Origin of the sequence: Psychroflexus aestuariivivens (assembly GCF_004010055.1) — a bacterium.
Taxonomy (GTDB): Bacteria; Bacteroidota; Bacteroidia; order Flavobacteriales; family Flavobacteriaceae; genus Psychroflexus; species Psychroflexus aestuariivivens.
On record NZ_RQVT01000048.1, the window covers coordinates 1 to 57,671 of the forward strand.

The following is a 57,671-nucleotide window of genomic DNA, read 5'->3' on the forward strand; positions in this document are numbered from 1 at the left end:
GCTTCCGGCACTAGAACCATCACTTAAATCAACAGTTACATAAGCACCATCTTCATTCATATTCGGATCCCAAACCCAGTAAAAATCGGGACTTAGATTATTATAACTTAAACTATTCATATCAACTGTGGCTTGATAAGGATTGCCAATAAAACTGAAATCATCAGTATTTTCTCCTAAATTATCAACTAAAACATCTCCTATTTTCAAATTTCCAGTCGCTCTCAAAGTGGTTTCATTTTCTGCATCGTTACCTGTCAAATCTATTGTCCGATCCCCTCTAACATACAGTCTATATGGTATTCCAGCTTCCAAATCGTCTAAATCTGTATTGGTCACGTCTGTCCAAGCTTGGGTTGCATTATCATAACCAAAAAATGATAAATTGCCAGTTTCTGTTTGGTCAAAGCCATTAGCACCAGTTGTACTTCCAGTAATATGCGTTCCATAGCCTATAGGTGATGCTCCATTTTCTTGCCAGTTTTCTAAAATATTTGTTTCCGAATCTACAGCCGAAGTGACAAACCTGAAACTTCGATTTGCAGGGAAGTAACGTTCAACTTCTATTGTGCCGTTTCCTGAAATTGAGCCATTAAATTCATCCAATTGACCAGTTGAATTTTGATTGCTTTTAAACGTGATTTGACCATTGTTGATTAATGATTTTTTAACCTCCAATCCATCATATACTTTAAGAATCTTATTTGTATTGACTGTGAGATTTTTTGCTTGAATAGCGTTGGTAATATCATAAGTTGAATTGACGATTGCTTCATCATTAGCGTTTGGAGCACCATTATCCCAATTATTTGAGTTAACCCAAGTGGTTATTTTACATTCATCGCCCCATAGAGGTTTTAAGCTTAGATTATTGTCTAAGTTAGAATTTGAGAAAAAACTTGGTTCAGTTGTTATATTTTCAACACACCAACCTGAAATGTCTTTTTTGAACGAAGATGCATTAGAAAACATACTATTCATATTCGTTACACTAGACACATCCCAACTGTTTAAGGCTTGGTTAAAAAAAATTGCAGAATTAAACATCCTATTCATATCTGTTACTTTAGACACATCCCAATTGTTTAAGGCTTGGTTAAAAATAAATGCAAAGCGAAACATCCTACTCATATCAGTCACATTAGACGTATCCCAATCACCAATATCTTTATTGAATGAACTAGCATCATAAAACATACCTGTCATAAGCTCAACGCTTGAGGTATCCCAAGCACCGATATCTTGATTGAAATCAAAAGCCTGACTAAACATTTCACTCATATCAGTCACATTAGACGTATCCCAAGCCCCCGTATCTTGATTAAAATCAGTGGCACCAAGAAACATTCTACTCATATCAGTCACATCAGACGTATCCCAATGGCTGATATTTTGATTAAAACCAGGTCGATGCTGAAATAAACTGCTCATATCGGTAATGCCTGAGGTACAGGATAGGCCAATTTGAGTGTCGTAGATATTGTCAGTTATTAATAAAAACAATTGGGGTTCTGTGCGTTTGGTGAGGGTTTTCTGTACTCCATTTATGGTAAGTGTACCACTTTCTCCTACGGCTGCATTTGGGCATTTACAAGTGCCGTTTTCTAAATAAAAATTAGGATTGTTTTGAGCAAAAGTTGAAAAATTGATAAAAAGGGCGAACATCGCCAATTGAAGGAATTGTTTTAAATTCATAAGATTGAATTAATTAGTTAGTTAATTTATAATTTTAATATTTAAAGACCTTAAAATCAATAAATTTGAATTCTTTGAGTTAAGCGAAGCATAAATATATAAGCTAAAGTAAGTAAAAATACTAAAGCCACATATTATTTTTAAGGTTCAAAATTGCATTCAAAATTAAAACTTACAAAACAATGAAAGAACTTCTCAAAACCCTAAAAAATACAAGCATCAAATCCTGAATAGTGATTCAAAACACAAAGAAATAAAATTTTCAAAATCGATGATATTACCAATTCATCATGTTAATTTACCGACTGGTCAAAAAACTGATGCTAAACTTCAATATTCAATTGATATTTGTGTGAACATTTAAACACAAAACTTATGAAATCAACATTTTTACAACAAATTATTCGATTCATCATCATTTCAATCGTAATTGCAGTGTTCATACGCTTGATCAATTTTGCAGGATCAAATTTTCAAGTTGAAGAACTATTCGATGGAAAATCTTTCTTAATCAATTTCATGTATGCGTTTATCATCGGTATATCAAACATTACTTTCTTTGAAATTATTCTAAAAAAATACTCATGGCAAAAAGACGCAAAAACACTGCTATGGCTAGGAATTGCAGGCTCTGTTGTGCTTTCAACTTTAGCATTTTTTGTGGCTAGACTATTGCATATCGTTATAATTTTAGATTATTCTTTTGCTGAATTTTTGGAAATGGAAACCGTGCTGAACTATGTGGTTGCTGTATTCATCGCTTTAATTGTGACTTTGGCATTTCATGCATTTTACTTCTATAAAGCATTAAAAGACACGGAACTCAGTACACAACAAAATCTGACAGAAACGGCCAAAGCCAAGCACGAAGCATTAAAAAACCAATTAGATCCGCACTTTTTATTCAATAGTCTGAACGTGTTGTCATCTTTAATTGAAGAAAATCAAAGCCGTGCCGTCCAATTTACCAATGCTTTGTCCAAGATTTATCGTTATGTGCTGGACCAACGTCAAGCCGACCTGGTTGAAGTCTCTTCAGAAATTGAATTCGCCAAAACCTACATCGATTTGCTCAAAATGCGTTTTGAGGACAGCATCACTTGTTCGATAAATATTGATCATCAGGATCTTAAAATTGTCCCTTTATCTTTACAATTACTTTTAGAAAATGCCATCAAACACAATAAAATTTCTGAATTGAAACCACTTCATATTAAAATTTACAATGAAAATAATAAATTTCTAATCGTTGAAAATAACCTAAATTTGAAGAGAAACATCAAGCAAAGCACAGGAATTGGATTGGATAACATTAAATTCAGATATGAAGCTGTTGTGGATCGAACCATTGAAATTGAAAAAACTGAAAGCCACTTCCGAGTAAAATTACCATTGATAAAAGCCTAAGCTATGCAAAATATAGTCATCGTAGAAGATGAAAAGCCAGCCGCTAGACGTTTGGAGCGAATGCTCAAGGATTTGAATATGGAAGTACTCATCCAATTGAATTCTGTAGAAGCCGCAATCAGTTGGTTTAAAAATAATCAGAAAGTTGATTTGATATTTTTGGATATACAACTTAGCGATGGTTTATCTTTTGAAATTTTTGAAGCAGTTGATATTCAGGCTTCAATCATATTTACTACCGCTTATGATGAATATGCGTTACGCGCCTTCAAACTCAACAGCATCGATTATTTATTAAAACCTATCGATCCTTATGAATTAAAAACAGCTGTTGAAAAATATAAAAAATTCAATTCGACCAACACAATTGATGCGGCGTTAATACAGTCTTTAATGCAACAACATACAACAGAACAAAACACCAAAACCAGATTTGCCGTTAAAGTGGGCAATCACATCAAAACTTTCAACACCGAAGAAATCACATGCTTTTACAGCGAATATAAAGCCACTTCCCTACTTAGTAGAGACGGCAAAAATTATGTTATGGATGAATCTCTAAATCAATTGGAAAATCAATTGTCTTCATCACAATTTTTTAGAGTCAATCGCAGTCATATCGTTAATTTTGATGCCATTCAAGATATTGTGGCCTATTCTTCCAGTCGTTTAAAACTGGTCTTGCAAAATTGCGACCACAAGATTGTTGTCAGTCGAGAACGCGTCTCAACTTTCAAAACATGGTTAGGATAATGATTTTCAATTATGTATAAATCATTTTTTTAATTAAAATTTTAGATTAAATATTTATATTTTTTTGAATTAATAATTTTTTAAAAATATATTAACCAAACTTTAGCTGAACAATTGTTAATCCAAGCTTGATATAAGTTAGATTTACACCTACACAATTTAAAATTAGATTTATGAAGAAGTTACTTATTGCAGCTTGCTTTTTAGCAGGCTTCGGATTTCAATCGCAAGCACAATCGATTTCTGAAAATGCGTTAGGCTTAAGATTTGGAGGTAACAATGGGTTTGGTGGCGAGATTTCTTACCAACGTGCTTTGGGAGAAAATAATCGATTTGAAGTTGATTTAGGGTGGCGAAATGACAAAAACTTTGATGCCTTCAAACTAACGGGATTGTACCAGTGGGTTTGGAATCTTGAAGGTGGTTTCAACTGGTTTGCTGGTATTGGTGGTGGATTTGGTAGCGTAAGCTACGACGACCGTTTTAATAATGGCGATTTTGATGAAGATAGCGAAACCTTTTTCTATGGTGCTGCTAATATTGGTATAGAATACAATTTCGACATCCCATTATTGATTGCCTTAGATTTTAGACCTGAAATTGGTTCAGGTGAATACAGCGATGATTTAGATTTGGATGTTGCTTTATCACTGCGTTACCAGTTCTAAAACCATACATTTAAAAAATATAAAAGCACTTCAAAATAAATGAAGTGCTTTTTCTTTATGTCTTGAATCTATATATTTAACATTTACAGGAAATTCATTTAGTTCACGATGATTTTATGAGTTTCAATTGAAAGATTTTGACCTGACAAAACCACAAAATAAACACCTTTTGTCAATACCTCTCTTAAATCTAATTCCAGTTTATTATTAAAATTGTCAAGCTGCTTTGAAAATATCCTTTTACCAGATGCATTATAAATAGATACATTTGCTAAGTTGGCTTTAGAATTTGTATTTTCAATAGAAAAACTTCCATTATTCGGATTTGGATAAACCACCCAGCTTCTCGTTTCAAAATTTATGGTTCCAAGGTTACTATCCGGAACGTAAATAGACATAAACAAATTCCTATTTTCATCCAGACCAAGTCCTTCCAAAAAATTGGGAGTAAAACTTAATTCATCTTGAAAAGCATCTGAAGTGGTAATATATTGATCGCTGTTAGTCAAACCCAACACATAAAGTTTATCATCAATAACAGAAGTATGAAAAATTTTATTTTTAGATAATTAATTTTCAAATTAGTGTTGAATTGTTATTATTGTAATTTGAAGTTAAATATTAAAAACACACTCATGCTTAGAATTATCAGTACCATTTTTTCTATCCTCATAAGTTTTTCGCTACATGCCAAGTCTGGAAAAGCAACTATCTCTGGGCAAATTGAAAATCATACTTCGTCATCAATTAGAATTTCCCATTTAAACAATCAGAAACTGGTTTCAGCAGAATTAGATGAACAAGGAAATTTTAAAATGACAACTAAAATTGAAGATGGGTTTTACTTTCTAAAATACGGCCGAAATACTAGCTTAATTTACCTTTATCCCAAAGATAAATTAGACATAACTTTTGATGCTAAAGACTATAAAAGTACACTTACTTTTAACGGCAAAGGTGCAACTAGAAATAATTATCTTGTAAATAAAGATAAACTTGAATCTGAACTTACAAAAGATCTAGAAGCTTTTTATAAAGTCAATGAAGAGGATTTCTTAAAGAACATTCAAGAAATTAAAAAAGTTCACTTGTCAGCTTTGTCTGAGTATGAGGTTGAAAAAATTTTTAAAACTGCTGAAAAAAAATCATTGGAGTATAATCGTCTTCTAAGTATTCAGAATTATGAATCTAATTATAAATTTTATCTAGGTGAAGAAATCACTGTATCTAAAGATTTCACGAACCCGATCAAATCTCTTGATTTAAAAAATAAAGAAGATTATAAAAAACAACCTTATTACCGCTATTTGGTAAATTCTGTCTGGAGTGAACGCATCGACGAAGCTAAAGATGTGGGAGGCATGTTAAATGTCTTACGCAATATAAAATCTCAAGATTTGCTTGTTAGTTTAGTGAATGGAGCTTACTCTAAAATCTCTTCTAATAAAGAGCGCGCAAAAGATTATCTCGACCTCATAAAACAGGTCACCACACATGAACTATTCATCGAAAGGGCTGAGAAGAAATATCAAGAAACAGTTCGTTTTGAAAGTTTAAAAAAAGGTAATATTTCTCCTGAGTTTAGCTATGAAAATGTTAATGGCGAAATAATTAGTCTAAAAGATTTAAAAGGTAAATATGTATATATCGATGTCTGGGCAACTTGGTGTGCGCCTTGCCTGAAACAAATCCCTTACTTAAAAAAACTAGAACACACTTATAAGGATAATAACATCGTTTTTGTAAGTATATCAGTAGATAAGAAAGAAGTAAAAAAAACTTGGAAACAAACAATAAAAGACAAAAAACTCACTGGAATTCAGCTTTTTGCAGACAAATCATTCGATAGTGATTTTATGAATGCTTATGCAGTGAATAGCATTCCTCGTTTTATACTAATTGATCCAAAAGGCAAAATCATAAATCCAGAAGCGCCAAGACCTTCTTTTGAGAAAACTAAAACTCTTTTAGATCAGTTATTGAAATAAAACTAAAGCCTCAAAAAGAAATTTTAAAAAACTATAAAATTGCATGTGAAGAACACCGTTTCACCCTAAAATTCAAAGTGAATTCATTCAATTTCAAAACAAATAAGCTAAGGAAATTTCAGAAAGAGCAGAATCCATAAGAATTGAATATATTGGGAAGTTGTGCATCAGTTTGAAATCACTCACTAAAATATAAATAATAAAAAAATAATATTCATAAATGCAGATTGTATATTTTCTTGTTGCCGTAGTTGGATTAGCAATGTTCATTTGGGGCAGTCTAGTTCTTATAAAGGTATTTAAAAACAAAACTATCTCAGAATTAGACTTAACTGGAAAACCAAATAAAATAAAATTAGATAAAAGTGGATTATATTCTATTTGTGTTGTTGGTGGTGGATACATTAAAAACAGAGGGAATTTCGCAGCTGAAATAAAGATTAATGATAAAGGAATTCCATTTTCTGAAACGATACCAAAATTTAGATTTCGATTTAAAGGTAGATTAGCAACTGAATATTATAAATTTAAAGTTAAAGAAGTTGGAGAATATAGTATATCAATTAAGAATATATCAGACTTGGAAGTAAAAGAATCTATGCTGTTTACAAAAAGATTAATTCAAAATAAAGTGCCAATAAACTATATTAATTTAATAGTTAAACGAACAACTTCGAATCTCAGATTTATAAGCGGGCTATTAATGGCAATTTTTGGATTTAATATTAGCGGATGGGGAATAATATTGGCATTTAATCCGCATATCTTTAATTAATAAAACCGAATGCACAGCAACGTATATAATTCATTGCTAGTGCAATCTTACTTACGAAAATCCTCGCAGATTTTCTATTCGGTTTGTATTTGCTAAATCAGTTGCTGAAATACGCAACTAAATCATACACAAAACCGATAGCGTTGAAAATCTGTAATCCAGTTTTGAAATCATCTCATTTCATAAATTTTATTTTCATTTGTAAATTGAGAGATTTTGAATTTATACTTAAACTTTTCTTTGAAGCTTGTCAAAAGTTGAGATATATCTTCCTTCTGTTCATCATCTAGATTATTGCCTAAAATTATTTCTTCGATCTCAATACTTGGATGATACTCAATATATTCTCTAATATATTTTTCATCATTAGTTTCATCCCTTAAAATAGATTCGCGTTCGGTTAAAAATACTTTGAAGAAATATCTTACCTCATTATTATAAGCAATATCTTTATAAATCGCTTCATGATTATGTTCTTCATAATTTGTTTTTTCTTAATTAAAAAAAAGTCTGACTTCTTTTTCTGACTTAAATTTATTTTGCTTGTGAAAAGCTAAAAGCTCTAATATTCTTTCTGGAAAATTTTCATAGGTAAAATTGTTATTTTCACGTCTAAATTTTTCAGCTAGGGTTTTTAATTTTTCAATATTTCCTAAACCCGTCCTTCCGTACTTTATATTACCAAAAAGAAATTCATGTTCTTTGTTATAATTTAATTTAAACTTCAGGACAACTCCTTTCCCTTTATTACCATATTTTTCCCACATAAAAGAATTTTACCGAGTTTCATCATCATTAATACATGCGGATAAAGCAAAACAATTTTTTTTATGGTCACTTATATTTTTTGTATTTGGACTAAAAACCTCAGAATTATTAAAAACTCCAGATGCAAAATGTAATTCTTCAATATCTTCAAGATGTCTAAATTCTGACAATCTGAAATATCCATAATTGAGAATGCAGGTCAAGGCTTGTAAGGATGTGAAATGTATATAAGAATCATCTTTACTGACTTCGTAGTTTGTTTCTTTAAATAAATCTTTATAATTAAATTTACCAGAAAATTCTCCTGCATTGTAAGAATTATCAAAATTGGAATGTGGAAAAACCACTTTGAAAACTTCCTTGTCAAATTTATCCATCATTTCAATTATGTCTTCAAAATCTGTATATGCTTCATCCATCTATATTTGTTTAAAGTTGAATTTATTCTTACTAAAGATACTATAAACCAAGTGATTATAGTTTACCCAATTTCTGTAAAACAAATAAAACAATTATTGGTACGGCCAAAAGCACAACCATAAGCAAGTGTTCTTGCAACACCCAAGGCGAAAGTAAAAGTGTGATAAAATAACCGCCCATTGCCCCTCCAAAATGTGCATCATGCCCAACATTGTCTCGTCTGGCGCGCATGGCCCAAATGGAGTAAAACAAATAACCAATTCCAAAAACATAGGCTGGAATAGGAATGATAAAAAACAAGCCTAACATCATGTCTGGTTGAAGTAAAATTGCTGCATAAAGCACACCCACCACTGCTCCACTTGCGCCAACTGCGGTGTATTGACTTTCATCCTTATGGAAATATAAAGACAGCAAATTTCCGAGAATTAAACTTCCAAAATACACCAATAAAAACCCACCAGTGCCTAAAAAACTAACCACATTGGATGCAAAAAAATAAAGCGTTAGCATGTTTACAAGTAAATGAGTATTGTCAACATGCAAAAAACCTGACGAAAGCACTCTGATTTTTTCTCCAGCCTGAATGGAAGAGACGTGAAATTTATACTTATGAAAAAAACCAGAATCGTTAAATCCTTTAAATGAAGCCATTACATTTGCTGCAATGATGACAATAACTACAATATCAATTCCACCCATAATTTACTAGCTTAAGTTCAAATATAATTATCTTTGCCGAAATTTCTGTAAATGCACGCACTGGTTTTTTATTTAGTTTATCCATGGATTTGGTTGATATCCATTTTACCTTTTCGGGTTTTATATTTTCTTTCAGATTGCTTTTTTATTTTGATTTATAGAATTTTTGCTTATCGCAAAAAAGTGGTTCTAGATAATTTGAATTTAGCTTTTCCTGAAAAAACAAAAAAAGAGAAAGCCATTATAGCAAGAGATTTCTACAAACACTTTTGTGATATAATTTTTGAATCATTCAAATCATTAACAATTTCCGAGGAAGAAATTAAAAAAAGATTTGTTCCCGTGAATATTGAAGAAATTCAAAAAATCGAAAATGAAGGTAATAGCGTAATCATAATGATGGCACATTACGCCAATTGGGAATGGATTTTTATCATGCAAAGATATGTAAAATCCAGAGGTTATGGCGTTTATAAACGATTGAGAAACAAATATTTTGATAAATTAGTCAAGAAAATACGTGCCAAATACAATACTGATTTAATCACAACCAAAGAAACCATTCCTATTCTGCTCCAAGGAAAAGCTAAAAATGAAACATCCATCAGTGGTTTTATTTCTGATCAATCGCCTAAAATTAATAAAGCATTTCATTGGCAAAAATTTATGGGAATTGAGGTTCCAGTTCATACTGGAGCAGAAATGTTGGCAAAAAAATTAAATACTAGCGTCGTATTTTGTAGTGTTTCAAAAATTAAACGCGGACATTATGAAGCGCGCTTCAAAACAATTGCGAAAAATCCTAGGCAATTTGCTGATTACGAGATTACCGATCATTTCTTGAAGTTGGTAGAAAGACAAATTAAATCTGCACCTGAATATTATTTATGGACGCATAAGCGATGGAAACACGCAAAAAAATCCAAAAACTAAGTCTGTTTTTGGATTTTTTAAATTTAACTTTAAATAATTAAATTACGCTAAATCTTTGATTTCCTGGATAAATCTTTGGGCAAGTTTATCTGCTTCATTTTGACTTTTGGCCTCAGTATAAATCCTGATAATTGGCTCTGTGTTAGATTTCCTTAAATGAACCCAATTTTCAGGAAAATCAATTTTAACACCGTCAATCGTGCTAATTTTTTCAGATTTATATTCTGAAGCTATGGAATTTAGGATTTGATCAACATCTAAATCTGGCGTTAATTCTATTTTCTCTTTAGCCATATAATATGAAGTATAGGTTCCACGTAGGTCAGATACTTTGGTTTCTCTTTCAGCTAAAAGGCTTAAAAATAAAGTAACACCAGCCAAACTATCACGACCGTAATGCAATTCTGGGTAAATGATTCCACCATTGCCTTCACCTCCTATCACAGCATTTACTTCTTTCATTTTGGCAACCACATTTACTTCTCCGACAGCGCTAGCATGGTAAGTGCAGCCGTGCTTTTCGGTAACATCTCGTAAAGCTCTGGAAGATGATAAGTTACTAACAGTATCGCCTTTGGTTTTACCAAGGACATAATCTGCTACACTTACCAAAGTGTATTCTTCGCCGAACATTTCTCCATTTTCGTCGACCAAAGCCAGGCGATCGACATCCGGATCTACAGCAATTCCAAGATCAGCATTTTCACTTACCACAGTTTTTGATAATTCTTTTAAATTTTTGGCTAGTGGTTCTGGATTGTGTGGAAAGTGACCATTTGGTTCACAATATAATTTGATAACTTCTACGCCCAACATTTCTAAAAGTGGTGGAATAGAAATTCCCCCAGTAGAATTGACAGCGTCCACAACAACTTTAAATTTCGATTGTTTTATTTGCTCTACATTTACCAAAGGCAAAGCCATTACTTCTTCTATGTGTAAATCAATATAGGCATTATGGTAGTTTATTTTTCCTAAATTATCAACATCAGCAAAATCAAAATCTTCTTGCTCAACGTAATCTAGAATTTGCTGACCTTCGGCAGCATTCAGAAATTCGCCATCTTTATTGAGTAATTTCAATGCATTCCATTGTTTAGGGTTATGACTTGCAGTCAAAATAATACCACCATCAGCATGTTCTAAAGTGACAGCCATTTCGACAGTTGGAGTCGTAGACAGTTCTAAATCAACTACGTTTATGCCCATTCCTGACAAGGTGTGCATCACTAAAGATTGAACCATTTCACCAGAAATTCGAGCATCTCGACCAACAACAACCTTATATTGATCTTTATTGCGTTGATTTTTGATCCACTTGCCATAAGCTGAAGAAAATTTAACGACATCAATGGGTGTTAAATTTTCACCAACACCTCCGCCAATCGTGCCTCGAATGCCTGAAATAGATTTGATTAAAGTCATAATATTTTATAGTTTAAAGTTTTTCAATGCCGTAAATATACAAGTCATTTATTTTAAGTCATAAAATATTTGCGAAAAGTGACAATTAAATTTACATTTATATCGATGAATTATCTGGCTCACATATATCTATCTGGAAATAACGATTTTTTGAAAATCGGAAATTTCATTGCAGATGAAATTAAAGGCAAATCTTACAAATCTTTTCCTAAACCAATACAAAAAGGAATCTTGTTGCATCGCCAAATTGATAATTTCACGGATCATCATTCTATTGTTTCTAAAAGTGCTTCTCGGTTTTTTGCAGATTTTGGTCACTATAATACAGTAATAGTGGATGTGATTTACGATCATATTTTAGCTAAGAACTGGAGTGAATACTCCATTGTTCCTTTGGATGAATTTGTGGATGATTTTTATAATTTAGTTCTCATTTACAAACAAATTTTACCACCGCGTGTTTCAAAAATGTTACCATATATGATTGATCAGAATTGGCTTCTGAATTATGCTTCCTTGAAAGGAATCACACAAATATTGAAACAGATGAATAACCGAACTATTCATGAAACCAGATTGCATGAAAGCATTCAAATATACCTCGAATATCAAAAGGAATTCGACTTAGAATTTAAGAACTTTTTCGAAGAGATTCAGAGCTTTTGTAAAAATGAAATTCAAAAAGTAAAACCGGAATTATGAAAAAATTTTTCAAAATATTTGGTATAATAATTTTATTGATTATCACAACCTTAGTTATTGTAGGTTGGTCAATATCGGAAGATTTACCAGAAGGTAAATCTGGAGCTAATGCAGATCAATTGGCAGAAAAAATACTCGAGTCTATAAATCATGATGCATACCAAAACACAAGTATAATTTCATGGAATTTTGCAGATTTACATGATTATGAATGGCATAAAAATGAGAATTATGTTATCGTAGATTTTGATGAAAATAAAGTCCAACTAAATTTGAAAGATTATGCTAAAAGTAAAGTTTTAGAACCACAATCTATTTCAGAAGAAAATCAAAAAAAATTGATTGATGAAACTGTAAAATATTTCAATAATGATTCCTTTTGGCTTGTTGCGCCACACATGATTATGGATAAGAATGTTGAACGAAAAATCGTAAAACACGATGGCAAAAATGCGCTTTTGGTAACATTTAAAAAAGGAGGAACAACGCCTGGCGATTCTTATTTGTGGATTGTAGACGAAAATTATAGACCAAAAGCTTTCAAAATGTGGGTGTCAATTATCCCAATTGGTGGGTTGAAAGCTGAATGGAAAGACTGGGAACTTACAAATACAGGTGTAATGATGTCTACTAAAAAAACAATTTTCAGCTTTCCTATCGAAATTAAAAACCTTTCTACTGTAAACTAGAATAAATAATAACAGCGCTCATTACTAACATTAAAAAAGCAGGAACTGATCTTTTGATAGAATCGCCTATTTTAATATGCATTCCGATTGCTCCTATCATTAAAATAGCCATTCCAGTAGCACCAATTATAGCAATTTCTGGATTCCAAATGCTGAGAACTAAAATAGTTGCAAAACCGATTTTCAGAAATCCAATAACAGGAACAAACCAAGTTGGCAAGCCATATTTTAGAAATTCATCATTCATATTTTGAGCTTCGCCCCCACGCCATTCTGTGGGTTTATTAAATCTAAAAATCCAAACATTAATAATTCCTAATGCTATAATTATTTTTAAAATAAGTATTAGTGTATCCATAAATAATTTTTAATAAATATCTTAATTTACAGACACACTAGTACTAAAATAACAAAAAATTAATTTTATTTTATCATTTTTTCATTCTCGAAAGATTCTCCAAGCATTTGACCAAAGCTTTCAAACTCTTCTAATTCCATTTCATCGGCCATTTCCATAAGTTTGACTAGATCGTTTGGATTTAATTTTTCACCTAACATTCTTACCAACAACATGCCTGTATTATCATCCGCACCGAAGAAAATCATTTCTTCTATTTTTTCTTCTGAACCGCTGTACAAAAATTGCGCTTGAAGGTCTTGACCATTAAATTCTATCAAAGATTTATATTCTGATTTTTTCAAGATTTCTAAAACTTTTGTTTTTTCTCCTTCAAAATCAACTTCTTCGACATTGGATTTGAGTGCCAACATGTTTATTTTTCGAATTTTTTTGATAGATTCTTGTTCTTCAACCTTAAGTTTCTCAAAATTTGGCACCAACAAGTCTGAAGAAACACTAGCGGTTATAAAGTGTCTGTTAGAGTCCTTGTCTACCAAATATTTTTGTAAACTTGGTTCGCTGCTGCAACTACTCAATAGAATTACAGAAACTAATAAACTAAATATTGTTTTCATAATTATTTATTTTTCGTTGTCTAGGTTTTCAAGTGATTTTCCACCTGGAATATTCATTTTTTGCGTCAATTTTGAGATGTTTTTCAAATCTATATTACCGTTAATCATCATCAATACAGATTGTTCATCGCCAATATCTACAGAATTTATAAACATTACCAATTGGTTGACAAAATCCTCCGATTTCCCGGGTTTGATGTAGAACTTAATCTGTTTACCTTCATCGTTGACTTGCATGAGTTCTTCAAGATTGTTTTTTGTTCTATAGGTTTCAAAATCTTTCTTCAATTCACCAGCGTATTTTGAGTTTTCGGTGGTAAAAATCTTTACATCGTCAAGATTTTCAACAATATTGATATACATCTGAGTTTCTTCATCTTCGCTGTCCATATCTAATTTACTCATCAGTTTGAACATGTTTTTGTTCACAATAATCGAAGTAATCTCTCGAACATCATCGTATTTTGAGAAATCTTGTGCGGTCATATTTCCGCTTAGTAAAATTGCAATAGCAATTATTCCAAAAGTTTTTAGTGTTTTCATCTTTTATTATTTAATAAGTTTATTTTTTTGTTCGCTGAATACTTCTACATATTCCAATTTTTCGAGGCCTTGATTCATATTCTCTGAAATCATTTTCAGAGCTTGTTGGGTTTCTTCAAAAGCCATTTTAGCTGCTTTCAATTCTTGTTGTTCTTGGTAAAGGTTGAATAACCATACGCTGCCTAAAATCACTATAAAGCTTGCGGCTACTTTCATCCAAAGTGGTTTCATTTTCACCTTTCGTTGGGGTTGCCATTTGGAGTGATAAGATAGATTTTTGGCTTGTTCAAAATAAGCAAATAAGGGTCTGTAAACTTCAAATTCTGAAGCAATATCGTGTTCAGTAAAATAGGTTTTAAGATGTTGTTCTTCTTCTAAAGTACTATTCCCATTGTCGTACTTTTCCAAAAGTTTAGAAATATATTTTTTGCTAAAGTCCATAATTCTTAATTTTCATTAATTCCTCTTTAATTTTCTTTCGTCCTCTAGAAATTGCCACTCTTACTGAGGTCGGATTCATTTCCAGAATATCTTCAATCTCCTTATTATTATACTGTTCAATATCTCGTAATTGAATGACAGCTCGCTCCTGCTCTGGTAATTTTTCAATAATTCTGGCTACAATACTCATTTCTTCTTTAGCTTCCAAAGCGGTTTCTAAACCAGAATGTTGCAAAGCAAAATTGGAGTGTACCAAAGAAATGTTGTTGTTATTCTTTAATTTGAGTTGATCATAACAATGATTTTTTGTCATCGTCATGGCGTAAGCTTCAATGTTTTTATACTTGTCAAATTTTTTTCGCATTTTCCATAATTTCATCAAAATATCCTGAGTAGAATCCTGTGCTGCATCCCTCGATTTAAGTAATCGCAATGATAACCTGAAAATTTTATCTTGAAAAACAGAGACAGTATTTACGAATTCTTCAGATTTCATTGTTTGGTTTACTTCATTTATTAGGAAGACGACGCAACTTTAGTTTTGTTACAAAGCTTTAGATTCTATAAATTTGATTATTTTTAGCCTAAATTAATTCAACTATGAAATTTATTAAAACATTTGCAATATTTCTGATTTCTTTACTGATTATCTCTTCTTGTCAAGATGATCGAGATGATAATATCAGTAATATAAATAGTTTAGCCGATCAAGAAGCAATTAAAAATTTCATTTGGCAAGCCATGAACATTTTTTATGTCTATAAAAGTGATTCAGAAGATTTAGCCGATGATCGCTTTAGTAATAATAACGAATATGAGAATTTTTTAGAAAGTTACGATTCTCCTCCCGCTTTATTTTATGATTTATTAGCAGGTCAAGACAGGTTTAGCATAATTGTAGATGATTTCGTTGAATTAGAAAACAGTTTAGAAGGTATTTCTATCCAAAATGGCATGAGATTCGGTCTTTTACAATTAGAAGAAGATTCTAACGTGGTTTTTGGATATGTGCGCTATGTATTGCCAGGTTCTCCTGCAGATCAAGCGGGTTTGCAGCGTGGTGATATTTTTAACCGTTTAAATGGACAAGTTTTTGATGCAGAAATGAATTTCAGTTCACTTTTTGCGCCAGATTCTTACACTATAGGACTTGCGGAACTGAATAATAATGAACTGACAGAGCTAGATACCGAAGTGACTTTAAATAAAATTCAGATTACTGAAAACCCAATTCATACCTATTCTATTATCGAAACCAATAATTTGAAAGTGGGTTATTTGATGTATAATAATTTTAGATCAAGTTTTGATGACGAACTGAATGATGTATTTTCTGAATTTATGGCAGCAAATATAGACGAATTGGTTTTGGATTTGCGTTACAATGGTGGTGGCAGTATTGAAAGCGCCAAAGATTTATCTAGTATGATTACGGGTCAATTTCAAGGTGAAGTTTTTGCAAAAACACTTTACAATAATAATTTTGATGAAGAAAATATAAATTTCGATGGTAGTTTACGCTCAGGTGCAAGCATAAATAGTCTAAATCTAAATCAAGTTTATATTTTAACAGGAAACTCAACAGCTTCTGCTAGCGAATTGGTCATCAATGCTTTAAATCCCTACATAAACGTAGTACAAATCGGAAGAACAACAGTTGGTAAATTTGAAGGTTCTACGACTTTGTATGACTCACAAGATTTCTCAAGAAACGATGTCAATTTAAATCATACATACGCTTTGCAACCTTTAATATTAAAGACTGCTAACAAAGTTGGATTTACAGACTTTTTCGATGGTTTACCACCAGATTTCGAGCAATTTGAAAATTTTGAAAATCTTGGTGTTTTAGGAAATCCTGATGAAACACTTCTAAATCGTGCTTTACAAGAAATGGGCGCAGATTTAGGTCGCCCAGCCCAGGAATCAGTAGCACCAAAATATCAACTTTTGGCTGAAGACGAAATGCAAAATCCAACTTACCAAAGAATGTATGTTGATGGTGGAAAAGTTGAGCAACATTAGAAAAAACAACTATTTTTTTTTGATATTTACAATAAAATTAGAAATAAATGGCAACAGTAGATAATATACGAAACGGATTAATAGATAAAATTTTATCTATTAAAAACAAAGATTTTTTATTAGCTCTTGACAAATTAATTGCCTCAAGTTCTTCTGATTCTGAAATAGTCGATTTGACTAAAGAACAGAAAATAATGTTGGAAATGAGTGAAGCTGATATCAAAAATGGACGATTGATTTCACAAGAGGCAATGGACAAACGAAATCTTGAATGGCTAAACGGAATATAAGGTGGACCCGTACTGCCGATATTCAGTATGTTGGAATACTAGAATATTGGGTCAAGCGAAATAAATCTGCAACTTACTCAAAGAAACTTATTAAAACTGTATCGGAACGAACTAAACAAATTTCTGAAACACCATTAATTTATAAAAAAACAGATTTTAAAGGTACTCGAGTAGCATCACTTAGAAATTATAGTATTTTTTATAAAGTATCCGAGCAGGAAATTATAATTACAGCATTCTGGGACAATCGACAAAACCCAAAAAAATTATTAAAGATTCTGACTGACAAAAAAAAACCTTGTACAACAAGGCGTAACGCTCATTGCGGAGTCGCTGATGAAATCATATTTCGGCTTTTATGCAAGTGAAATCATTAAAATGAAAAAATAATTGCTAATTTTCCCGTAACTAAGATGTTTACAAAACCGCAGGAAAAATGAACAATTCATTAAACTTCAGTAGAAACCTCATAATTTTCGGAATTCCTTTAAGTCTTTTAGGAACGCTAGTCTTTTTGATGAAATCTCCTTATTATATTGAAAATCCAATAATGGATTTAGCGATTTCTATCGACTTGTTAATTTCTGTTCCTATCGTTTATTTTCTCCTGATCCAAAAAACTAAAATACCTAAAACAACAGTAATTCCACTAATGTTAGGTGGACTTTTGATTGGTACTTATTTTTTACCACAAGAAAACCAGACTTATCTGAGGATTTTCAAAACCTGGGCATTACCAGTAATAGAAATCTCATTATTGACTTTTGTTTCATTAAAAATTCGTTCAGCGGTAAAGAAATACAAAAGCCTTCAACATACATCACCCGACTTTTTCGATACTCTAAAAGAAGTTTGTCATGAGATTCTTCCAAGAAATGTTGCACTTCTGTTTGCTACAGAAATTGCTGTAATCTATTATGGATTTATAAATTGGAAAAAACCTAAGCTTCAGGATAACGAATTTACTTATCACAAGAAAAGTGGTTCTCCTGCCCTATTTGGTGCATTTATTTTTTTAATAGCTATTGAAACAATGGCTCTACATTTTTTGATTTTGCAATGGAGTTCGATTGCTGCTTGGATATTAACAATACTCAGTATTTATACAGCAATTCAAATTCTGGGATTTGCAAAATCACTTTCAAAAAGACCGATTTCTATAAACAAAAACGGTTTGAACCTAAAGTACGGAATTTTGAATGAAACCGAAATTTCTTTTGATAACATAAAAAAAATTGAAATTTCAAGTAAAGAATTAGAAAAAAATGAGTTTACCAAAACGATCTCACCTTTAGGCGAATTAGAAAGTCATAATATAATCATCCATTTGAATAAAGAAAGTAAATTACTAGGTCTGTATGGAATGAAAAAGAAATTCAAAATCCTTAAACTACATATTGATGAGCCACTGGAATTCAAAAACAAAGTCGATAATGCTTTGAAAATAAATTCTGAAAAATAATCATTCTTTAAATTGCACGAAAACTTTTCATTTTACTTTAAAAAAATGATAGAACTGCCCCACATTTTATAATTACTAAAACTTGAAATAAATTTTTAGAACAAAATTTCTAAAGCAGAATTTCAATAAGTTTTGAAAAGTTTAGTTGAATCAAAAGCCTTTTCAATAGCAAAAGTTTAAATTTGCAAACATCAATTTTCGAAAAAAATATAATGAAAACAACGGCTTTAACTGAAGTACATAAAGCGCTCGGCGCAAAAATAGTTCCATTTGCAGGTTACGAAATGCCAGTTTCTTATGCTGGAGTCAACGAAGAACATCAGAATGTAAGAGAAAAACTTGGAGTTTTTGATGTATCTCATATGGGCGAATTTTTTGTAGAAGGCAAAGAAGCTCTGGATCTAATCCAGAAAATTACGACCAACGATGCTTCAAAACTTGTTGATGGACAAGCACAATATACTTGCATGCCCAACGAAAAAAACGGCATCGTTGACGATTTGATTATTTACAGATTTCATGCTGAAAAATTCATGATGGTCGTCAATGCTTCAAATATTCAAAAAGATTGGGATTGGATCAACAGTCACAATAATTTTGACGCCAAACTTACCGACGCTTCAGATGAATATTCTCTGTTAGCAATCCAGGGGCCAAAAGCTTTAGAAGCGATGCAGAAAATTTCACCTAAAGACCTAAGCGCTATAAAATTTTATCATTTTGAAGTTGGTGAATTTGCCGGCGCGCAAGATGTTATTATTTCTGCAACAGGCTACACCGGAAGCGGTGGATTCGAGATTTATTTCAAAAATAAAGATGCAAAGCAAATTTGGGAAAATGTTTTGGAAGCTGGTGAAGAATTTGGTATTCAACCGATTGGTTTGGCAGCTAGAGACACACTGAGATTAGAAATGGGAATGTGTCTTTATGGCAACGATATCGACGAAACAACTTCGCCAATTGAAGCCAAATTAGGATGGATTACAAAATTCACAAAAGATTTTATAAATTCAGAAAATTTAAAAAAACAAAAAGAAGAAGGCGTTCAGCGCAAACTCATCGCTTTTGAAATTAACGGAAAAGGTATTCCAAGACAAGGTTATGATATTTTGGATGCTGAAGAGAACAAAATTGGACACGTAACTTCAGGAACTATGTCACCAACTTTGAAAAAAGCTATCGGCATGGGTTATGTGAAAACTGAATTTAGTAAAATTGGCACTGAAATTTTAATTCAAATTAGAAAAAAGACAGTGTCTGCTACAATCGTAAAAACACCGTTTTACAAAGCTTAATAAAAAATATATGTCAAATTGAAGCCATTTCTTTTTATTGAAATGGCTTCATTAGTTTTAAAAAAATATCAAAAACACAAAAAAAATACTCATTTTAGGAGCAAGTGGATTCTTAGGACATTCGCTTTATAAGGAATTGTCTCCCTATTTCGATGTTTATGGCACATATCGAACCGATAATTTGCAAAACGACAAAAATAAACGTTTGTTTCAATGGGATTTAGAAACTGAAACTGTCAGTATTCTTTTGGAAGAACTGCAGCCAGATATTATTATTTCTGCTCTTCGTGGAAATTTTGAGGCACAAATTCACACCCATTTTGAAATCATTGCCTACATAATAGAGCGTCAAAGAAAATTGATTTTTCTATCTTCTGCTAATGTTTTCGATACATTTACAAATTATCCGTCTTACGAATATGACAAAACTTTGTCGCAAAGTATTTACGGAAGGTTCAAAATTAAAATTGAAAATGCATTGTTAAGATTACCAAACGAACTTTATAATATTGTTCGTTTACCGATGATTTACGGACATAAATCACCTCGAATAAGAGCGCTGAAGCTTCAACATGAGCTGAGAGAACCAATTGAAGTTTTTCCCAATGTAGTCATCAATGCTACAACTCATGACAAATTTAGTCAGCAATTGCATTATATTATAAATCGTGAATTGAAAGGCGTATTTCATTTAGGAAGTCAAAATTTAATACACCACAAAGAACTCATAGAAGACATTTTAGATGGATTAAAACTCGAAAATCCAATTTTGAAAAACGTTTATGATTCCAATGACGATCGCTACATCGCAGTTTTACCAAAAGACAATTTATTACCCAAAAATCTACAATTCACAGTAGAAGATGTTATACAAGATTCTATAAAAGTCTAAATGTGAAAATTCATTTAAAAAGGCTTAAATCTTATCTCTAGTCTATAATTATTCCTATATTGAAAATAAAAATATCATGGATAAATTATCAAAAACAGAAATTGAAAGCAAATTAAAAAATCTTGAAGGCTGGGAATTCAGTGAGAATTCAATCCAAACCTCCTTAGAATTTGACAATTTTAAAGATGCATTTTCCGCAATGACTAGAATTGCATTTGAAGCAGAAGCACAACAACATCATCCAAATTGGTTCAATGTTTATAACACCTTAGAAATTTCGCTATCTACGCATGATGCTGACGGTGTTACTGAAAAAGATTTCAAATTAGCTAAAGCCATTGAAAATATCGTTTCAGAATAAAAAATAACTACATTTAACAAAAGTTGAGTTAATTATAATCATAATTAAACAAACTTGAATTGAAAAATCTATATTTGCTCAAAAACAAATCATGGATAATATAAATGCTCTGCAATGGCGATATGCGACAAAAAAATTTGATGCTGAAAAAAAAGTCAATTCAGAACAAATTGAAATATTAAAGAAAGCATTTAACCTTACACCTACATCCTATGGTTTACAGCCCTTAAGGTTGATTATTATTAGCAATCAAGAATTGAAAAACAAACTTTTTGAACATAGTTTTAAGCAAATTCAAGTAAAAACTGCATCTCACCTCTTAGTGATTTGCACTGAAAATATGGTTGATTCAAAATTCATTAATAATAATTTTGAATTGCAAAAAGAAATCAGGGAAACAACCGATGAAATCATAAAGCCATTTCGTGAATTTTTGATTAAGAATTTTAATGATAAGTCTAAAACTGAAATCAAAACTTGGGCTGTTAATCAAGCTTACCTGGCACTCGGCAATCTTTTGACAGTTTGTGCTTCAGAAAAAATTGATGCCTGTCCAATGGAAGGTTTTGATAATAAGGCTTATGATAAAATTTTGAATTTAGGTGATAAAAATATTTCATCAAGTTTGGTTTTACCTGTTGGCTTTCGAGCTAAAGACGATGCTTTTGCAGATTTCAAAAAGGTAAGACGACCGCTTTCCGAAACTATTATTGAAATGTAAATTCTTCTAATTTTGAATTGAGATTCATTAGCTTTTATCTAAATTGCTGAAAGTTTCAATTCCAAATTAATGAAATTAACAGCTAGAAACATCAATTTATTTCTCCTCACAAAATTGCCATCAGCGTGGTTTTGTGGTGTCAGATTGACAAAAATTGATAATCAGATTTGCCAAACTCGAGTCAAGCATCGTTGGATTAACCAAAATCCATTCAAAAGTATGTATTTTGCAGTACAAGCTATGGCTGCTGAACTCAGTACTGGAGCCATTGTTATGCGTGAAATTCAAAATTCTAATACTAAAATTTCAATGCTTGTTGCTGAACAAAAATCTGAATTTCATAAGAAAGCTACTGGTAAAATTACTTTCAGTTGTCAAGATGTGAAACTAGTTAAGGAACAGATAGAAAAAGCCATTTCTACCAAACAAGGTCAAAGATTTTGGTTGACTTCGATAGCAAAAAATGAAGACGGAATTACTGTTTCAGAATTCAAATTTTTATGGACTGTAAAATGTAAAAAATAAGCATTGCAGTATTAGTTATAAATATGAATTTGATAATTTTTACTCAAAAAATCTTTTAAAAACTCATTTTTTTTCTTTTAATTTCATTATATTCACATAAAAATTTACATGATATAACATTACTTAACCAATACCTAAAAATATGTCTAGAGCAATGTTCGAGTACACTAAAGAGGTGCTCAAAAAAGTTAGCTTTGACCCAAAACTCTTCTGCAGAGAATTAGAAAAAGCATTGCAACGTTTGTTGCCTTATGAAATTGAAGAGTTGAAAAAGTTTATAATAGCACTTACTTCTAAAAATCCATCTCTGAAGCAATGCATGGTTTATTTAGAATAAATGGCTAAATTCTAACCTAAAAAACCCACTATTTTTGATAAAACAGTGGGTTTTTTCTTTATTTTTACATTTCAAAAAAATAAAGAAATGACTAAAATTTTAGCTTTTACAGGATCAAATTCTTCAAAATCCATTAATGAAAAGCTCCTAAAATATACAATAGAATTACTTATTGATGTAGATGTAGATGTAGATTACTCCAATCTGAACACTTTGGAATTACCAATCTATTCTGAAGATGAAGAAGAAAACAAAGGCATTCCAATAGATATTAGAATATTGTCTGAGCAAATTCAAAAATACGATGCTTTGGTTGTTTCTGTCAACGAGCACAATGGCGCCATGTCAGCATTTTTCAAAAACATTACAGATTGGTTATCAAGAAATAACAGCAAATATCTGGAAGGTAAAAACATATTTTTGATGAGTGCTTCTCCAGGTAAAGGCGGCGCAAAATCTTCATTGGAATATACAAAATCGAATTTTGAAAAATTTGGAGGCAAAATTGTTGAAAGCTTTAGTTTTCCACTTTTTCATGAAAATTTTGATGTAGAAAACAATAAAATAAATAGTGAAGATTTGGAACTTGGGTTGAGAGATGTTGTATCCAATTTTCTACAAAATATACTTGAAGATTGAGAAGCATTTGGCAACAAAAAATTGAAAATCCAACTCACTTTAAAAAACAACTTTTACACTGGGGAAACAAACATTCAGAAGTTGTTTTTTTAGATAGTCATGATTCATCTGCAAATACTAAATACAGCACCTATGATGCAGTTTTGGCCGTTGAGGCTTTCACAGCTATAAAAACTGATTATTTTGAAGCTTTTCAAAAACTTGATGAATATCAAAAAACTACAAACGACTGGTTGTTTGGATATCTGAGTTATGACTTGAAAAATAATTTAGAAAATCTGAAATCTGAAAATCTAGATGAATTAGAATTCCCTGAGTTGTATTTTTTTCAGCCACAAAAATTGTTTTTATTGAAAGGTGATTTACTGGAAATTCAGTACTTAAAACTGGTTGACAATGAAATAAAATCTGATTTAGAAATTATTTTAAATACTGAAACGAAGATCAATAGTAGCTCAAATCATATTCAAATGAAACCCCGCTGGGAAGAAGAAGAATATTTGTCTCGTGTTCAAGCGATATTGAATCACATTCAGCGTGGTGACATTTATGAAGTTAATTTCTGCCAAGAATTCTTTGCCAAAAATGCTAGCATTAATTTACTTTCAACTTATGAAAATCTGAGCGAAATCTCAAAAGCACCTTTTTCAACATTTTTAAGGTTAGAAAATTTTGAAGTTGCATCGGCTAGTCCAGAACGATTTGTGAAAAAAATTGGACAAAAACTAATATCACAACCAATAAAAGGTACTGCTAAAAGAAGCCAGAACAACATTGAAGATTTAGAATTGAAAACTAACTTGGCTAAAGATTCCAAAGAAATTTCAGAAAATGTCATGATTGTGGATTTGGTAAGAAATGACCTGTCCAAAACTGCCGAAAAAGCAAGCGTGTCTGTTGAAGAATTATGTGAAATTTATAGTTTTGAACAAGTTCACCAAATGATTTCAACAGTAACTTCTTCAGTAAAAAAAGAATATTCTGTCTCAGATATTCTCGCTTCATTATTTCCAATGGGAAGTATGACTGGGGCGCCAAAAGTTTCTGCAATGAAAATTGCAGAAAAATATGAATCGACAAAACGCGGATTGTACAGCGGCGCAATAGGTTACATTGCACCGACAGGAGATTTCGATTTCAATGTGGTTATAAGAAGTTTGCTTTACAATACGAAGAAAAAATATTTGTCTTATATGGTTGGCGGAGCCATCACTTCAAAATCGAAACCAAAAAATGAGTTTGAGGAGTGCCAGATAAAAGGAAAAGCTTTGCAATCTGCTGTAAATGCATCTTATATTACCGAAAAATAATATAAAAACAGTATTATTGTTATTTCATATTTTATGCTGAAAGATTTTCAAAACCATATTGATTCAAATTTTCCAGAATTAAAGGAAAACCCCTTTATTATTGCAATTAGCGGCGGTGTCGATAGTGTTGTTTTAGCAACAATATGTCATACTTTAAATCTTGATTTTGCTTTAGCACATTGCAATTTTCAATTGAGAGAAAGTGAAAGTACAAAAGATGAAAAATTCGTAGAAAATTTGGCCAAAACTTTCGGATGTCCATTTTTTTTGAAGAGATTTCAAACAGAAGAATTTGCTAATAATCAAAAAGTATCAATTCAACTAGCAGCAAGGAATTTACGCTATAATTGGTTTGAAAATTTAATAGAAAAAGAGAATTATCGATTTATTTTAACTGCCCATCATCTTGATGATCAACTGGAAACTTTCATAATCAATTTGAGTCGAAGCACTGGATTGAAAGGTTTAAGTGGCATTCCTAAGAAAAATGACTATATACGAAGACCTTTTTTGATATTTTCTAAAATTGAAATATTAGACTTTGCCAGTACACAAAATATCGCTTGGAGAGAAGACCAAAGCAATGCCTCAAAGAAATACTTAAGAAATAAAATCAGACACCAAGTTGTTTCAGAATTGAAAAAACTGCATCCGCAATTTTTAAAAAACTTTGAAAAAACCCAACAAAAACTTCAACAGTCTGAAGATTTATTGGAAGATTACACAGAAATATTATTTAAAACTTTAGTGACAAATGAGAATAATCGGTATTTTATCGATATTCAAAAACTGAAATCTTACCAAAACCAAGAAGCAATATTATATCAATTATTAAATAGCTTTGGTTTTACAGCCTGGGATGATATTTATAACTTAATCGAAGCTGAAACCAGCAAAAAAGTATATTCGAAGACGCATATTTTACTGAAAGACAGAGGCTACTTAACCTTAATCGCTTTAGAAACAACTGATAAAATTGACTTTGAAGTAAATAAAGGTCAAGAATATCTAAATACAAGTTTAGGTGAATTTAATTTTGAATTCACTAAAAATATTTCTGAAATTTCAAAAAACATCGCTTATTTAGATGCCGAAAAACTTAATTTTCCATTAAGATTAAGACAATTACAAAATGGCGATTCATTTTATCCGTTAGGAATGCACGGCAGAAAGAAATTGAGTGATTTTTTGAAAGATGAAGAAGTAAATCTTATGGATAAACAAAACCAATTGCTATTTTGCGACGACAAACAAAACATCATTTGGGTGGTCAATCATCGAATTGATGAACGTTATAAAGTAGAGCCTCAAACTAAAAATATATTAAAAATCACCTACAAGAAATGAAAAAGTTATTTGTTTTACTTTGTATTTTACTGAGTTTTTTCTCAAGCTCCGCACAATTTGATTTTCAAAATCAAGGTGAAAACCAAAATATGAGCCCCGTAAGTTGGGAAGCCAAAGTCGAGCAACAAAACGATAGTATATTTTCGGTTATTATCATAGCAGATATGGACGAAGGTTGGCATCTACCTTCACAAAAAGAATTAGCTTTAGATGAAAATGGACCGATTCCCACCTATTTCGATTTTAAATATGATGAAACTGTATTAGAAAAAATTGGCAAAACTTCTGAACCAAAAGGTATTACTAAGTTTGATGAAATCTTCCAATCTACTTTGACTTATTTTTTGAATGTTGCCAAATTTGAGCAAAAATTCAAAGTAAAAAAACAAAATGGAAATCTAGACTTAGAAATTTCATTTATGATTTGCGATGACGAAAAATGTCTACCATTAGATCAAAAACGTTTCAATTTTGTAGTTGAAAATGGAAAGTTAAAAACCACAGCGACCAAAAAAATTGAAATCGATTCTAAAGATGAAATTAAAACCAAAGCTCTGAAAATCGATTTGAAGGGTCAGGATAATTTCAATGTAGAATCTGAAGAAGAAAAAGATTCTAATTTCACGATTTTCTTGCTAGGTTTCGTGGGAGGCCTAATCGCATTATTAACTCCATGCGTATTTCCAATGATTCCTTTAACCGTTTCATTTTTCACGAAAGGTGCCAGAACCAAAAGAATTGGTCTTATAAATGCTATTCTGTATGGTTTTTTCATTTTTGTGATTTATTTATTACTCAGCGTTCCATTTCATTTACTAGATTCTGTAAACCCTGAAATCCTAAACAATATTTCTACCAACCCTATTTTGAATATTGTATTTTTTGTGATTTTTATGCTATTTGCATTTTCATTTTTTGGATATTATGAAATCACTTTACCGAGTTCATGGAGCAATCGCTTGGATCAAAAAGCCACAAGTGTTGGTGGTTTTATAGGTATTTTCTTTATGGCATTAACCCTAGCGCTAGTGTCTTTTTCTTGTACAGGGCCAATCTTAGGTTCTTTACTTGGCGGCTCTTTGACCGCAGATGGCGGTGCGACAATGCTGACTTTCGGAATGGGTGGCTTTGGTCTTGCATTAGCTTTGCCATTTGCACTTTTTGCTTTATTTCCGAATTGGCTAAACTCTTTACCAAAAAGCGGTGGTTGGCTAAATACTGTAAAAGTTGTGCTCGGTTTTTTAGAGTTGGGTTTAGCATTCAAATTCCTTTCCAATGCAGATTTAGTTGAACATTGGGGAATTTTGAAGCGCGAAATATTTATAGGAATCTGGATTATTATTGGTATTGCAATGCTTCTATATTTATTTGGAAAAATTAAATTTCCACACGATAGTCCTAATCAAAAAATAAGTCGAGGTCGCATGTTTTTTGGCGTTATCACATTAGCATTTGTTGTATACCTCATTCCTGGACTTTCAAACACATCCTATGCAAATTTAAAATTACTAAGTGGCTTCCCTCCACCTCTATTCTACAGTTTATATGAAAAAGAGACTGAAGGACCGCTAGGACTAAAAGCTTATAAAAATTTTGAAGAAGGTGTTGAGGCTGCAAAAGCAGCAAACAAACCAATTCTACTAGATTTCACTGGTTGGGCTTGTGTAAATTGTAGAAAAATGGAAGAGCAAGTCTGGAGCGTTCCTGAAGTTTTTGACGTGATTAAAAATGATTATATCTTAATTTCTCTCTATGTAGATGACAAGGAAAAGCTGAGCGAAGATGAAAGATTCAACTTTCAAAGACCAAATGGTTCAGTGAAAAAAATCAGAACGATTGGAGACAAATGGGCAACATTTCAAACTTTGAATTTTAAAAATAATTCACAACCTTATTATGTACTACTTTCACCTGATTTAAAATTGTTGAATGAAACCATCGCCTACGAGCCATCTTCAAAAGCATATCTGAATTGGTTAAAAACTGGTTTAGAAAATTTCAAAACTGAATAATAAAAGACAGAATACAAATACCAGTCATAAAAAAATCCGATTCAGTTTATGAATCGGATTTTTTAAATAAAGAAACATAAGGTTTATAAACCAATTTTTCTTAATATTTGAAAACCTATGCGTTTGTAAAGTGCTTTTGTTCCAAAGTAAGCAATAAGTTCTGCAACAATATTTGAAAAACTTAGTGCTCGCTTGATATAGACTAAATCTATATTGGCTTTTTGTTGATTAATATCTGCTTCTAATTTAAGAAGTTTTAAATCTTTATCAATTTCTTTAAATGAATTATACTGTTTCATAATTATAATTTAAACATCTTGATTATCCTTATCTTTATCATCTAAAATTTCTTTGTTAGTATTCAAAATTTTATTGAGTACTACAAAAACAGGTTTTTCAACTAATTTCTTTCCTGATAATAAAGCTATTATAAAAAGAAGAACGTAAAAGCCTCCTACAATAAAAAATCCATTCGCTATGCTTTGAATTTCATTTCCAATAAGAAAAGCTAATCCAATCGATAAAAAGATAAATATTAAAAGTAAAACAAATGCTTTAATGACTAAACTACCAACTGTAGCTAGTGTTAGAGCAGATTTTTTGAACAAATCTAACTTGTAATAATCTATTGAACTTTTAATGTAATTCTTAGTATCTTCAGATAGATTTTCAAAATGTTGACCTAAATTATTTTTCATAAAGTAGATTAAGAAAATTGATTATTTTTTAGAACTTTTCAATTCTTTTTGTAATTCAGAATTTTTCTTTTTCAATTCACTTAATTCAGATTCAAGACTAGTCAACATATCATCAGCTTTACTTGATGCATTAGAAAAAGTTTTTTCTAATCTTTCTTCAATATTTTTTCTCGCTGATTTTGCATAATCAGATAAACTTGAAGATGTCTCATCATATTTCTTACTCAAATTATCTTTCAAATGATCTGCTTCATCTTTGAGTTGTTTTCTGGTCTTTTCTCCGCTTTGTGGAGCGTAAAGCAATCCTAATCCAACGCCTACGGCGGTTCCAGTAAGTAGTGCTAAAATAGTGTTTCCAGTGTTGTTTGACATTTTTGTAATTTTTTTTAAGATTCACTCAAAATTAAGGTTTTTACATCTTCTTTTGTGTTAAAACCCGGTTAATAATCAATTATTATTCAGATTTTAAAAGGTTTTCATGCTTTTAAAACAAATAACCGCAGGAAAAATCCAAACGGTTATTGTTATCAAGTTTAAAATGTAAACTTATTTCAGCCGAATGACCAAATCATCTGCATAAACCATAACGCCGGGTTGCAGTAAAACTTGAGCTACTTCACCTTCAGCATTAGCGGTAACCGTAGTTTCCATTTTCATAGCTTCAATAATAAACAATGGTTGATTTTTTTCAACTTTTTGTCCTTTCTTAACTAAGATCTCACTTAAAGATCCTTGTAAAGGCGCACCGATTTGCTTCTCGTCTGACTTTTCGACTTTTTGATGAACTACCTTTTCTACTTCTATACTTTCATCTCTTACTTCGATATTACGAGTTTGCCCATTGACTTTGAAAAACACAGTAGTCATTCCATCGTCATCTACTTTACCAACAGAAACCATAGTGATCAAAAGTGTCTTACCTCGATCTAATTCTACAACAATTTCTTCACCAGGTTTCATGCCATAAAAGAAATTTTTCGTCGGAATATTAAAGACATTTCCGTATTTAGTATGATGATTGTAAGCTTCTGTAAACACTTTTGGATATAGCTTATAAGACAGAAAATCTGTGATGTCTAAAGTACGATCCATTCCATCAGCAAATAATGCCTCAAATTCTTTAAACTCTTTTTCGAAATCAACAGGTTCTAAATGGGCATTTGGTCGATCTGTATAAGGTGTTTCGCCTTTGAGAATAATCTTCTGTATTTTCTCTGGAAATCCACCAACTGGTTGACCCAAGTCGCCTTTGAAAAAGCTGACAACTGATTGAGGAAAAGATAAATTTTCACCATTTTCTAAAACCTCCTCGATTGTCAAATTATTACTAACTAAATATTGTGCCATATCGCCCACAACCTTCGAACTTGGTGTGACTTTTATAATATCGCCAAATAATTGGTTGACTTTGGCATACATATCTGTAATTTCGTGAAAACGGTCGGCAAGCCCTAAAGATTCTGCTTGAGGTTTCAAATTTGAATATTGTCCGCCTGGAATTTCGTGCTTGTAAACTTCACCAGTTCCAGATTTTAGACCAGATTCAAATGGATAATAATATGTTCTGACTTGTTCCCAATAGATCGAGTATTCATTTAGCTGTTCTGTATTCAATTTATTTTCTCTTGGGTGATGTTTTAAAACTTCAACTAAAGCATTGAAATTTGGCTGTGAAGTTAACCCAGACAAACCGCCAAGAGCAACATCAACAACATCTACACCAGCTTCAATAGCATTCATATATGTTGAAGCTTGCATGGAAGATGTATCGTGTGTGTGTAAATGAATCGGAATTTTAACTTCAGATTTTAAAGCTGAAATCAATTCTGTTGCAGCTTTAGGTTTCAAAAGGCCTGCCATGTCTTTGATAGCTAATATGTGTGCACCTGCATTTTCCAAATCTTTAGCAAGTTGTATGTAATATTTCAAAGTATATTTTTCGCGTTTAGGATCGAGAATATCTCCAGTATAACACATTGCAGCCTCTGCTAGACCTTTTGTGTTATTTCGAACGTGTTCAATACATGGTACGATGGATTTCATCCAGTTTTGAGAATCGAAAATTCTAAAAATATCGACTCCATTATTCCAAGCTTCAGTTACAAATCTTTCAATTAAATTGTCTGGATAAGCTGTGTATCCAACTCCATTTGAACCTCTTAACAACATTTGCAATAATATGTTTGGCATGGATTTTCTAAACATTCTGAGGCGTTCCCATGGGTTTTCTTTCAAAAAACGCATGCAAACATCGAAAGTTGCTCCGCCCCAAACTTCCATACTAAATACTTCTGGATGGCATTTGGCAAAATTGGCAGCAACTTTCTGCATATCGTATGTACGCATTCTTGTTGCTAACAAACTCTGATGCGCATCTCGCATCGTTGTATCTGTAAAATGAATTTTTTGTTCTTTAGAAAGCCATTTAGAAAATTCCTCTGGTCCTAATTCTGTTAAAATATCTTTAGTTCCTTTTTCATATGGCGTTGAAGCCGAACATTTTGGAATCTCAGGTTTTAAAAACTTAGGATTGTCTATCGTATTTTTGACATCAGGATTACCATTGACTGTAATATCTCCAAGAAAATTAACCATTTTAGTTGCACGATTTCTTGGTTCCTTGATATTGAAAAGTTCAGGCGTGTTTTTAATATAGTTAACTGTAACTTTTCCTTCTCTAAATGTAGAATCTTTGAGAATATTATCTAAAAACGCCATATTTGTTTTCACGCCTCTTACGCGAAATTCTGCTAAAGCGCGTCTCATTTTTTTACAAGCATCATCTAAAGTTCGGCTGCTAGCAGAAACCTTTACTAACATTGAATCAAAAAACGGCGAAATTTTCACCCCTTGATACACGCTACCGGCATCTAAACGAATACCAAAACCTGAAGCACTTCGATAGGTTGAAATGATACCATAATCTGGTTTGAAATCATTTTTTGGATCTTCCGTTGTAATTCTACATTGAACAGCATATCCATTGACGTTTACCGATTCTTGATTAGGTAAATTTATTTCTTCATCAGAAAGCTTATAATTATCTGCAATATAAAGTTGAGTTTTTATTAAGTCTACACCTGTTACAACTTCGGTAACTGTGTGTTCAACCTGAACTCGTGGATTGACTTCTATAAAATAAATGCTACCATCGTCATCCACAAGAAATTCTACAGTCCCTATATTATTATAATTTACCGCTTTACAAATTTTTACAGCATAATCGTATAGTTTGTTTTTAATATTTTCATCTAAATCTTTAGAAGGTGCAAATTCAATAACTTTTTGATAACGCCTTTGAACAGAACAATCACGTTCAAAAAGATGAAGCGTATTGCCGTGATTATCAGCAACAATTTGGATTTCTATATGTTTTGGATTTTCAACAAACTTCTCTAAAAAAACTGTTTCATCACCAAATGCATTTTTAGCTTCTCGTCTAGATTCACTATAAGCATTTTTCAATTCGTCCATACTTCTTAGGACACGCATTCCACGGCCACCACCACCTGAAGCAGCTTTCAGCATCAAAGGAAATCCTATTCTTTTAGCTTCTTCTGTAGCTATTTCAAGGTTTATCAAATCCTTTTTATTACTTTCTATAACCGGGACATCGCTTTCTATAGCGACTTTTTTTGCTGTAATTTTATCGCCCAAAGATTTTAAAACTTCAACATTTGGACCTACAAAAATAATATCGTTTTCAGCGCAAGCTTTTGCAAATTTTGCATTTTCAGATAAAAAACCGTAGCCTGGATGAATTGCATCTACACCATTAGCTTTGGCTACTCGGATAATTTCGTCAATATCTAAATAAGGTTTGAGTGGATCTTTATCGTCACCGACTTGGTAAGATTCGTCTGCTTTGTATCTATGCAATGAATATCTGTCTTCATAAGTGTAAATTCCGACTGTTCTTATCCCGATTTCAGTACAAGCTCTAAATATTCGAATGGCTATTTCTCCACGATTGGCTACTAAGACTTTTTTGATATTCATTTAGTTTAATTTTTTTGGATTTGATTATGCTTGGCTTTAAAGTTAATGAAACTCAACAAATAATTGAAAAAATTGAGAAATTCTCTCTACAAAATTTTCAAAACAGATTTATTTATGAAAATGAACAGAAATTCAATCTATGAAATTTGAATGAAAATTTATTAAATCCAATCTTTATCCGTGGATTCAATTTTATAAATCAAATAATTGAAAATATCATTAGCACTTTTAACTTTTAAATATTCAATTGTAACAGTTCCTGAAGCTGTTTCTAAAACTAAATCTGCATGATTGTTATTTTGTTGAAAAATATTCCGCTTCAGATGAACAGATTGTAGTTTATGAATTTCAATGAATTTAGTATTGGTATGTATCGAACCGCCACCAACACAAATGAGGTCTTGGTTAAAACCGATGTAACTTTTTTTAACTTTAAGCTGAATTACGTAAGCCAAAACTATAGCAATAAATACTATAGTTGAAACGCTCAGCCAATTGAAATAAAAAATATAAGCGAGTCCGCCCAAAACAGCTAATAAAATCAAATTTCGATACAAATAGCGAAAAATTAGACGCGGTTGAGATTGAAGTCTGTCAAATTTCTGTTCGGGCAATTTTAAATCATAAATAGAATTGAAAAGCGTATTGATATTGTCTGTAGACACACCCACTAAGCCAATCTTTTGTTTTTCTGTCACCTGGTTTGAAGCTGCTTGACTTACATAAATATTATTTATTTTGAAAAACTTTTTCAACGGATTGGTTTCAATTTCAAAAATCTGTGTTTTACTCTTTTTGATGACTTTATTGACCCGTTTGAACAAGCCATAGTCTACTTCATAATTTTGTTGATTTTTGACTATTTTCAAATTGAAATATTTCAAAATAGTCATTAAAATAGTAATTAAAAATCCTAAAATGAACAAGCCAAAAATCATAATGACTACAAAACTTAGAGTTTCAGGAATTCTATTTTTGAAATCTTCATCGAAATCAATGTCATATATATTGGACAAAAAGTCCATGATAAAATTGTACACATAAGCAAAAAATGCGAACAATAACCCAAGTCCTTTTAAGAAATTGGAGCTCACACCAACTTTTAACAAACGACTGAAACTCAATTGAAATAATAAAGATTTTTCTTCACTTTCAGCGTGTTCTGAAACTTCATCCGAAGTAGTAGCTTTAGTTTCAGAGTCCTGACTTTCATTTACATCTTCATTTTTTGCACGTTTCTTTTCTTCTATCAATTTATTCTTCAAAGCTTTTGCGAAATTGTTTTCCAAAGCTTTGATTTTGATTTCAGCTGTACCTTCTCCTGCCGTTTCTATTTCAAAACCGACTACATTAAAAACTTGTTGAAGTATATTTTGCTGTAAATTGATATTCTGAATTCTTTCAAAAGGAATTTCTACATGACTGAGTTTGATAACACCGTGATCCAAATGAAAAGCGTCTTCTTGTATAGAAAATTGGAATTTTAAATAAGATAAATAGGAATAAACAAATTGAATAACCAAAAGCAAAGCTAAGCCAAGATAGATATAAAGTCCATAATCTTGCATTAAGTTCTGCTTAAAAAACGGCACAGCCAACAAGTAAATATTTTGACGAATGCGTTTAACAAGATCTGCTAAAAAAATCAGAAATACGCCATTGAATGATTGCCTCCTTGGAACTGAAAAATCAAAATCACTCATCAATATCAGAAGTTTTAGCTAAAACTTTAGATTTAAGTTTTTGAGCATTATCTTTACTTAGTCCGTTAATAACCAAATCTCCCGAAGATGCGCCAGCAGTATAAAGTTTTAATGCATAAAGTTTGAATATTCTTGATAGCGGACCTTGTTTGACTTCGACATGCTGAATTCTATTAAAAGGAACTACAATCTCTTTAAAGTAAAAATAGCCGTTCTGATAAATTATATCATGTTGTCTTATCCCAAATTTTTTTCTTGGAAATCCTTTTTCAATTTCAATTGCCTGAAAAGTGAAAATAACTGAAACGATGGTTAAGACTGTTATTGGAATCCAAATCGGAAGAAAATCTAAAATCAAAAAAACGATTGGTGCAGCAAATAATAGTAAAAAAATCAGAGCTGTGTTGATCCAAATAATTTTTTTATAAGATTTTTCAACACCATTAAGATTTACTGTTTTAAAATCGGGCAAATCTGTAATTGGCAGTTCAATATTTTCAAAAACCATTAAGTATTTTTATTTATTCTACGATTGATGTTCGTTCTCCATTTTGATAATAACCTACAAATGCGTCTTTAAAATTCATTTTTTTAACAACATTGAGTAGCTGTTTAGCTTCTTCTTTTGTGTTGAAAACGCCTAGCGTGTATAGATTGAAATCTCGATATTGAGAATTTTTTACGATACTGAAACTTTCAGAAGTTAACCTAGTATTGAATTTTTTGAAAGCACCTAATTGAACTGCATAAAATTCATTGGTATCCAAAGGATGTGATGATGAATTTTGTCTCAAATTATCAACTTGCTGCTGAAGATCAGCTATTTGAGCTTCGTAATTTTCTACTTCTGAATTTTTAATAATTTGTTCATCTTCAGCTAATTCAATACCATCTTCTTCCTGACCGAGAAAATCTGGTTGTACCACATAAAATACAACTACACTTGCTATAAATAAAACTAGTAAAACAATAGAAGCTATCATAAAACCTTTTTTTCTGTTTTGCTCATCTTCAACAGCATTGGTCAGTTTTATAACTTCATATTCTTTAGTTTCAGCTTCAGCTTCAGCTGTTGCAACTTCATCTTTGTACTTTTGTAATTCTTCTTCGGTTAGGACTGGCATAGTTGTAGTTTTATAAGTTGTTAATAATCAGCTAAATTTAAGAAATCCATTTGATATTTTTGAAATTTGGCTTTCTTTTTTCTAAAAAAGCATTTCGCCCTTCTTTAGCTTCATCTGTCATGTAAGCCAAACGTGTCGCTTCACCAGCAAAAACCTGCTGTCCAACCATACCATCGTCAGTAGCATTGAAGGCAAACTTCAACATTTTTATAGAAGTCGGTGATTTTTCTAAAATCTCTTGAGCCCAATCATAAGCAGTGGTTTCCAATTGGTCGTGTGGAATTGCAGCATTTACCATTCCCATATCAAAAGCTTCTTTTGCTGAATAATTTCGTCCTAAAAAGAAAATTTCTCTAGCTCGTTTCTGTCCGATCATTTTTGCCAAATATGCGGAACCATATCCGCCATCGAAACTGGTAACATCGGCATCGGTTTGTTTAAAAATAGCATGTTCTTCACTAGCCAAAGTTAAATCGCAAACCACATGAAGTGAGTGCCCACCACCAACAGCCCAGCCTGGCACTACAGCAATAACAACTTTTGGCATAAAGCGAATTAATCGCTGAACTTCTAAAATATTCAATCTTGGTGTGCCGTCATCATCTACATAACCTTGATGTCCGCGTGCATTTTGATCTCCACCGCTGCAAAATGAATACACACCATCTTTCGGTGAAGGTCCTTCGGCAGATAATAAAACGACGCCAATATTAGGATCTTCTCGTGCGTCTAAAAAAGCTTCGAATAATTCACCAACAGTTTTTGGTCTAAATGCATTTCTAACCTCTGGACGATTGAAAGCAATTCTAGCAACACCATTAGATTTTTTGTAGGTAATATCAGTATATTCTTTTACAGTTTCCCAGTTCATATTTACAATTTTAATTTTTATTAATTGGCATTGGTGAGCAATTCACCTTGTTTTGAATAATATTCTAAATCTTTATAAGTAAATTTATCCTTATTCTCATCAAAAACAGAGCACTCGTCTATCGGACCAACATATAGATGTAAACTCATCGATTTGCCATCGTTCAAATTGTGTAGCGAATGGTAACCCATTTCATCGTTCATATATGACAATCGATCGCGAGTCATTTTGACATCTGCAGTTTTTCTAATTCTACCATTTTCTGTTTCAAAACGCTTTTCTTTCAGCTTGCCTTTAGCCAAATACACCCAACATTCTTCTCCATTATGACAGTGAATTTGAGTTTCCTGACCTTCTTTCCAACATAGTAATAAAAGTTCGTAGTCTTTGGTTCTGGCAACACAATTTCTTGTATAAGTATCTTCTGACCAAAATGCATAAGGTTCCAACTCTTCAACTGGGATAGACATGTTTCTGGCAATTTCAAAATAATCATCGCCTTCACATTGGGGTAATTTTTCTAAAAGTTTCTTTAAAGAAGTGATCGTTTCCAAAATATTAATGTTTTTACCTTAATTTTAGGCTTATTAAAATTTTCCTTTAAAATATTTATTATTGTAAATATAAATTTCAACTTAAGTTTATGCAAGAAGACCTCAAGTTATTTCACGAAATTTCTGAAAAATTAATTAAAAACGAGTCTAAAAAAGGTGTTGTTGAACCTATTTCACCTGAAAAATTATATGAAAAATTAGACTTACACCTGAACGAAAATGGACTTGATGACAACAAATTTGAAAGCTTATTAGAAGACGTGGTTCTTAGTACACCACGAACTTCTACCAAACTATTTTTCAATCAGCTTTTTGGCGGCCGAAATTCACGTGCGAGTTTAGGTGAATTATTAGCTGTTATGTTGAATAACAGCATGTACACTTATAAAGTTGGTGGTCCTCAAGTTGGTATTGAAAAAGCCATTATTCAGAAAGTTTGTGACATGCTGAATTTTGGCGAAAATGCTGACGGCACATTTCCTCCTGGTGGTTCCATGAGCAATTTTATGGCAATGTTGATGGCTAGAGATGCCTACAATAGACAAATAAAATACGACGGAATGTCTGAAAAAATGATTATTTACACTTCCGAGGCGTCACATTATTCCATTACTAAAAACGCAACTTTTGGTGGGATTGGCATTGATCAAATTAGACGGATCGAAATCGATAATCACGGACGTATGAGTCCTGAAGCGCTACATAAACAAATAGAAACTGATATTCAAAAAGGTTTTAAACCGTTTTTTGTCAATGCTACTGCAGGCACAACTGTGCTTGGTGCGTTTGATGATATTGAAGCGATTCATAAAATTACTGAAAAATATGACAATATTTGGCTTCATGTCGATGGTGCATATTGTGGTTCTGTAATGTTTAGCGAAACCTACAAATCCTTAATCAAAGGTGTGCAAAACGCAGATTCATTTTGTTTCAATGCGCATAAAATGCTGAATGTGCCACTCTCCTGCTCTATTATTGTAACAAAAAACAAACAGGACTTAAGACATTCTTTCGCTTGCGATGCCAACTATTTGTACCAAACTGATGGTGATGATTTCAATTTAGGAAAAACCTCTTTGCAATGCGGACGAAGAAATGATGCCCTAAAATTTTGGACACTTTGGAAATCTGTCGGCACAAAAGGTCTAGGCGAAATGGTCGATCAACAGTTCTTTTTGGCAGAAACTGCTAGAAATTACATTAAAAATCACCCTGATTATCAATTGTATTCTTATAAAGATTCTATCTCAATTTGTTTCAATTACAAAAATATAGATCCTAAAGATTTATGCAATTCACTATACAAAGATGCTGAATTGATGGTTGGTTATGGAGAGTTTAATGGTGAAACTTTTGTTCGTTTGGTAAGCATAAATAGCAATAATGAAGACAAAGATATTTTGAACTTTTTCAATGTAATGGAAAAATACGTTGAAGAAAATCACGATCAACTATCTAAAGTTTAATTTGCGCTGTCATTTTCTCTACAATTTTATAAGCTGCTGGACAGATTTCAACATTTTTTAAAGTCAAATTTGAAATTTGTTGAAATTTTTTCCGGTCAGTATGAGGAAATTCAGCACAAGCTTTTGGTCTAATATTGTAAATAGAGCAATAATTGTCAGCTCCTAAAAATGGACATGGAACTTCTTGTAGCACATAATCTTTGTCTTCATCTATTCTAAGATAAGTCTCTATAAATTTTGAAGGTTTCATCTTGAAATTTTTTGAAATCCTTTCAATATCTTTATTGGTAAACAAAGGTCCAGTCGTTTTGCAACAATTGGCACATTTCAAACAATCTACCTCTTGGAAAGTGTCTTCATGCAACACGGCCATGATTTGATCAAGATGTTTTGGTGGACGCTTTTTCAGTTTTTTGAAAAAGTTTTTGTGTACTTTATGTTTATCTTTGGCCAACTTTGGCAATTGCTTTATAAAATCATCCATACGACAAATATAAAATTGAAACATTGAATTCTAGTCAAAACAATCCCGATATTTTTGGTCTAGCAGTAGACGCCTATTTTAACACAAAAGATGAGACTCCCATCATTGTTCATGCTGAAGATTTTTATGATGATGAAATCCCTGTTGAATATTTATTTCGAAATTTTGATGAAATGCCAGAAATTGAACAGGAAGCAATCAATTTAGCGAGAGGAAAAATTTTGGATGTAGGTTGCTGTGCGGGAAGTCATAGTTTAGAACTTCAAAAACGAAAATTTGATGTAACTGCAATTGATATTTCTGAAAAAAGTATTGAAGTTTGTAAAAAACGTGGCGTTCAAAAAGCTTTACAACAGGATTTTTTTGATGTAAATGAAAAATTTGATACCATTTTAATGTTGATGAATGGAATTGGCATTGCCGGTAAAATTGAAAATCTACCTCATTTTTTTCAACATTTGAAATCTTTATTGAAACTCAACGGACAAATACTTTTGGACTCTACAGATTTAATTTATCTCTATGACGATGAAATTACAAATCCCAATAAATATTACGGCGAAATTGAATACCACATCAGCTATAAATCAAAAACATCTCGAGTTTTTGATTGGCTTTATATAGATTATGATTTACTAAAAGTGAAAGCTTATGAAGCAGGATTTCACTGTGAAAAAATTTGCACTGACGGACATTTTAGCTTTCTAGCCAAATTAAGTTTAAAATAAGTTATTCCGCAGAATAAACTTCTTTTCCACCAATAAAAGTTTGCAAAACTTTAGTTTCAGGGACTTTATGAATATCTACATTCATAATATCTTGATCGATAAAAATAAAATCTGCAAATTTACCAGGTTCTAAACTTCCTTTTTCATTGTCTTCAAAATTGGCATAAGCTGCCCAAATGGTCATTCCTCGTAAAGTTTCTTCTCTTGAAAGTGCATTTTCAGTATTGAAACCATTTTCAGGAAATTCTTCTAAATCTTGCCTTGCAACAGCAGCATAAAAAGTTAAAAACGGATTAACTTTTTCAATCGGGAAATCAGTGCCTAAAGCAATTTTTCCAGCCGCTTCCAATAGATTTTTGTAAGCATACGCATGTTTTATTCTATCTTTGCCCAAACGATCTTCGGCCCAATACATGTCGCTTGTTGCATGGGTTGGCTGTACGGATGGAATTATATTTTCACCATCGAAAAAACTGTAATCTGCTGCATCCATAACTTGTGCATGCTCCACGCGCCAACGTTTGTTAGATTTATTCTTCAACAAACTATCGTAGGTTTTTAAAACCACGTAATTTGCAGAATCTCCTATAGCATGTGTGTTCATCTGAAATTCAGATTTGCTAAGTTTAGTTGCAAGCGTTTTGAATTCATCCAGACCAATAACCATGCTTCCAAAATGATTGTCTTTGTCTGAATAAGGTGATTTCAATGCTGCGCCCCGAGAACCTAAAGCGCCATCTGCATAAACTTTTACAGATCTAACATTGAGTTTATCTGTTTTCAAAATACCTGAATCTAAAAATTGATTGATTTCAGATTCATTATTAGACAGCATCGCATAAATTCTGATTTTCATTTCATCAGATTGCTGCAAATCATTGATAAGGTGGATGACTTCAGCTTTCAATCCAGCATCTACTAAACTAGTAAGTCCGTAAGATAACGCCACTTTTTCAGCTGACTGAAGTGCTTCAGTTTGTGATTTTCTATCAGTTTCAGGAAAAGAATTTCTGATTTTAGACATCGGATTATCTATCAAAACTCCAGTAAGTTCACCTTCATTTTTCAGAATTTCACCGCCAAAAATTTCTGTATTTTCATCGATTTTTGCAAGATCTAGAGCTGCTTGGTTAACTAACATAGCGTGTCCATCAATTCTGGTCAATGCAACAGGCGTTTCTGGAAATAAAACATCTAAAGTGTCTTTGGTAGGATATTCTTTGGTCGCCCAATCATTCTGATCCCAACCTCGACCAATTATGTAATCTATATTTGGATTATTCTTATAAAATTCAGTTACTTTAGAAATAACATCATTGAAGCTTTGTGTCCCGTCTAAATCAACTCTGGTTAATTTTAGTCCAAGATTGTACAGATGCGCATGTGCATCAATAAGTCCAGGCAGCATCACTTTTCCTTCAGCATCGATAGTTTCAGAAGCTTCATAATTAGATTCTAATTCTTCTACTGAACCAACAGCAAGAATTTTATCGTCCTTAATGGCTATAGCTTCAGCTGTACTGAAATCAGAATCTACAGTATAAATTTTAGCATTTAAAAATAGAGTATCGACTTTAACTTTGGATTGGGAACATGAAACCAATGTTAAGGTGAAAAAGGATAAAATTAACGAACGCATGATTATACTATTCATTTAAAAAATATTAGATACCGAATTGTAAATTTCTTTTCTAATTGCAGGATTTCCTGCTGCAGCCAATGCGATAGATACTAAAAGTCCAATCATTGCATAAGCGAAATCTCGGCCAATCATACCTAAAGCTTTCTTCTTATGTTTGTTGCCTTTTTTCTTTCTAGATAAGCTAATAGCGATTTCTCGTCCACCTATAATTCCTAAGAAAACCCAAGTTGTACTCATTGGCACAGTAGAAATGAAAAGCTTATAAATCAGCAAAATCACGTAAGACAAGTCAATTAAAGTTGCTGCTCGAATGTCAGAAACTCTGGTTTTTTCGCTCACCACACCTTGAATTTTGTCTCCACGCAAATAGAATAACAAACCAAGACCAAAAAATATTGTCAATGCAAAAATACTAAACTGAAAAGGTGTTTGTTCTCGAGGAAGAAAGACAGCGATATTAGCACCATCTTGCATAACCCAAGTCGCCCATAAACAGCCACTTACAACCCATTGAACCATCACCCAATATTGACTATGCTTTCTACTTTTGAAGTATTTCCGAATGGTTTTATAAGATAAATACCAAACTAAAAATGAAATTACAAAAGCTAAGATATAACCAGACCAACTTTTAAGAACTACAGAAGTAATACCTGAAGTATCAGCACTAAACACACTAAGAAGTAAGAAAGTGGTCGAGACTGGCATTCTCAATCTAGTTAAAATCAAAAGTACTAAAGGAGCAATAACCTGAAAAAATGTAAACTTTTCAGGATGAGGATAATCTGTGGAACCGTCTGGATTAGTGAGGCGTTGATAAGTAACATCTCCATCGAAATAAAACCAACTAAAAGATACTGTGGCTAAGAAAATTCCGCCAATAAACAACCATAAAACCCACCATTTTTTGGTTTTATTACTTTCTATAAAAGTTCCCAAAGATTGAATACTATCGTTGGCAACTGCTGCGTAGGCTGCAAAAAAGAAACCTATCCACATGGCTAGATTGGCATTTGTCGTAGAGGTTGCAGCAATTATAATTCCAACAACCACGATTCCTAAAAATGTCTTTTCTTCAGATAAGAAATCGAGAATATTTAAATATGGTCGACTTCGGTCGTAACGCTTAAACTTTTTGGCCATTTTATTTATTTAAAGCATAATAGAGTTTGACAAAACTACTTATTTTGAATGTTCTAATGTTTCTTTTTTGTTAAGAAAGTTAAAGATTTTTTTTACCAGTCAAATTGATAAATCAAACCACCCAAAACCTGAATCCCTTGAACATCAAAGTTTTGCCAGCGCTCATAAGAATTACCCAACAAATTATTCCCGTTAACAAATGCAGACAGTCGTTTGTTGATGGCATATTCGGCGCTCAAATTTAAATCTACAAAACTTTTTAGCGTCTTTACGTCTTCAGGAGATAAGAAAGCATTTCTTTCTCCAACAAAAAATAAACTCCCGCCAAAACGCCATTTTTCAGTAAAATTATAATGACCAAAAGCTTTCAATTCTATATTTGGCAAATTCCAAGCTTCTGCCTCAAAATCTGTGCTGTAATTTGAATATTTCGCAAAAAGTCCTAAATCCAAATCCTCAATTTCATAATTTATTTCTCCAGAAAAACTAATTACATCGATGTCATCGTAAACAACACCAAAAGAATTACCGTTTTCGTAAGCTTCAATCTCTTGTGCAGTAAAAACTCTAGGATTATTTTTGAACAAGGCATAATTTTCTGTACTAGCGTAATTTATTTGCGTGGAAAAGAACAAATTGTCAAGCAATTTTGTATTGAAACCTGCAAACGCATCAAACATATTATTGCTAGGCGCAACAAATAAAGTTGGTGAAACAAAAGGATTGATTTCAGAAAAATTAGCATAAGTATTCTGCTCTAAACCACCGTCTACGCCAACAAAAACATTTTGTGCGCCATCGTTAAGTTTCAAATCTGCTCTCAAATCCGGATAAATGAAAAAATCTGATTCGCTGTTTTCAAGATCTGAATTATAAACCAATTCTGTTCCAATTTTTAGATTCAAATCCTCAATTTTAAAACTCATAAAAGGATTCAAACTCATCTGAAGATATTGGTAATTAATGCTATTTTCAGTATCATCAAATCTGTTTTCAAATTTTCCATTTAGAAAATCTAATTTCAAATTTGCTTTCAAAAGTTGTTGTGCCAGTGGCAATTCAAACTGAGGTTGAATATCCAAACGCTGTTCAGCACTGCTAAAATCATCACTAAAATTCTGAAATGACAAATCAACTTTATCCAAAATTCCATTGTAGAAATTGATACCACCTAATAATTTCAAACCTAAATATGTTTGTTGTGGATCAATTTCTGAAATCTGTGTATCAGAAAAATCATCAACATTAGGTAAACCATAATAATTATATTGTCTGTGTGAAATTTCAATTCCAGAATTCCATATAAAATTACGCTGTTCTGAAGTGAAATTCAGACCTAATTCAGAATCTGAAAAATGATCGTCCAAAACTACATCTTCAATACCGCCTTGGGAAGACAAATGCGACAATGAAATATCTAAATTCTTACCGCGATCAATATTCAACTGGCCAAAAAATTCAGCTAAAATAGTGGTGTAATTTCCAAAGCCAACTTTTGCATAATTGTTGAAATATCTAGGCCTTTGGGTACGTTTGACCCCAGAAGCTTGGCCTTTTGCAGGAGTAAATGTAGATGCCACTGGGACATCGACAAATTCGTATTCCAAACTTTTTCGTTGTTGTGAAATTGTGTCTTTAAGGCTAGGATTTTGTTTAATTTTGAAGGCGTCATTCACCGTTGGTGAATATTGTTTCACAATAATCATCCGATCGGATTTGATGGTATCGTTTTGACCAATTAGAAATTGACAACTCAAAAAAACAAGACTAAGCAAGCATAATTTTGAAATAACTTTCATGGGTTTCCTAGTTAAATTCACTTTTACAAATAAAGCAATCTTTTGATTAATAAATAACTCTTAAAGCACTTATTTTATTTCATTGAAAAGCATATTTTTAAACAAAATACGCTTTATGACAACTGAAGAAATCTCTCAAAAACTAAAAGCACAAGATGAATTTTTTAAATCCAAGCAACTTGATGATTTAGATTTCAGAATTGAAAAGTTGAAAGCTTTAAAAAGTGAAATGAAAACTCAGGAAAAAGCCATAATTGAAGCCATTTACAAAGATTTCAGAAAACCAGAATTTGAAGTTTTGAGCAACGAATTGTTTGTGATTTACAAAGAATTGAATCTTTTTATCAGATGTTTAAAATCTTGGCAAAAACCAAAAAGCGTTTCTTCAGCTTGGCTAAATTTTCCTTCTAAGGATAAAATTTACCGTGTGGCTTGGGGCAAAGTATTAGTTATTGCGCCATGGAATTACCCGTTCCAATTATCAATTACACCACTTATTGGCGCAATAGCTTGTGGAAACACCGTTGTATTGAAACCGTCCGAATATGCGCCAAATACAGCCGATATTTTAGAAAAAATAATTGAAAATGTGTTTGATCACAAACATGCTTTGGTTTGTCAAGGTGCGGTAGAAACTTCAAAAAACTTGTTGAATCAGAAATGGGATTATGTTTTTTTTACAGGAAGTGTGCCAGTTGGTAGAATTGTTTCTCAAGCTATCGCCGAAAACATGACACCTCACACTTTGGAACTTGGCGGAAAAAATCCATGTATAGTAGATGAAACTGCAAATTTAGAAGTAGCTGCAAAACGCATTTGCTGGGGAAAGTTCCTCAACGCTGGACAAACATGTATTGCACCAGATTATTTGTTGATTCACAGTAGTTTAAAAACTGAGTTTGTAAAAAAATTAATCGACACGCTTAAAACTTTTTATCAATCAAATTTTGAAAATAATCCCGATTATGCTGGCATTATCAGCCAAAAACATTTTGATAGATTGGTGGAATTTCTGAAAAATGAAAAATTGATTTTTGGTGGTGAATCCAATGCTGAATTGCTCCACATCTCCCCTACTTTAGTCGATGCACCAGATTTTGATTCCAAAATAATGGAGGAAGAAATTTTTGGACCAATCTTACCAATTTACACATATGAAAATTTTGAGGAGATGTCAGAAATCATAAAACGTTTTGACAAACCACTTTCTTTGTATGTTTTCAGTACAAATAAGTCAAATATTGAAAAAGTAAATCACGAATTTGATTTTGGTGGCGGAGTGATTAACGATTGTATTGTGCATTTTGTGAATGACAAACTACCCTTTGGTGGCGTTGGTTCAAGTGGACTTGGCAATTATCATGGCAAACATTCTTTTGAAACCTTTACACGACAAAAGTCTATTGTCCATCGGAAAAACTGGCTTGATATTCCTGTAAAATATCCACCTTATAACCAAGTCAAATTATTCAAAAAATTCATGAATTTTTTTCGATGATTTGAAATTTCATTTTGCTTTTCACACTTTTTTGACTCAATAGATTTATTGAATTTTCAGTCAGCTGAAGTATTCTGGGATAACCACCAGTAACTTGCGCATCCCGCATCAAAACAATAAGTTTGCCCTGAGGTGTAAATTGAATTGTGCCAGGCAAAACAGGACCAGTAATAATCTCATCCAACTCATTATCCAATCTTTCCTGAATTTGATATGCCATTCTATTTGTATTCTTAGATAATGAAAATTCAGCATTTTTTAGTTGATATTTTAAGGTTTTGCTCAACTTATGGAATTCCGCACCTGGAAAAGCTTCAAGTATTTGAGAATTATAATCCAATTCATGCTTAACTTCAGGATTTTTCTGAAATTCATCTTCAAATTCTTCATAATCTAAAACATCACCTTTGCTGAAGTTAGCCTTTGTTAGCGGATTATAAAAACTTTGGCTTCCAAAAACAGATTTTGATTTGAAACCATTTTTCACAGCAAGATAAGCCCAAACACTAGAGTTCAAATGTTTTATTTTCAAAATATCATTAGGCTTCACATCAATAGGTACGAAAGTTTGTATTGGACTATCATTCAAAAAAACATCGGCATCAATTGCAGAAACAGTCACCAGAGTCGGGAGATTGAATTCAACTTCTAAACCTTGCTGAAAAAATTCAATTACTGCTGAATTTTCTGGATTTCCTAACACCGAATTAGCCAAACCAACTAGATTACGATCCATCACACCCGAAATTGGGACACCAAAAGACATGGCTTCTGTACGTCCAAAGTCTTGCAGTGATGAGAAAAACCCAGGTTTCAATATTTTTAAACTCATAATTTTATTGACTTTAATTCGTAATCCTGTAAGTTATTTTCAATGTGTTGAAATTCTGATTTTGAAATAGGCATAAATTTCAAAAACTGACCAGAATTCAACAAAGTCTTCGATTCACTTTTCGAAAAATCAAATAAAGGAATTGGAGTTTGTCCAATAATTTGCCAACCGCCAGGAGACGATATCGGATAGATGCCAGTTTGCTCCCCACCGATACCAACAGCACCTGCATTAATATTGGATCTTGGCTGTGATTTTCGTCTAGAAAATAGCTTTGAATTTAATCCGCCTAAATACGGGAATCCAGGTAAAAAACCAATGAAATAAACTAAATATTTTGGTTCAGAATGCAATTTGATAATTTCAGAAGTTTCTAAAGATTTTAAACTAGAAATTTCTTGAAGATCAATACCGAATTCTTCGTCATAACAGACAGGTATTTCAAGGACAGAATTAGATATTTCATCTTTTAGTTTTGCCGCTTCTAACAGTTTTAAAATTTCATTTTTTTTGTCATAAAATTTATTTATAGTAAATCTATAAATAATTAACAATGAATTGTATGTGTTAATTATTTGAAGTATTTGTTTAGGTTCCTTTTCTAATAATACATTTTTAAAAGACAATAAATTATTGAGCAATTTTTGATTGATTTCGGTATCAAATTGAATCAAAATTGAGTGTTCATTATATTGAATAAAAGTTGCAGTATTCAGCATTTGAATTAACGTATTTTAATGTGATTATCATTTAAAAATTTGATTAAATATTTCAGAATTTCAATTGAATTTGGTGTGTCACTGTGCAAACAAATAGTATCAAATTTTTGAGAAATTCTTTTATTATTTATGGTTTTAATTTCATTCAACTGAATCATTTTTTGAACTCGCTTAGCAATGATTTCCTTATCAGTTATAACGGCAAAATTTTGTGTTCTCGACACCAAACTTAAGTCGGGATTATAATTTCGATCTGCAAAACCTTCTTTCCAAAATTGAATATTTTTATCTTTAAAAATGGATATTTCTGAATTTGGCGGCACAAAAACGACTAACTTTTTGTTGCGTTCTTTAACAACTTCAAAAACAATTTTAGAAATATCACTATTCGATTTTAAGTCATTATATAGTGCACCATGTGGTTTCACATGATGCAGCTCCGCTCCTACTTCATTGCAAGCCTTTTCAACCAAGTTAATTTGTTGGTGTAAATGATTTTTAAGCTCTGAAAAAGATATTTTTAAAGATTTTCTACCGAAATTTTCAAAATCAGGATACGATGGATGCGCACCTATTTTAGTACTGTTCGTTTTAGCTAAACGGACAGCTTTCAATACTGTATCATAATTTCCAAAATGTCCACCACAAGCAATATTACAAGATGATACAAGCGGAAAAATTTGCGCATCAAAATTACCACCTTCAGCTAAATCACAATTTAAATCTACAGAATTCAAAACTTTTTGGATAAATATAGTAAATCATAAGCGTTTAGTAAAAAGCCTCAAATCTTCATTAATTAGCACAAACCTTAACTATATGATATTTAAGGTGTTAAAATTAACATATTAAATTAATTATGAGTAAATTTTTTAAATTTTAAAAATTTTGCTACATTAGTAAACTAATCTTAAAAATTATACAATTATGAAAAGAGTTATTTTAACAGCAGCAGTAATGTTATTTGCCTTTCAATTTAGTATGGCTCAAGATGAAAAAATCACAGTAGGTGCACATTTTGGTATTCCTGCTGCAGGAGATGCGACTGATCTAACAACGTCAAATGTTGGCTTTGATGCTTCCTTTTATTTTGCAAATGATATTATCGAAGGTTTAGACCTAGGTTTAAGTTCAGGATACACTGTATTTTTCGGTGATGAAATTGAAGGTGTTGGAGAACTTGACGATTTTTCATTTATTCCAATTGCGGCTTCTGCTAGATATAGTTTTAATCAAAACTTCTTTGCAGTAGCAGACCTCGGTTATGCGGTTGGCGTTAGCGATGATACTGAAGGTGGATTTTATTACCAACCAAAATTTGGTTATATGTTTGGAAGCGTTGAGATATCCGCTTTCTACAAAGTATTTGAAGATGAATCTACACTTGGTTCTTTAGGAGTTGGTCTTGGTTACAGATTCTAAATTGAAGAATCTTTTTTAAATATAAAAGCCTGCATTTAAAATGTAGGCTTTTTTTAGTTTTGTACTTTACGCTTAACCCAACCAACCATCGCGGTCTAAACTTCGATATTGAATAGCTTCACTAATATGAACGCCTTGAATATTTTCAGACTTTTCAATATCAGCAATGGTTCTGGAGACTTTCAAAATTCGATCGTAAGCACGAGCCGACAAATTCAATCGTTCCATAGCGGTTTTTAAAAGATTTTTGGAAGATTCATCTAGTTTACAGTATTTCTTAATCTGCTTTACTCCCATTTGTGCGTTATAATGAATTGTTTCAGAATCTTTGAAACGCTCAGTCTGAACTTCTCTCGCAGTAGTCACACGCTTTCTTATTTCAACACTGCTTTCTCCCTTTCGTTCTTCACTCAATTTATCAAATGGCACTGGAGTCACTTCTATATGAATGTCAATCCGGTCCAAAAGCGGTCCGCTAATTTTACTCAAATAACGCTGCATTTCTGCTGGTGAAGAAGTTACTGGCGCATCAGGATCGTTAAAATATCCGCCCGGACTCGGATTCATACTTGCTACGAGCATAAAACTAGATGGATAAGTAACCGTAAATTTCGCACGAGAAATTGTTACTTCTCTATCTTCCAAAGGTTGGCGCATCACCTCTAAAACTGTCCGCTTAAATTCTGGTAACTCGTCTAAAAACAATATGCCATTGTGAGATAATGAAATCTCACCAGGTTGAGGATAAGCTCCGCCGCCGACCAATGCAACATCAGAGATTGTATGATGCGGACTTCTAAATGGACGTTCCGCCATTAAACCAACATTTTCTTTGACCCTTCCAACGACGGAATGAATTTTAGTGGTTTCCAGAGCTTCGTGGAGCGACATTGGTGGTAAAATACTAGGCAAACGTTTGGCGAGCATGGTTTTTCCTGAACCCGGCGGACCAACCATAATAATATTATGACCTCCGGCTGCTGCAATTTCCATGCAACGTTTGATAGATTCTTGACCTTTTACATCTGCAAAATCGAATTCAGGATTAGCCAAATTGTTATAAAAAATTTCTCTAGTGTTGATTTTCGTCGGTTCTAGTGCCACATCTTTGTCGAAAAAATCAATCACTTCTGTAATATTTTCAACACCATAAACTGCTAAATTATCTACGATTGCAGCTTCTTTTGCATTTTGTTTAGGCAAAATAAAACCTTTGAAACCTTCTTCTCTAGCTTTAATCGCAATTGGCAAAGCACCTTTGATCGGCTGAAGACTTCCATCCAAAGATAATTCTCCCATAATAATATAATCACCTATACCAACATCTTTAATTTGAGATGAAGCTGCTAAAATTCCCAATGCTAAAGTCAAATCGTATGCTGAACCTTCCTTTCGCATATCTGCGGGTGCCATATTGATGATGATTTTTTTTCCAGGAAATTTGTATCCATTATTTTTCAAAGCGGCTTGAATTCTAAAACTACTTTCTCTTATGGCATTGTCTGGCAAACCTACCAAATGGTAACCGATGCCTTTTTCCATGTTTATTTCGACGGTAATTGTTGCTGCTTCAACTCCAAAAACGGAGCTACCAAAAACTTTTATAAGCATAATAGGTAGATTGTGGTTAGTGAAGTCTAAAATATTAAATAATTTCCAATATATGTAGCCAAAACATAATTAAGCTTATATTTTCTGTTTGATTTTAAATAAAAAAAACCGAAACTCTAATGAATTTCGGTTTTGATCGAATAATAATTTTAAGTCTAAGACTTGTAAGCCTTTATTAAATTTGTTGTTGAAGAGTCGTGCTCATTTTCAATTTTAGTTGAAGTGATATCCTTTAGAGTGTTTTTTGCCAATTGCTTACCAAGTTCTACACCCCATTGATCGTAACTGAAAATATTCCAAATCACGCCTTGAACAAAAATTTTATGCTCATACATTGCTATAAGTTTACCTAATGAATTTGGAGTTAACTTATCTATTAATATAGAATTTGTAGGTTTATTGCCTTCAAAAACTTTAAAAGGAACTAACTTTTGAATTTGTTCTGAATTCAAATTAGAATCCTTTAATTCTGCATGAACCTCATCTTTTGTTTTGCCTTTCATTAAAGCTTCCGTTTGCGCAAAATAATTTGCCATCAAAATATCGTGATGCTTTTGATTACCGTTCAGTGAAGATTTAAAACCAATAAAATCTGCTGGAATTAATTTTGTGCCTTGATGAATCAATTGAAAAAAGGCGTGTTGAGAATTTGTCCCTGGTTCTCCCCAAACAATATTCCCGGTTTGGTAGTTTACTTTTGCACCAGACCGATCAACACTTTTGCCATTACTTTCCATAGAGGCTTGTTGTAAATAAGGCGCTAGCTTCTGTAGATATTGTGTATATGGAATAACTGCTTCACTTTCTGCATTTAAAAAGTTGTTATACCAAATGCTTATAAGTGCTAAAATAACTGGAATATTTGATCTGAAATCTGAATTTTTGAAATGTAAATCCATAGATTCAGCACCAACCAAAAGTTCTTGAAACTGTTTAGAACCAAGACTCACTGCTATGGAAAGTCCTGCTGCGCTCCATAATGAAAACCGTCCACCAACCCAGTCGTACATTGGGAAAATATTATTTTTATCTATCCCAAATTCTTCAACAGCTTCAATATTTGTAGATACCGCAACAAAATTGTGTTTGACATCTTCTTTTTTAGCACATTTCAGAAACCAATTTCTAACCGTGTTGGCATTGCTTAAAGTTTCTTGTGTAGTAAAAGACTTTGAAACAATGACAAATAATGTGGTTTCTGGATTCAAATCTTTGATGGTTTCCATGACATGGTCGCCATCAACATTAGAAATAAAATGTGGTGTAATGTCTTTTTGATAATATTTCAAAGCATCGACTACCATCTGTGGACCAAGGTCTGAACCACCAATACCAATGTTAACAACATCAGTAAAATTCTGACCTGTGAAAGATGTTCGGTTTCCAGAGTTAATTTGATCTGAAAAATTCTTGATCTTATCTAAAACTTTTTGAATATCTGAATGGACATTTTGACCATCTACTTTTGCTGAATTGTCTTTGGTGCTTCTTAAAGCGGTATGTAAAACTGATCTGTTTTCAGTTTCGTTAATAGCTTCACCTGAAAAATATTGTTGAATTGCATTTTTCAAATCAGCGTGAGTTGCAAGTTCTAAGAGTTGATTTAATACATTTTCATCAATAAGATTTTTAGAAAAATCAATCAAAAAATCATCGAATCTGATGGAAAAATCTTCAAATCTATTTGGATTTTCTTCAAATAAAGATTGAATATTGAAATTTAATTTAGAAAGTTCTTCCAGTGTTTTCCAACCTTCAGATTTGATTGGTGAATTGGATTTTAAAGCCATTTTAGTTTAATTTTAAAACGTTTTTCCTATAATGTTCTATTAAACCATCGATTGGTCTACGAATGATATTACCAATATCTAAATGATAACGTTTGGCTACGTCTCTTATAATATCCTCAGAAAAGAAAGCAATCGAGCCAATAAAGTGAATTGGTACTCCTTGAGCTTGTTTGAAACACATAACTCTTCGCTCAATAAATTTTTCAATCCCTTCATAAATAAGTTTATAAAAGTAACCGTTTCGTTCTTGAGCTGTAAAAATGAATTCTGCAAAAGATGCTAAATACGTATTGGGATTATCTTCTTTGTAAACGTTTCTTTTGATAGTATCTGCGTTGAGATCATAACGTTTAGCAAACTCTCTGCTCATGTCTTCACCCATGAAATTATAGTAATAATCTCTAATCAGGCGTTTTCCAAAATAATTTCCACTAGCTTCATCCATAAGAACGTAACCTAAGGATTCTACTTCCATATGAACATTTTTACCATCGAAGTAGCAAGAATTGGAGCCAGTACCCAAAATACACACAATACCAGGTTCTGTAGTTGCGGCTAAAGCTGCAGCAACCATATCTTCGTCTACATTTACTTCTGCATCTTTAAAGTAGTCTTTCAAAATCAGTTTCAGATTTTGAACTGGAGTGGGAGTTCCACAACCTGCGCCGTAAAAATCAACCCTGGTGACCAGTGAAACAATTTTTTTTAAATCCTCATTTTCTTCTAATCGAGCTTTTAAATTTTCAGGTTTAAAAACTGCTGGATTCAAGCCTTTAGTTCTGGTTTTTACCTTTACCTCACCTTCATCATCCAGTAAAATCCAGTCACATTTTGTTGATCCACCATCTGCAATTAGTATCATATGTGTTGTTTATTAAAAAAAGCTTGAACAGTTTCCCATTCAAGCTTTTGATGTATATTTTATGTTAGGCTTTTGCAACATGCAAGGCCAAGTCTACTAATTTTGCAGAATATCCATATTCGTTGTCGTACCAAGCGACAAGCTTAAAGAAATTATCGTTTAAAGCAATTCCTGCGTTTGCATCAAAATTACAAGTTGCAGTTTCAGATACAAAATCTTGAGAAACTACTTCGTCCTCGCAATAATTTAAAACACCTTTCAATGGACCGTCTGCAGCAGCTTTCATTGCTTTTTTAACGTCTTCGTAGGATACAGATTTTTCTGTTCTGACTGTTAAATCTACAACAGATACATCGGCTGTTGGTACTCTAAAGGCCATTCCTGTTAATTTCCCATCAACTTCTTTGATGACTTTCCCTACGGCAACTGCTGCACCAGTACTGGTTGGGATAATATTATTAAGCGCACTTCTTCCTAATCTGAAGTTTTTTCTAGATGGAGAATCTACGGTGAATTGTGTTGAAGTTGCTGCATGAATTGTTGTCATTAAACCTTCAACAATTCCAAATTCATCATTTATAACTTTGGCAAGTGGTGCTAAGCAGTTGGTTGTACAAGATGCATTGGATACCACAGTTTGATCTGAAGTATAATCTTTTTCGTTGACACCCATAACATACATTGGAGCAGTTTTAGATGGAGCAGAAATAACAACTTTTTTAGCTCCTGCTTCAAGATGAGCAGAAGCATTGTCCTTTTCTTTAAAAATACCGGTACAATCCATAATTACTTCAGCACCAACTTCGTCCCATTTCAATTGTTTAGGATCTTTTTCAGCAGTAATTCTTATGGTTTTTCCATCTACTACAAGATGCCCATCTTTAACTTCTACTGATTTTTTAAATTTACCATGAACTGAATCATATTTCAACATGTAAGCTAAGTGATCTACATCTAATAAGTCATTAATTCCTACAATTTCTACATCTTTATTATCCATTGCTATTCGAAAAGCAATTCTTCCAATTCGGCCGAAACCGTTAATTCCAATCTTAGTCATTTTTAAAAATTTTAAATTAATAATTAATTTATGTTGACACTATATCAGCGACTCTAATCAAATCTGTGTCCAATTTCTTTTGTCCATTAATAGCAATATCGAATGGTACATAAACAACCTTTTTATGACTGATACCAACCATAACATTAGACTTGCCTTCCAAGAGTGCATCAACTGCACCAACACCTAGTCGACTTGCTAAAACTCTATCAAAACAACTTGGAGAACCGCCACGTTGAGTGTGTCCTAAAACTGTTACTTTAACTTCGTATTCAGGCAAACTTGTTTGAATAAAATCTGCTAATGATGTAATATTTTTACCAATTTGATCGCCTTCCGCAACAACAATAATACTTGAAGTTTTTCCAGATTTTCTACTTTTTTGAAGCGATTCCAACAAACGATCTACTCCCATGTTTTCTTCTGGAATCAATATTTCTTCTGCACCAGCACCAATACCGCTATTCAAAGCTATGTCACCAGCGTCACGACCCATAACTTCCACTAAAAATAATCGATCATGAGAGCTTGCTGTATCACGAATTTTATCAATAGCCTCCACTACTGTGTTCAAAGCTGTATCGTAACCAATTGTAAAATCTGTACCGTTGATGTCATTATCGATTGTACCAGGCACACCAATAATTGGTATGTCAAATTCTTTATTGAAAACCGAAGCCCCTGTAAAAGTACCATCACCACCAATAACTATCAATGCGTCAATATTTCTAGATTTCAAATTGTCATAGGCTTTTTGACGACCTTCTTTAGTCATAAAGTCTTTGGAACGCGCTGATTTTAGGAAGGTTCCGCCTCTATTGATGATATTTTTTACGGATCTTGGCCCTAATTCGACGAATTCATTTTCGATCAAACCTTGAAAGCCCCTATAAATACCATCGCATTCTAGATTTGAAAAAGCGGCATTTCGAACTACAGCTCTTATTGCTGCGTTCATTCCAGGCGAATCTCCTCCTGAAGTTAAAACTGCTATTTTGTTAATTTTCGTATTCATTAATTCAAAAATATTTGAAATAAATCGTTTTACCTAATCAAATTATCAGCTAAAACGATTTCGGTTAATAACTATTATGAAAATTTTAGCAATTTCAGGAAATTATTCGTTTTTGACTAATATTTTGTATTCCCAAGCTTGAAATTCATGGGGTTCATCTTTTAGTTCAATTTCCTTGTTATTCATGAAATTAGTAAATTTTCCGCTTAAAGGTAATTTAAATAATTGTTTTTTATCTGAAAAATTAGCGATATAGTAAATTTTCTCTCCATCTTTTTGTCTTTCAAAAGCAATTATGTTTTCGTCATTATTTGTCTCTAGTCTTTGATAAGATGCTGCTTTCTTAGCTCCGTTTAAGGCTGGATTCTCATTTTTTAGTGTGCCTAATTTTTCAAGAATTGTCCAAACTTCGTTTTTGGTTTTAGGGATGCTATCTTTTTCGAAAAACTTCAGTCGTTTATTCATTCCGTATTCTTGACCGCTATAGATTAAAGGCATGCCTGGTAATGTATAAGTAAATGCCAACATGGTTTCAGAAGCTTCTCCCATTCGTTCTTTCACTGTTCCATTCCAAGAATTTTCATCATGATTGGTAACGAAATTCATCAAATAATCATCGTCTTGATAGGTCGTGTCAATTTTCTTCATGTAGTTATCCCAATCTTTCACAGACATTTTACCTTGGGCAATTTCATTCATAATATGATGACCTTCCCAATTGTAACCCATATCAAAAGCTTCGTAAAACAGATCTTTATCTTCACTTTCTGCCAGCATAAAAACTGGTTTTTCTTCCTTAAGTTTTGGAACTATTTGGTTCCAATATTCGGTTGGCACATTGCCAGCGACATCACAACGGAAACCGTCAATATTATGTTTTTCCACCCAAAATATCATTTCTTGGTTCATAGCTTTCCAAAGGTCTTTGTTTTCATAATTGAGGTGTGCGACATCTGTCCAACCCCATGATTCGCCAGTGTCTGGATTGATTGGGTCAGTGACATTTCCATCTTTATCTTTATGATAATACTCAGGATGTTCTTCAATCCATTTATGATCCCAACCAGTATGATTGGCGACCCAATCCAAAATAACATACATCCCATTGCGATGAGCAGTTTCGATTAATTCATCAAAATCTTTTTCAGTTCCAAATTCCGGGTTGATAGCTGTGTAATCTGAAATAGCATAATAGCTGCCCAGATATTTTTTCCTTTCCTCTGGGTCTTCTATATCTTCAACCGACAAGTCTCCAGTAGCTTTTCTGTTTTTCATTGAAATTGGATAAACTGGCATTAACCAAATCACCTTTACCCCGAGTTCCTTCAGCTGAGGAATATCTTTTGTGAATTCTGAAAATGTGCCTTCTGGCGAATATTGACGAATATTGGCTTCATAAATTACTGACGATTCCAAAGTTTCATTAGAAATAGGTTTAAAATCAGTCTCTTCTTCAGTTTCTTTAATTGTAGCCTCTTTTTTCTCGGCTTTTTGGTTACAGCCTATAATAACCATGGATAGGTAAAGGACAAGGCTAAATATCTTTAAATGTTTCATTTTTATTGATTTTATATGATTTTGCATTCGATTTATAAATCTTTATTTTAGAAGTTCCTGAAAAAATTTTCATTCTTCAGAGCTAAACATGTTAAAACCTGAGTCCAGTTGAAGCTCTTTTTTGAAAATAAAATCTGACTTTCCAATTATGCTTTTGAAATGTTTTCCTTCTAAATTTAACTCTTCAAATTTGGATAAATTGATTCGAGTTGATTCTTTATTCGTATTCAGAAACGAGACTACTGTTTGATTATCATGAATTCTAAAAATAGCATAAACTCCATCAAAAGGAGCAAAATGAATCATTTTTCCATCCAAAATAGCTTCAGAGTTTTTTCTGAAATTCAATATATCTTTTATGAAATTCTGAAAATCATCTTTTTCACTTGGTAGATTTTCACCAGTAAAGGCATTGATTTGATCACCACTCCAACCACCAGGGAAATCTGTCCTGATGAGTCCATGATCTCCAGGTTTTTCTGAATTATCCATTAAAATTTCGGTGCCATAATAAATTTGAGGAGTTCTCGGTAAGCTTATAATCAATCCAAGAGCCATTTTTGTTTTATCAATATCCTCATCAAGTTGAGTAAAAATCCGATCCATATCGTGATTATCAGCAAAAATCATAATATCTTTTGGTTCAGGATAGTAAAAATCGTTAGCCAATAGTTCGTAAACTTTAACTAGTCCGCCACCCCAAACTTGATCATCATCATTCAGCGCTTCTACTATTTTAGCTTGCATCGGAAAGTCCATCGTTGAGCGTAAATTCGACTCATATCCATCTTTATTATTCGCACCATCTTGCCAGTAGCCAACTAAAAGCTGATTGGTAGTCCATTCTTCACCTACGATATTAAAATTCGGATATTCTTTCATTATCGCTCCTGCCCAATCAGACATAAAAGCTTTATCTGGATAAGGATAAGTGTCCTGACGAATTCCGTGTAGTTGAAGTGTTTCAACCCACCAAATGCTATTCTGAATG

General features: G+C 32.4%; 60 protein-coding genes (1 of these 60 running past the window's edge). 26 read left to right on the forward strand and 34 right to left on the reverse strand.

All coding sequences use genetic code 11. The annotated features are described in order from the left end of the window. The coding region (locus EIG86_RS08105; RefSeq protein ID WP_127845672.1) for a BspA family leucine-rich repeat surface protein at nt 1-1,695 on the reverse strand (1,695 nt) is incomplete at its 3' end. A gap of 375 nt (nt 1,696-2,070) precedes the next feature. Between EIG86_RS08105 and EIG86_RS08110 the strand changes: the two genes are divergently transcribed. From EIG86_RS08110 to EIG86_RS08120, 3 genes are all read left to right on the forward strand, one after another. Then, nucleotides 2,071-3,102, forward strand: a complete 1,032-nt coding sequence (locus tag EIG86_RS08110) for a sensor histidine kinase (RefSeq protein ID WP_127845673.1) — start codon at nt 2,071-2,073, stop codon at nt 3,100-3,102. Between the two features lie 3 nt (nt 3,103-3,105). Next, nucleotides 3,106-3,855 (forward strand): LytR/AlgR family response regulator transcription factor, encoded by a 750-nt coding sequence (locus tag EIG86_RS08115; RefSeq protein WP_127845674.1) that lies wholly within the window; start codon nt 3,106-3,108, stop codon nt 3,853-3,855. Between the two features lie 173 nt (nt 3,856-4,028). Further along, nucleotides 4,029-4,523 (forward strand): outer membrane protein, encoded by a 495-nt coding sequence (locus EIG86_RS08120; protein ID WP_127845675.1) that lies wholly within the window; start codon nt 4,029-4,031, stop codon nt 4,521-4,523. Between the two features lie 98 nt (nt 4,524-4,621). On the opposite strand, the gene EIG86_RS08125 is transcribed toward EIG86_RS08120, so the two are convergent. After that, complete coding sequence (locus EIG86_RS08125) at nt 4,622-5,032, reverse strand: T9SS type A sorting domain-containing protein (RefSeq protein ID WP_127845676.1); 411 nt, start codon at nt 5,030-5,032, stop codon at nt 4,622-4,624. 126 nt (nt 5,033-5,158) lie between these two features. On the opposite strand from EIG86_RS08125, the gene EIG86_RS08130 reads away from it, so the two are divergent. Both EIG86_RS08130 and EIG86_RS08135 read left to right on the forward strand, forming a co-directional pair. Then, nucleotides 5,159-6,511, forward strand: a complete 1,353-nt coding sequence (locus EIG86_RS08130; RefSeq protein WP_127845677.1) for a TlpA family protein disulfide reductase — start codon at nt 5,159-5,161, stop codon at nt 6,509-6,511. 220 nt (nt 6,512-6,731) lie between these two features. Continuing rightward, a complete protein-coding gene (locus tag EIG86_RS08135) occupies nt 6,732-7,286 on the forward strand; it encodes a hypothetical protein (RefSeq protein ID WP_127845678.1) in 555 nt (184 codons plus the stop codon). A gap of 494 nt (nt 7,287-7,780) precedes the next feature. Here EIG86_RS08135 and EIG86_RS08140 read toward each other — a convergent pair whose 3' ends face one another. From EIG86_RS08140 to EIG86_RS08150, 3 genes are read right to left on the reverse strand one after another with little or no spacing between them, the layout of a single operon-like run. Beyond that, nucleotides 7,781-8,053 (reverse strand): DUF2971 domain-containing protein, encoded by a 273-nt coding sequence (locus tag EIG86_RS08140; protein ID WP_127845679.1) that lies wholly within the window; start codon nt 8,051-8,053, stop codon nt 7,781-7,783. 9 nt (nt 8,054-8,062) lie between these two features. Next, nucleotides 8,063-8,473: a hypothetical protein gene (locus EIG86_RS08145; RefSeq protein ID WP_127845680.1), complete on the reverse strand. Its 411-nt coding sequence runs from the start codon at nt 8,471-8,473 to the stop codon at nt 8,063-8,065. A 55-nt stretch (nt 8,474-8,528) separates the two neighbouring features. Further along, entirely contained in the window at nt 8,529-9,176 is a 648-nt protein-coding gene (locus EIG86_RS08150; protein ID WP_127845681.1) for a rhomboid family intramembrane serine protease, read from the reverse strand. Between the two features lie 51 nt (nt 9,177-9,227). Here EIG86_RS08150 and EIG86_RS08155 point away from each other — a divergent pair, with 51 nt between their 5' ends. Then, nucleotides 9,228-10,109: a lysophospholipid acyltransferase family protein gene (locus EIG86_RS08155; RefSeq protein WP_127845682.1), complete on the forward strand. Its 882-nt coding sequence runs from the start codon at nt 9,228-9,230 to the stop codon at nt 10,107-10,109. A 42-nt stretch (nt 10,110-10,151) separates the two neighbouring features. On the opposite strand, the gene glmM is transcribed toward EIG86_RS08155, so the two are convergent. Further along, nucleotides 10,152-11,534: a phosphoglucosamine mutase gene (gene glmM / locus EIG86_RS08160; RefSeq protein WP_127845683.1), complete on the reverse strand. Its 1,383-nt coding sequence runs from the start codon at nt 11,532-11,534 to the stop codon at nt 10,152-10,154. 105 nt (nt 11,535-11,639) lie between these two features. Between glmM and EIG86_RS08165 the strand changes: the two genes are divergently transcribed. Beyond that, entirely contained in the window at nt 11,640-12,236 is a 597-nt protein-coding gene (locus EIG86_RS08165) for an acyl carrier protein phosphodiesterase (RefSeq protein WP_127845757.1), read from the forward strand. Beyond that, nucleotides 12,233-12,925 (forward strand): hypothetical protein, encoded by a 693-nt coding sequence (locus EIG86_RS08170; protein WP_127845684.1) that lies wholly within the window; start codon nt 12,233-12,235, stop codon nt 12,923-12,925. Before EIG86_RS08165 ends, EIG86_RS08170 begins: the two co-directional genes overlap by 4 nt. On the opposite strand, the gene EIG86_RS08175 is transcribed toward EIG86_RS08170, so the two are convergent. The 5 genes from EIG86_RS08175 to EIG86_RS08195 form a co-directional block, all read right to left on the reverse strand. Continuing rightward, on the reverse strand, nt 12,912-13,283 hold the full coding sequence (locus EIG86_RS08175; RefSeq protein WP_127845685.1) for a DoxX family protein: 372 nt from the start codon (nt 13,281-13,283) through the stop codon (nt 12,912-12,914). The genes EIG86_RS08170 and EIG86_RS08175 overlap by 14 nt on opposite strands. A gap of 65 nt (nt 13,284-13,348) precedes the next feature. Beyond that, a complete protein-coding gene (locus EIG86_RS08180; RefSeq protein ID WP_127845686.1) occupies nt 13,349-13,900 on the reverse strand; it encodes a DUF4252 domain-containing protein in 552 nt (183 codons plus the stop codon). Between the two features lie 6 nt (nt 13,901-13,906). After that, nucleotides 13,907-14,443: a DUF4252 domain-containing protein gene (locus EIG86_RS08185; RefSeq protein WP_127845687.1), complete on the reverse strand. Its 537-nt coding sequence runs from the start codon at nt 14,441-14,443 to the stop codon at nt 13,907-13,909. A 6-nt stretch (nt 14,444-14,449) separates the two neighbouring features. After that, a complete protein-coding gene (locus EIG86_RS08190; protein ID WP_127845688.1) occupies nt 14,450-14,884 on the reverse strand; it encodes a hypothetical protein in 435 nt (144 codons plus the stop codon). Then, nucleotides 14,874-15,380 (reverse strand): RNA polymerase sigma factor, encoded by a 507-nt coding sequence (locus EIG86_RS08195; protein ID WP_127845689.1) that lies wholly within the window; start codon nt 15,378-15,380, stop codon nt 14,874-14,876. The genes EIG86_RS08190 and EIG86_RS08195 overlap by 11 nt, the downstream gene beginning before the upstream one ends. Nucleotides 15,381-15,484: 104 nt before the next feature. Between EIG86_RS08195 and EIG86_RS08200 the strand changes: the two genes are divergently transcribed. The 14 genes from EIG86_RS08200 (at nt 15,485) to EIG86_RS08265 (ending at nt 28,100) form a co-directional block, all read left to right on the forward strand. Continuing rightward, the gene (locus EIG86_RS08200; protein ID WP_127845690.1) at nt 15,485-16,909 is read left to right on the forward strand and encodes a S41 family peptidase; all 1,425 of its coding nucleotides are present in this window, start codon (nt 15,485-15,487) and stop codon (nt 16,907-16,909) included. 47 nt (nt 16,910-16,956) lie between these two features. Next, nucleotides 16,957-17,199 (forward strand): hypothetical protein, encoded by a 243-nt coding sequence (locus EIG86_RS08205; RefSeq protein WP_127845691.1) that lies wholly within the window; start codon nt 16,957-16,959, stop codon nt 17,197-17,199. Continuing rightward, a complete protein-coding gene (locus tag EIG86_RS08210) occupies nt 17,181-17,567 on the forward strand; it encodes a type II toxin-antitoxin system RelE/ParE family toxin (RefSeq protein WP_127845692.1) in 387 nt (128 codons plus the stop codon). Before EIG86_RS08205 ends, EIG86_RS08210 begins: the two co-directional genes overlap by 19 nt. 68 nt (nt 17,568-17,635) lie before the next feature. Continuing rightward, complete coding sequence (locus tag EIG86_RS08215) at nt 17,636-18,661, forward strand: hypothetical protein (RefSeq protein WP_127845693.1); 1,026 nt, start codon at nt 17,636-17,638, stop codon at nt 18,659-18,661. Nucleotides 18,662-18,873: 212 nt separating this feature from the next. After that, nucleotides 18,874-19,956 carry a glycine cleavage system aminomethyltransferase GcvT gene (gene gcvT / locus EIG86_RS08220; RefSeq protein WP_127845694.1) on the forward strand — a complete coding sequence of 361 codons (1,083 nt, stop codon included), beginning with the start codon at nt 18,874-18,876 and terminating at the stop codon, nt 19,954-19,956. An 85-nt stretch (nt 19,957-20,041) separates the two neighbouring features. Continuing rightward, on the forward strand, nt 20,042-20,848 hold the full coding sequence (locus tag EIG86_RS08225) for a sugar nucleotide-binding protein (protein WP_262707803.1): 807 nt from the start codon (nt 20,042-20,044) through the stop codon (nt 20,846-20,848). A 76-nt stretch (nt 20,849-20,924) separates the two neighbouring features. Next, nucleotides 20,925-21,209: a 4a-hydroxytetrahydrobiopterin dehydratase gene (locus tag EIG86_RS08230; RefSeq protein WP_127845696.1), complete on the forward strand. Its 285-nt coding sequence runs from the start codon at nt 20,925-20,927 to the stop codon at nt 21,207-21,209. 91 nt (nt 21,210-21,300) lie between these two features. Further along, the gene (locus tag EIG86_RS08235) at nt 21,301-21,930 is read left to right on the forward strand and encodes an NAD(P)H-dependent oxidoreductase (protein WP_127845697.1); all 630 of its coding nucleotides are present in this window, start codon (nt 21,301-21,303) and stop codon (nt 21,928-21,930) included. A 69-nt stretch (nt 21,931-21,999) separates the two neighbouring features. Continuing rightward, nucleotides 22,000-22,455, forward strand: coding sequence for a DUF4442 domain-containing protein (locus EIG86_RS08240; protein WP_127845698.1), 456 nt, complete (start codon nt 22,000-22,002; stop codon nt 22,453-22,455). A gap of 142 nt (nt 22,456-22,597) precedes the next feature. Next, complete coding sequence (locus tag EIG86_RS08245) at nt 22,598-22,792, forward strand: hypothetical protein (RefSeq protein WP_127845699.1); 195 nt, start codon at nt 22,598-22,600, stop codon at nt 22,790-22,792. A gap of 87 nt (nt 22,793-22,879) precedes the next feature. Beyond that, nucleotides 22,880-23,431 carry an NADPH-dependent FMN reductase gene (locus EIG86_RS08250; protein WP_127845700.1) on the forward strand — a complete coding sequence of 184 codons (552 nt, stop codon included), beginning with the start codon at nt 22,880-22,882 and terminating at the stop codon, nt 23,429-23,431. Beyond that, on the forward strand, nt 23,428-24,741 hold the full coding sequence (locus tag EIG86_RS08255) for an anthranilate synthase component I family protein (RefSeq protein WP_127845701.1): 1,314 nt from the start codon (nt 23,428-23,430) through the stop codon (nt 24,739-24,741). Before EIG86_RS08250 ends, EIG86_RS08255 begins: the two co-directional genes overlap by 4 nt. Nucleotides 24,742-24,774: 33 nt before the next feature. Continuing rightward, nucleotides 24,775-26,088: a tRNA lysidine(34) synthetase TilS gene (tilS, locus tag EIG86_RS08260; RefSeq protein ID WP_127845702.1), complete on the forward strand. Its 1,314-nt coding sequence runs from the start codon at nt 24,775-24,777 to the stop codon at nt 26,086-26,088. Then, the gene (locus EIG86_RS08265; RefSeq protein ID WP_127845703.1) at nt 26,085-28,100 is read left to right on the forward strand and encodes a protein-disulfide reductase DsbD family protein; all 2,016 of its coding nucleotides are present in this window, start codon (nt 26,085-26,087) and stop codon (nt 28,098-28,100) included. The genes tilS and EIG86_RS08265 overlap by 4 nt, the downstream gene beginning before the upstream one ends. Nucleotides 28,101-28,183: 83 nt before the next feature. Here the strand turns inward: EIG86_RS08265 and EIG86_RS08270 are convergent, their stop codons facing one another. The 9 genes from EIG86_RS08270 to EIG86_RS08310 all read right to left on the reverse strand — a co-directional run bounded on the left by EIG86_RS08270 (nt 28,184) and on the right by EIG86_RS08310 (nt 37,049). Then, nucleotides 28,184-28,399, reverse strand: coding sequence for a DUF6327 family protein (locus EIG86_RS08270; protein WP_127845704.1), 216 nt, complete (start codon nt 28,397-28,399; stop codon nt 28,184-28,186). Between the two features lie 9 nt (nt 28,400-28,408). After that, nucleotides 28,409-28,798: a phage holin family protein gene (locus EIG86_RS08275; RefSeq protein WP_127845705.1), complete on the reverse strand. Its 390-nt coding sequence runs from the start codon at nt 28,796-28,798 to the stop codon at nt 28,409-28,411. A 21-nt stretch (nt 28,799-28,819) separates the two neighbouring features. Next, nucleotides 28,820-29,170, reverse strand: coding sequence for a YtxH domain-containing protein (locus EIG86_RS08280; RefSeq protein WP_127845706.1), 351 nt, complete (start codon nt 29,168-29,170; stop codon nt 28,820-28,822). Between the two features lie 174 nt (nt 29,171-29,344). Further along, entirely contained in the window at nt 29,345-32,797 is a 3,453-nt protein-coding gene (locus tag EIG86_RS08285) for a pyruvate carboxylase (RefSeq protein ID WP_127845707.1), read from the reverse strand. A gap of 161 nt (nt 32,798-32,958) precedes the next feature. After that, nucleotides 32,959-34,500 carry a PH domain-containing protein gene (locus EIG86_RS08290; RefSeq protein ID WP_127845708.1) on the reverse strand — a complete coding sequence of 514 codons (1,542 nt, stop codon included), beginning with the start codon at nt 34,498-34,500 and terminating at the stop codon, nt 32,959-32,961. Further along, nucleotides 34,493-35,008, reverse strand: a complete 516-nt coding sequence (locus EIG86_RS08295) for a PH domain-containing protein (RefSeq protein ID WP_127845709.1) — start codon at nt 35,006-35,008, stop codon at nt 34,493-34,495. The genes EIG86_RS08290 and EIG86_RS08295 overlap by 8 nt, the downstream gene beginning before the upstream one ends. 13 nt (nt 35,009-35,021) lie before the next feature. Beyond that, the gene (locus tag EIG86_RS08300; RefSeq protein WP_127845710.1) at nt 35,022-35,624 is read right to left on the reverse strand and encodes an SPOR domain-containing protein; all 603 of its coding nucleotides are present in this window, start codon (nt 35,622-35,624) and stop codon (nt 35,022-35,024) included. Between the two features lie 37 nt (nt 35,625-35,661). Then, nucleotides 35,662-36,495 carry a 1,4-dihydroxy-2-naphthoyl-CoA synthase gene (locus EIG86_RS08305; protein ID WP_127845711.1) on the reverse strand — a complete coding sequence of 278 codons (834 nt, stop codon included), beginning with the start codon at nt 36,493-36,495 and terminating at the stop codon, nt 35,662-35,664. A gap of 20 nt (nt 36,496-36,515) precedes the next feature. After that, nucleotides 36,516-37,049: a cysteine dioxygenase gene (locus EIG86_RS08310; RefSeq protein ID WP_127845712.1), complete on the reverse strand. Its 534-nt coding sequence runs from the start codon at nt 37,047-37,049 to the stop codon at nt 36,516-36,518. An 89-nt stretch (nt 37,050-37,138) separates the two neighbouring features. On the opposite strand from EIG86_RS08310, the gene EIG86_RS08315 reads away from it, so the two are divergent. Beyond that, nucleotides 37,139-38,518, forward strand: a complete 1,380-nt coding sequence (locus EIG86_RS08315; RefSeq protein WP_127845713.1) for a pyridoxal phosphate-dependent decarboxylase family protein — start codon at nt 37,139-37,141, stop codon at nt 38,516-38,518. On the opposite strand, the gene EIG86_RS08320 is transcribed toward EIG86_RS08315, so the two are convergent. Next, entirely contained in the window at nt 38,508-39,002 is a 495-nt protein-coding gene (locus EIG86_RS08320; RefSeq protein WP_127845714.1) for a YkgJ family cysteine cluster protein, read from the reverse strand. The two genes, EIG86_RS08315 and EIG86_RS08320, sit on opposite strands and share 11 nt — an antisense overlap. Before the next feature lie 23 nt (nt 39,003-39,025). Here EIG86_RS08320 and EIG86_RS08325 point away from each other — a divergent pair, with 23 nt between their 5' ends. After that, nucleotides 39,026-39,730 (forward strand): class I SAM-dependent methyltransferase, encoded by a 705-nt coding sequence (locus tag EIG86_RS08325; protein WP_127845715.1) that lies wholly within the window; start codon nt 39,026-39,028, stop codon nt 39,728-39,730. Between the two features lies 1 nt (nt 39,731). On the opposite strand, the gene EIG86_RS08330 is transcribed toward EIG86_RS08325, so the two are convergent. The 3 genes from EIG86_RS08330 to EIG86_RS08340 all read right to left on the reverse strand — a co-directional run bounded on the left by EIG86_RS08330 (nt 39,732) and on the right by EIG86_RS08340 (nt 44,314). Next, nucleotides 39,732-41,384 (reverse strand): amidohydrolase, encoded by a 1,653-nt coding sequence (locus EIG86_RS08330; protein ID WP_394342214.1) that lies wholly within the window; start codon nt 41,382-41,384, stop codon nt 39,732-39,734. Beyond that, a complete protein-coding gene (locus tag EIG86_RS08335; RefSeq protein WP_127845716.1) occupies nt 41,385-42,515 on the reverse strand; it encodes a hypothetical protein in 1,131 nt (376 codons plus the stop codon). 92 nt (nt 42,516-42,607) lie between these two features. Beyond that, nucleotides 42,608-44,314, reverse strand: coding sequence for a TonB-dependent receptor (locus EIG86_RS08340; RefSeq protein ID WP_127845717.1), 1,707 nt, complete (start codon nt 44,312-44,314; stop codon nt 42,608-42,610). A 115-nt stretch (nt 44,315-44,429) separates the two neighbouring features. On the opposite strand from EIG86_RS08340, the gene EIG86_RS08345 reads away from it, so the two are divergent. Beyond that, complete coding sequence (locus EIG86_RS08345) at nt 44,430-45,812, forward strand: aldehyde dehydrogenase (protein ID WP_127845718.1); 1,383 nt, start codon at nt 44,430-44,432, stop codon at nt 45,810-45,812. On the opposite strand, the gene EIG86_RS08350 is transcribed toward EIG86_RS08345, so the two are convergent. Genes EIG86_RS08350 through pxpA form a run of 3 tightly spaced genes read right to left on the reverse strand, consistent with a single transcriptional unit; the run spans nt 45,793 to nt 48,100 of the window. After that, a complete protein-coding gene (locus EIG86_RS08350) occupies nt 45,793-46,644 on the reverse strand; it encodes a 5-oxoprolinase subunit C family protein (RefSeq protein WP_127845719.1) in 852 nt (283 codons plus the stop codon). The two genes, EIG86_RS08345 and EIG86_RS08350, sit on opposite strands and share 20 nt — an antisense overlap. Next, the gene (pxpB, locus tag EIG86_RS08355; RefSeq protein ID WP_127845720.1) at nt 46,641-47,363 is read right to left on the reverse strand and encodes a 5-oxoprolinase subunit PxpB; all 723 of its coding nucleotides are present in this window, start codon (nt 47,361-47,363) and stop codon (nt 46,641-46,643) included. Before pxpB ends, EIG86_RS08350 begins: the two co-directional genes overlap by 4 nt. Nucleotides 47,364-47,368: 5 nt before the next feature. Next, nucleotides 47,369-48,100, reverse strand: coding sequence for a 5-oxoprolinase subunit PxpA (pxpA, locus tag EIG86_RS08360; RefSeq protein WP_127845721.1), 732 nt, complete (start codon nt 48,098-48,100; stop codon nt 47,369-47,371). Between the two features lie 190 nt (nt 48,101-48,290). Between pxpA and EIG86_RS08365 the strand changes: the two genes are divergently transcribed. Next, the gene (locus tag EIG86_RS08365; RefSeq protein WP_127845722.1) at nt 48,291-48,785 is read left to right on the forward strand and encodes a hypothetical protein; all 495 of its coding nucleotides are present in this window, start codon (nt 48,291-48,293) and stop codon (nt 48,783-48,785) included. 72 nt (nt 48,786-48,857) lie between these two features. Here EIG86_RS08365 and EIG86_RS08370 read toward each other — a convergent pair whose 3' ends face one another. The 7 genes from EIG86_RS08370 to EIG86_RS08400 form a co-directional block, all read right to left on the reverse strand. Then, nucleotides 48,858-50,396, reverse strand: a complete 1,539-nt coding sequence (locus EIG86_RS08370; protein WP_127845723.1) for a YifB family Mg chelatase-like AAA ATPase — start codon at nt 50,394-50,396, stop codon at nt 48,858-48,860. Nucleotides 50,397-50,551: 155 nt separating this feature from the next. Beyond that, the gene (gene pgi / locus EIG86_RS08375) at nt 50,552-52,186 is read right to left on the reverse strand and encodes a glucose-6-phosphate isomerase (RefSeq protein WP_127845724.1); all 1,635 of its coding nucleotides are present in this window, start codon (nt 52,184-52,186) and stop codon (nt 50,552-50,554) included. Nucleotide 52,187: 1 nt separating this feature from the next. Beyond that, complete coding sequence (locus tag EIG86_RS08380) at nt 52,188-53,048, reverse strand: N-acetylglucosamine kinase (protein WP_127845725.1); 861 nt, start codon at nt 53,046-53,048, stop codon at nt 52,188-52,190. A 64-nt stretch (nt 53,049-53,112) separates the two neighbouring features. After that, entirely contained in the window at nt 53,113-54,108 is a 996-nt protein-coding gene (gene gap / locus EIG86_RS08385) for a type I glyceraldehyde-3-phosphate dehydrogenase (RefSeq protein WP_127845726.1), read from the reverse strand. A gap of 28 nt (nt 54,109-54,136) precedes the next feature. After that, nucleotides 54,137-55,123: a 6-phosphofructokinase gene (pfkA, locus tag EIG86_RS08390; RefSeq protein ID WP_127845727.1), complete on the reverse strand. Its 987-nt coding sequence runs from the start codon at nt 55,121-55,123 to the stop codon at nt 54,137-54,139. Between the two features lie 102 nt (nt 55,124-55,225). Then, the gene (locus EIG86_RS08395; protein WP_127845728.1) at nt 55,226-56,680 is read right to left on the reverse strand and encodes an alpha-amylase family glycosyl hydrolase; all 1,455 of its coding nucleotides are present in this window, start codon (nt 56,678-56,680) and stop codon (nt 55,226-55,228) included. Between the two features lie 69 nt (nt 56,681-56,749). Further along, on the reverse strand, nt 56,750-57,671 hold the 3' portion of the coding sequence (locus tag EIG86_RS08400) for a glycoside hydrolase family 13 protein (protein ID WP_127845729.1). The gene runs 974 nt beyond the window's last position; the window shows 922 of its 1,896 coding nt (coding positions 975-1,896); its start codon lies off the right edge, out of view — the gene reads right to left on this strand; the stop codon is at nt 56,750-56,752.

Bases quoted from the DNA above. Each gene is read 5' to 3' on its own strand.
- EIG86_RS08330 (WP_394342214.1), bottom strand. From the start codon at position 41,384: ATGAATAGTATAATCATGCGTTCGTTAATTTTATCCTTTTTCACCTTA.
- EIG86_RS08370 (WP_127845723.1), bottom strand. From the start codon at position 50,396: ATGCTTATAAAAGTTTTTGGTAGCTCCGTTTTTGGAGTTGAAGCAGCA.
- EIG86_RS08110 (WP_127845673.1), top strand. From the start codon at position 2,071: ATGAAATCAACATTTTTACAACAAATTATTCGATTCATCATCATTTCA.
- EIG86_RS08345 (WP_127845718.1), top strand. From the start codon at position 44,430: ATGACAACTGAAGAAATCTCTCAAAAACTAAAAGCACAAGATGAATTT.
- EIG86_RS08250 (WP_127845700.1), top strand. From the start codon at position 22,880: ATGACTAAAATTTTAGCTTTTACAGGATCAAATTCTTCAAAATCCATT.
- tilS (WP_127845702.1), top strand. From the start codon at position 24,775: ATGCTGAAAGATTTTCAAAACCATATTGATTCAAATTTTCCAGAATTA.
- EIG86_RS08155 (WP_127845682.1), top strand. From the start codon at position 9,228: ATGCACGCACTGGTTTTTTATTTAGTTTATCCATGGATTTGGTTGATA.
- EIG86_RS08280 (WP_127845706.1), bottom strand. From the start codon at position 29,170: ATGTCAAACAACACTGGAAACACTATTTTAGCACTACTTACTGGAACC.
- EIG86_RS08305 (WP_127845711.1), bottom strand. From the start codon at position 36,495: ATGAACTGGGAAACTGTAAAAGAATATACTGATATTACCTACAAAAAA.
- EIG86_RS08195 (WP_127845689.1), bottom strand. From the start codon at position 15,380: ATGAAATCTGAAGAATTCGTAAATACTGTCTCTGTTTTTCAAGATAAA.
- EIG86_RS08205 (WP_127845691.1), top strand. From the start codon at position 16,957: ATGGCAACAGTAGATAATATACGAAACGGATTAATAGATAAAATTTTA.
- pfkA (WP_127845727.1), bottom strand. From the start codon at position 55,123: ATGAATACGAAAATTAACAAAATAGCAGTTTTAACTTCAGGAGGAGAT.
- EIG86_RS08130 (WP_127845677.1), top strand. From the start codon at position 5,159: ATGCTTAGAATTATCAGTACCATTTTTTCTATCCTCATAAGTTTTTCG.
- EIG86_RS08275 (WP_127845705.1), bottom strand. From the start codon at position 28,798: ATGAAAAATAATTTAGGTCAACATTTTGAAAATCTATCTGAAGATACT.
- EIG86_RS08175 (WP_127845685.1), bottom strand. From the start codon at position 13,283: ATGGATACACTAATACTTATTTTAAAAATAATTATAGCATTAGGAATT.
- EIG86_RS08295 (WP_127845709.1), bottom strand. From the start codon at position 35,008: ATGGTTTTTGAAAATATTGAACTGCCAATTACAGATTTGCCCGATTTT.
- glmM (WP_127845683.1), bottom strand. From the start codon at position 11,534: ATGACTTTAATCAAATCTATTTCAGGCATTCGAGGCACGATTGGCGGA.
- EIG86_RS08235 (WP_127845697.1), top strand. From the start codon at position 21,301: ATGGATAATATAAATGCTCTGCAATGGCGATATGCGACAAAAAAATTT.
- EIG86_RS08190 (WP_127845688.1), bottom strand. From the start codon at position 14,884: ATGGACTTTAGCAAAAAATATATTTCTAAACTTTTGGAAAAGTACGAC.
- EIG86_RS08300 (WP_127845710.1), bottom strand. From the start codon at position 35,624: ATGCCAGTCCTAACCGAAGAAGAATTACAAAAGTACAAAGATGAAGTT.
- EIG86_RS08170 (WP_127845684.1), top strand. From the start codon at position 12,233: ATGAAAAAATTTTTCAAAATATTTGGTATAATAATTTTATTGATTATC.
- gcvT (WP_127845694.1), top strand. From the start codon at position 18,874: ATGAAAACAACGGCTTTAACTGAAGTACATAAAGCGCTCGGCGCAAAA.
- EIG86_RS08165 (WP_127845757.1), top strand. From the start codon at position 11,640: ATGAATTATCTGGCTCACATATATCTATCTGGAAATAACGATTTTTTG.
- EIG86_RS08115 (WP_127845674.1), top strand. From the start codon at position 3,106: ATGCAAAATATAGTCATCGTAGAAGATGAAAAGCCAGCCGCTAGACGT.
- EIG86_RS08340 (WP_127845717.1), bottom strand. From the start codon at position 44,314: ATGAAAGTTATTTCAAAATTATGCTTGCTTAGTCTTGTTTTTTTGAGT.
- EIG86_RS08350 (WP_127845719.1), bottom strand. From the start codon at position 46,644: ATGAGTTTAAAAATATTGAAACCTGGGTTTTTCTCATCACTGCAAGAC.
- EIG86_RS08135 (WP_127845678.1), top strand. From the start codon at position 6,732: ATGCAGATTGTATATTTTCTTGTTGCCGTAGTTGGATTAGCAATGTTC.
- EIG86_RS08315 (WP_127845713.1), top strand. From the start codon at position 37,139: ATGCAAGAAGACCTCAAGTTATTTCACGAAATTTCTGAAAAATTAATT.
- EIG86_RS08185 (WP_127845687.1), bottom strand. From the start codon at position 14,443: ATGAAAACACTAAAAACTTTTGGAATAATTGCTATTGCAATTTTACTA.
- EIG86_RS08380 (WP_127845725.1), bottom strand. From the start codon at position 53,048: ATGATACTAATTGCAGATGGTGGATCAACAAAATGTGACTGGATTTTA.
- EIG86_RS08240 (WP_127845698.1), top strand. From the start codon at position 22,000: ATGAAATTAACAGCTAGAAACATCAATTTATTTCTCCTCACAAAATTG.
- EIG86_RS08150 (WP_127845681.1), bottom strand. From the start codon at position 9,176: ATGGGTGGAATTGATATTGTAGTTATTGTCATCATTGCAGCAAATGTA.
- EIG86_RS08230 (WP_127845696.1), top strand. From the start codon at position 20,925: ATGGATAAATTATCAAAAACAGAAATTGAAAGCAAATTAAAAAATCTT.
- EIG86_RS08285 (WP_127845707.1), bottom strand. From the start codon at position 32,797: ATGAATATCAAAAAAGTCTTAGTAGCCAATCGTGGAGAAATAGCCATT.
- EIG86_RS08335 (WP_127845716.1), bottom strand. From the start codon at position 42,515: ATGGCCAAAAAGTTTAAGCGTTACGACCGAAGTCGACCATATTTAAAT.
- EIG86_RS08265 (WP_127845703.1), top strand. From the start codon at position 26,085: ATGAAAAAGTTATTTGTTTTACTTTGTATTTTACTGAGTTTTTTCTCA.
- EIG86_RS08200 (WP_127845690.1), top strand. From the start codon at position 15,485: ATGAAATTTATTAAAACATTTGCAATATTTCTGATTTCTTTACTGATT.
- EIG86_RS08245 (WP_127845699.1), top strand. From the start codon at position 22,598: ATGTCTAGAGCAATGTTCGAGTACACTAAAGAGGTGCTCAAAAAAGTT.
- gap (WP_127845726.1), bottom strand. From the start codon at position 54,108: ATGACTAAGATTGGAATTAACGGTTTCGGCCGAATTGGAAGAATTGCT.
- pxpB (WP_127845720.1), bottom strand. From the start codon at position 47,363: ATGCTGAATACTGCAACTTTTATTCAATATAATGAACACTCAATTTTG.
- EIG86_RS08140 (WP_127845679.1), bottom strand. From the start codon at position 8,053: ATGTGGGAAAAATATGGTAATAAAGGGAAAGGAGTTGTCCTGAAGTTT.
- EIG86_RS08270 (WP_127845704.1), bottom strand. From the start codon at position 28,399: ATGAAACAGTATAATTCATTTAAAGAAATTGATAAAGATTTAAAACTT.
- EIG86_RS08145 (WP_127845680.1), bottom strand. From the start codon at position 8,473: ATGGATGAAGCATATACAGATTTTGAAGACATAATTGAAATGATGGAT.
- EIG86_RS08290 (WP_127845708.1), bottom strand. From the start codon at position 34,500: ATGAGTGATTTTGATTTTTCAGTTCCAAGGAGGCAATCATTCAATGGC.
- EIG86_RS08210 (WP_127845692.1), top strand. From the start codon at position 17,181: ATGGCTAAACGGAATATAAGGTGGACCCGTACTGCCGATATTCAGTAT.
- EIG86_RS08395 (WP_127845728.1), bottom strand. From the start codon at position 56,680: ATGAAACATTTAAAGATATTTAGCCTTGTCCTTTACCTATCCATGGTT.
- EIG86_RS08320 (WP_127845714.1), bottom strand. From the start codon at position 39,002: ATGGATGATTTTATAAAGCAATTGCCAAAGTTGGCCAAAGATAAACAT.
- pgi (WP_127845724.1), bottom strand. From the start codon at position 52,186: ATGGCTTTAAAATCCAATTCACCAATCAAATCTGAAGGTTGGAAAACA.
- EIG86_RS08120 (WP_127845675.1), top strand. From the start codon at position 4,029: ATGAAGAAGTTACTTATTGCAGCTTGCTTTTTAGCAGGCTTCGGATTT.
- EIG86_RS08180 (WP_127845686.1), bottom strand. From the start codon at position 13,900: ATGAAAACAATATTTAGTTTATTAGTTTCTGTAATTCTATTGAGTAGT.
- EIG86_RS08215 (WP_127845693.1), top strand. From the start codon at position 17,636: ATGAACAATTCATTAAACTTCAGTAGAAACCTCATAATTTTCGGAATT.
- EIG86_RS08365 (WP_127845722.1), top strand. From the start codon at position 48,291: ATGAAAAGAGTTATTTTAACAGCAGCAGTAATGTTATTTGCCTTTCAA.